The following is a 55,800-nucleotide window of genomic DNA, read 5'->3' as shown; positions in this document are numbered from 1 at the left end:
ATGCCGGCGGCCTTCCAGTAGCGCAGTTCGGCGGCATGCGTGCCGCTCTTGTCGCCACGCGACACGAAGCTTGACGGGCTCTTCGCCAGCGTGCCCAGCGCAGCCACGATGTCGGCGCCCTTCACGCCCACCGGATCGGCTTTCGGGCCGATCAGCACGAAGTCGTTGTACATCACGGGGCGGCGCTTCAGGCCGTAGCCTTCGGCGACGAACTTCTCCTCGGCCGCCTGGTCATGGACGAACAGCACATCGGCATCGCCGCGACGGCCCATGTCCAGCGCCTGGCCGGTACCGAGCGCCACCACCTTCACGTCGATGCCGCTGGCCTTCTTGAACGCCGGCAGCAGGTGCGCGAACAGGCCGGATTGCTCGGTCGACGTGGTCGACGCCATCACGATGCTCTGGTCCTGCGCGACCGCCGCGCCGGCCACACCGACCGCGATCGCGAACATGCCCAGATGGCGCAGCAGCGCCCGCCTGTCGAACTTCACCATGGCAACTCTCCTTTGAGAAACAACTTGGCCTCGGGCGGCAGTGCCGACCCCTCGAAAAACTGTGCAGCCGGCACGTCGGCCAGCACGCGGCCGTGCTCCAGGTACACGACGCGCTGCGCCAGCCGCTTCACCTGCCCCAGGTTGTGCGACGCCATCAACAGCGTCATGCCCTGCGCCGCGAACTCGGCGAGCAGGTTCTCGACCTCGCGCTTGGCACTCGGGTCGAGGCTGGCGGTCGGCTCGTCGAGCAGCAGCACGTCGGGCTGCAGCGCCCAGGCGCGCGCCAGCGCGAGCCGCTGCTGCTGGCCGCCCGACAGCGCGCGTGCCGGACGTGCCGCCTCGGCGGCCAGCCCGACGCGCTGCAAGGCCTGCGCGCTGCGCGCCTTGGCTGCCTCGCCACGCACCCCGCCGAGCCACAGGCCCAGCCGAACGTTGGCCTGGACAGAGAGGCGGAACAGGAAGGGCCGCTGGAACAGCATCGCGAAGCGCAGCGGCCGGCCGTCGAGGACCGCACGCTGCTGCCGCACGCCGGCGCTCGGCGCGAGCAGCCCGTGCAACACCCGCAGCAGCGTGCTCTTGCCCGAGCCGTTGGCTCCGACGAAGGCCACGCACTCCCCCGGGACGATGCGCAGGTTCACCGCGCGCAGTGCCTCGAGCGTGCCGTAGCGCAGGCCCACCGACTCCAGGGCGATCAAGGCCTGTTCAGCCATGCATCGCTCCTGCAGCCCGGCTGCCGTCGCTCGCGCCGCCTTGCGCCGTCCCGTGCGAGCGTGTGCTCCAGGCGCGCACCAGCGCGATCAGCACATTGAGCAGCAGCACCACGCCGAGCAGCACCATGCCCAATGCGAGCGCCAGCGGCAAGTCGCCCTTGCTGGTCTCGAGCGCGATGGCGGTCGTCATCACGCGCGTGTGGCCATCGATATTGCCGCCCACGATCATCACCGCACCCACCTCCGAGATCGCGCGACCGAAGGCCGCCAGCATCACCGTCAGCAGCGCCAGCCGCTCGTCCCACAGCAGCAGCGCGCCGCTGGTCCAGCGGCCCGCCCCCAGCGAGCGCAGTTGCTCGCCGTGCTGCTTCCAGCTGTCGGCGATGGCCTCGCGCGTGAGCGCTGCCACCACCGGCACCACCAGCACCGTCTGCGCGATCACCATCGCCGTCGGCGTGAACAGCAGGCCCCAAGCGCCGAGCGGGCCCGAACGCGACAACAGCAGGTAGACCACCAGGCCCACCACGACCGAGGGCAGCGCCAGCAGCGTGTTGAGCAGCACCAGCACGCCGCGCCGGCCGGGAAACCGCAGCACCGCCAGCGCGGCGCCGCCGGCCAGGCCCACCGCGGCGGCCAAGGCACAGGCGGTGCCGCTGATCCCGAGCGACAGACCCACGACGCGCAGCAATTGCGCATCGGCCTGCACGATCAGGCTCACGGCCGTGCGCACACTCTCGACAAAAGCATTCATTCCCTGGCCCGTTCCGGACGGCGTACGCCCTTGGGGCACACTGCAATCGTGGCGATGCTAGATATGCACGGACGCCAAATCGATATGAACGAGCATGCATAGCAACAACAACAACGACGACTCGCCTGCGCCCACCCGTTCGCCGCAGCGCGTGCAGCTCACCTATTCGCTCGGGACCGACGGCGCCGCCGGGCCGGTGCATCACCCGCTGTTCGCACTGCTCGACGCGCTGCACCGTGGCGGTTCGATCTCGGCCGCGGCCTCGGCGCTGGGGTTCTCCTACCGGCATGTGTGGGGAGAACTACGGCGCTGGGAGGCCGAACTGGGCCGCTCGCTGATCATCTGGAACAAGGGCCAGCGTGCGGTGCTCACGTCCTTCGGCGACAAGCTGCTGTGGGCCGAGCGTCGGGCGCAGGCGCGGCTCGCGCCGCAGATCGAGTCGCTGCGCATGGAACTGGAGCGCGCCTTCGCGGATGCCTTCGACGACCGCGTCGACGTGCTCAGCGTCTGCGCCAGCCACGACCAGGCGCTGCCGCTGCTGCGCGAACTGGCGCTGGCGGAACAACTGCATCTCGACATCGAGTTCGCCGGCAGCCTCGACGCGCTGCACACGCTCGACGCCGGCGGCTGCCTGCTCGCCGGCTTCCACGTGCTGGACGGCGTGGCGCGCGGCTCGGTCAGCGCGCGCACCTACCGCGCGCGGCTGAAACCCGGCCACCACAAGCTGATCGGCTTCGCGCAGCGCGTTCAGGGCGTGATGACGGCGCCCGGCAACCCGCTGAAGGTGGGCTCGCTGCACGACCTGTCGCGGCCCGGTCTGCGCTGGGTCGGGCGCCCCGAGGGCACCGGCACGCGGGTGCTGCTGGAGGAACTGATCGAACAGGCCGGCCTGAAGATGCCGGACGCCTTCGCGCTGATCGAGCCTTCGCACGGCGCCGCCGCGCAGGCCGTGGCCAGCGGCGCGGCCGACGCGGCCTTCGGGCTGGAGGCGGCGGCGCGCGCCGCCGGGCTGGGCTTCGTGCCGCTGGCCCGCGAGCGCTACTTTCTCGTGACGCTGAAATCCACGCTGGAGCAGCCGGCGGTGCAGCGCCTGGTGAGCCTGCTGGGCTCCACGACCTGGGCCCGCACGCTGGCCGGCCTGCCCGGCTACCGCGCCACCGAGCCCGGCGCGGTGCTGGCATTGACGAAGGTGCTGCCGTGGTGGAGCTACCGCAGCCAACGCTGAGGAGACGACGATGAAATGGCTGAGATTCCGCCTCGATGACCGGCACGGCTTCGGCCGCCTCGACGGCGATCACGTGCAGGTGCATGACGGCGACCTGTTCACCACGCCCCGACCCACCGGTGAACGCCTGCCGCTGGCCGGACTGACCTGGCTCACGCCCTGCGCACCCGGCAAGATGATCGGCCTGTGGAACAACTTCGCCGCGCTGGCCGAGAAGAACGGCTGGGCCCGCCCCGCCGAGCCGCTGTACTTCCTGAAGGCGCCCAGCAGCTTCGCCGCGCACGGCCAGGCCATCGCACCGCCGGCCGGCGACGTGGGCCGCATCGCCTACGAGGGCGAACTGGCGATCGTGATCGGCCGGACGGCGCGCGCCGTGTCGCCGGCCGATGCGCCTGCGCACATCTTCGGCTACACCTGCGCCAACGACGTGACGGCCATGGAGCTGATCGCGCGCGACCCGAGCTTCCCGCAATGGGCCCGCGCGAAGAGCTTCGACGGCTTCGGCGTGTTCGGCCCGTTGATCGAGACCGACTTCGACTATGCGCAAGCCACGCTGCGCACCCGCGTGGGCGGCCGAGAGCGGCAGAACTATCCGCTGTCGGACATGTGCTTCGGGCCGGCGGAACTGGTGTCGCGCCTGTCGCACGACATGACGCTGGAGCCGGGCGACGTGATCCTCTGCGGCACCTCGCTCGGCGTGATGCCGATGAAGCCCGGCAGCCTGGTGGAGGTCGAGATCGACGGGATCGGCGTGCTGGCCAACCCGTACGGCTGAGGCCGATCAGGCCAGCGGCTGCACCTGCAGCCTGCCGCGAGCGTCGCCCAGTGTCTTGCCGAGCAGGCTGGCCGCAGCGTAGATGGCATCGATGGTCGGCGTGGGCGTGTCGGTGATGCGCCCCAACTCGACCACGCTGCCGACCAGCGCCTCCAGCTCGAGCGCACGGCCGTTTTCGACGTCCTGCAGCATCGAGGTCTTGTGTGCGCCCACCGCCTCGGCGCCGGCGATGCGCTTGTCGAGCGAGATCTTGAACTCCACGCCGAGCTTCTGGCCGACCGCCTGCGCCTCGCCCATCATGCGCGCGGCGAGCTCGCGCGACAGCGGAAAGCGGCAGATGTCCTGCAGCGTCGCGTGCGTCAGCGCGCTGATCGGGTTGAAGCTGAGGTTGCCCCACAGCTTGACCCAGATCTCGCCGCGGATGTCCTTGGACACCGGGCTCTTGAAGCCGGCACGGATCATGGCCTGCGACAGCGCCTCGATGCGCGGGCTGCGCGAGCCGTCGGGTTCGCCGAGCGTGAAGCGGTTGCCCTCGATCACCTTGACCACGCCCGGCGCCACCAGCTCCGCGGCCGGATAGACCACGCTGCCGATCACGCGCTCGGGCTCGATGTGCCGCGCCAGCAGGCCGTCCGGGTCGACGCTGCGCAGCGCCTGGCCGTCGTAGGGACCGCCGAGCTTGTGGAAGTACCACCACGGCACGCCGTTGATCATCGTGACGACCATGGTCTGCGGGCCGAACAGCTCGCGCAGCTCCGGCAGCAGGTCGCGCACCTGGTGCGCCTTCACGGTCAGCAGCACGGCGTCCTGCGGGCCGGCCTCGGCCATGCGTTGCACCGCCTTGGCGGTCGGCGCGTGCTGCTCGCTGCCGTCTTCCAGCTGCAGCCGGAAGCCGTTGGCGCGGATCGCCTCCAGATTGCGGTTGCGGGCGATGAAGGTCACGTCCTCGCCAGCGATCGCCAGCTTGGCGCCAAGATAGCCGCCGATCGCACCTGCACCGACGATCGCGATCTTCATGCCATGCCTTCCTTGCGTTCCCGGGCCTTGTAGTGATTCTTGGCAAGGCCCCACAGCGGCCACAGCAGCATCACGATCGCCAGGCCGGCGATGCTGCCGACCAGCGGATTGGACCAGAAGATGGCCAGGCTGCCCTGCGACAGCAGCATCGCCTGGCGGAAGCTCGCCTCGGCCATGTCGCCCAGCACCAGCGCCAGCACCATCGGCGCCAGCGGGTACTTGAGCTTCTTGAACAGGTAGCCCACCACGCCGAACACCAGCATCAGCCACACGTCGAACATCGAGCTGTGCACGGTGTAGGCGCCGATCGCGCAGATGACGATGATCACCGGCGCGATCACCGAGAACGGGATGCGCAGGATCGAGGCCCAGAACGGCACCGTGGTCAGCACCACCAGCAGGCCGACGATGTTGCCGAGGTACATGCTGGCGATCAGGCCCCAGACGAAGTCCTTCTGTTCGACGAACAGCATCGGCCCCGGCTGCAGGCCCCAGATCAGCAGGCCGCCCAGCAGCACCGCCGCGGTCGGCGAGCCCGGGATGCCGAGCGTGAGCATCGGCAGCAGCGCCGAGGTGCCGGCCGCGTGGGCCGCGGTCTCCGGCGCCACCACGCCCTCGATCTGGCCCTTGCCGAAGCTCGCGGGGTCCTTGGAGCTGCGCCGCGCGATGCCGTAGCTCATGAACGAGGCCGGCGTCGCACCGCCCGGCGTGATGCCCATCCAGCAGCCCACCACGGTGGAGCGCAGGAAGGTCAGCCAGTAGCGCGGCAGCCCGGCCCAGGTCTGCAGCACCACGCGCGGGTTGATCTTGGCGTTCTTGCCCTTGAAGGACAGGCCCTCCTCCATCGTCAGCAGGATCTCGCCGATGCCGAACAGGCCGATCACCGCGATCAGGAAGTCGAAGCCCTTGAGCAGCTCACTCACGCCGAAGGTCATGCGCAGCGTGCCGGTCACGCTGTCCAGGCCCACCGCGGCGAGTGCGAAGCCCAGCATCATCGCGGCGATCACCTTGGCCGGCGGCTCCTTGCTCATGCCGACGAAGCTGCAGAAGGTGAGCAGCTGCACCGCGAAGAACTCGGCCGGCCCGAACTTCAGCGCGAACTTGGCGAGCAGCGGCGCCAGGAAGGTGATCAGGATCACCGCGAACAGTGCCCCGACGAAGCTGGAGGTGAAGGCCGCCGTCAGCGCCTGCGCGGCGCGGCCCTGCTGCGCCATCGGGTAGCCGTCGAAGGTGGTCGCCACCGACCACGGCTCGCCGGGAATGTTGAACAGGATCGAGGTGATCGCCCCGCCGAACAGCGCACCCCAGTAGATGCAGCTCAGCATGATGATCGCCGAGGTGGGGTTCATGCTGAAGGTGAGCGGCAGCAGGATCGCGATGCCGTTGGCGCCGCCCAGCCCGGGCAGCACGCCGATCAGCACGCCCAGCGTGATGCCGATCAGCATGTACATCAGGTTCGGCAGCGTCAGCGCCACGCTGAAGCCATGCATCAGGTTGCCGATTTCTTCCATGATCTTCCAGCAGAGGGGTGGGCGGCGCGGCTCAGAGGCCGAGCCAGTGCTCGATCGGGCCCTTGGGCAGCGGCACCAGGAACCAGCGCTCGAAGACCAGGAAGAAGAACAGCGGCACGCCGACCGACACCGCCGCCGTGAGGGCCCAGCCGAACTTGCCGTGACGACGCATGAAATAGCCGATCAGCAGCAGCGATGCGACGTAGATGCCGAGCACGGCGATGCCGCCGACGTACACGCCCATCGGCAGCAGCACCGCGAGCACCATGCCGATCTGCGCGCGCTCGGCGAACACCTCGTTGCTGCGACGCCAGCCCAGCAGCGCCTTGATCAGCACGGTGGCGCTGGAAGCCAGCAACAGCAGGCCGATGTAGAACGGAAAGTAGCCCGACCGCGGGCCATCGTCGGCCCAGCCGATCCCCGCCCGCATGCTGTCGACGATCACCAGCACCGCCAGCGCCATCAGCACCGCGGCGACGATCAGCTCGGGCCAGCGCGAGCCGATCGCGTCGCTCGAAGTTTCAGAGTCCATAGCTCATCCCAGAAAAAAAGCACCGACCGCCGCGCCACGCCGCAATAACCGAGCAGCCGCCACGGGCCGGCTCCGCCGGCCCGTCAGCGGCGCCCCCTGGAGGGGGAGCGGCGCAGCCGCAACGGGGGTGGTCGTCCTACTGCGCGATGAAGCCCGCTTCCTTCATGAGGACGCGGTGCATCTGCTCGGTCTTGCCGAGCCAGTCGAAGAACTCGGAGCCGGTGAGTGCCGTCTGGTTGAAGGCCCCCTTGGCCATGAAGTCCTGCCATTCGGGCAGCGCGCGCAGCTTCTTGAAGAGATCGAGGTAGTAGTCCACCTGTTCCTGCGACACGCCGGGCGGCATGAAGATGCCGCGCAGCATCACGTACTCGACCGGCAGCCCGGCGGCCGGGCAGGTCGGCACGTCGGCCCACGACTGGGTGGCCGTGAGCTTGGTCTTGTAGGGCATCGGCTGCTTGTCGAACACGCACAGCGCGCGCAGCTTGCCGGCGCGCCAGTGCGACTCGGCCTCGATCGGGTTGTTGACGGTCGAGTCGACGTGCTTGCCGACCAGTTGCACCGCCACGTCGCCGCCGCCCTTGAACGGGATGTAGGTGATCTTCTTGCCGGCGGCCTTCTCCAGCAGCACGGTGATGATCTGGTCTTCCTGCTTGGAGCCGGTGCCGGCCATCTTCACGCTGCCGGGCGGCGCGGCCTTCACCGCGTCGAAGTAGGCCTTGGCCGTCTTGTACGGCGACTCCTCATTGACCCACAGCACGAACTGGTCGAGCGCCAGCATCTGCACCGGCGTCAGGTCGCGCCAGTTGAACGGCACGCCGGTGGCCAGCGGCGTGGTGAACAGGTTGGACAACGTGATGATGATCTTGTGCGGATCGCCCTTCGCCTCCTTGACGGCGAGGAAACCCTCCGCGCCGGCGCCGCCCGAGCGGTTGACCACGACGATCGGCTGCTTGGTCAGGTTGTTCTTCGCCGCCACGCCCTGGATGAAGCGCGCCATCTGGTCGGCACCGCCACCGGTACCGGCCGGCACGACGAACTCGATCGGCTTGGCGGGCTCCCACGCGGCCGCCAGCGGCGCGTGGCCGAGGCCGGCCAGCGCGGCCGTCGCGAGCGCAGTGCGCAGGAAGAGCTTCTTGACTGTCTGCATCATGTCTCCTTCGTGGTCGGCGGACGCCGGATTGATCATTCGAACCTCGTCATGGGGAGCCGCCCTGAACTGCCCCGCGGCACGATAAGGGCCTCCTTCCCCAAGAGGAATTCAGCTTTTGTTCTGGTTCTGTTCAGCAATCTTTTAATCGGCGCCGCCAGCCGATCAGCCCAGACCGAGCTTCTGCGCCAGCCCGATGCGCTGCAGCTTGCCGGTGGCACCCTTCGGGATCTCGTCCATGAACAGGATCTTCTTGGGCACCTTGTAGTCGGCGGCGCGCTTGGCGACGAAGTCCTGGATCTCGCGCTCGGTGGCGCTGGCACCCTCCTTGAGCACCACGACCGCGGCCACCTCCTCGCCCAGCTTCGGGTGCGGCATGCCGAAGCACACGCACTGGCCGACCGCCGGGTGGTCCATCAGGATCTCGTCCACCTCGCGCGGGCTGACCTTCTCGCCGCCGCGGTTGATGATCTCCTTCAGCCGGCCGGTCAGGCTGATGTAGCCGTCGGCGTCCTTGCTGCCCTGGTCGCCGGTGCGGAACCAGCCGTTCAGGAAACCTTCGGCATTGGCCTTGGGGTTGTTCTCGTAGCCGGCGGTGACGTTGGGGCCGCGGATCACGATCTCGCCGATCTGGCCGGCACCGAGCAGGCTGCCGTCCTCGCCCATGATCTCGACCTCCGGCCCGGCCGGCAGGCCCACCGCACCGGGCTTGCGCGCCAGCGGTGGCAGCGGGTTCGAGGCCATCTGGTGCGTGGCCTCGGTCATGCCGTAGGCCTCGATCAGGGGCGCCTTGAAGATCTCCTCGAGCTCCTTGATGACCTGCGGCGGCATCGACGACGACGACGAACGCAGGAAGCGCAGCGGGTTGCGTGCGATCACGTCGGCATTGCCCTTGGCGCGCTGCACGATCGCCTGGTGCATGGTCGGCACCGCCGTGTACCAGGTGGGCTTGGCCTCGTCCATCCAGGCGAAGAACTTCAGCGCGTTGAAGCCGGGTGTGCAGAACACCTGCGAGCCTGCCGACAGCGGCGCCAGCACGCCCGCGATCAGGCCGTGGATATGGAACAGCGGCATGATGTTCAGGCCGATGTCGCCGGCCGTGAACTGCAGCGTCTTTCTGATGTTGGCCGCCGACGCGCAGAGGTTGCCGACCGACAGCGGCACGATCTTCGGCCGCGAGGTGGTACCCGAGGTGTGCAGCACCATGCCCACATCGCCCGCCTCGCCGTAACCGCCCTGCGCGGCTGCGGGGGCGCCGCCACCGTCCCGCGCGGCCAGCCGGAAGCTGCCGGCCGGCGCACCGGGCTCGACGATCAGGTCGACGACCCGCACGCCGAGCTTCTGCGCCACGGCGATCGCCGGCGAGGCGCTGCCCTGCTCGACGATCAGCAGCTTCGCGTTCAGGTCCGACAGGTAGAACTCGAACTCGTCGGCGCGGTAGGCCGGGTTCAGCGGCGCGCTGGTGGTGCCCGAGGCACAGGCCATGTAGCAGGTGGCCATCTCGGGGCCGTTGTTCAGCACGATCGCGACGCGGTCGTTGCGGCCGGCGCCCAGCGCATTCAGGCTCGCCAGCGTGGCGTCGACCAGCGCGCGCAATTCACGGTAGGACAGCGCAGTGCGGCCCGGCGCGGAGATCGCGGGGGCAGCATCGGCGCCGTGGGCAAGCAGGTCTTTCAGCGAGGTTTGCATCGGTCTCTGAATGTTGAGGCGGCCTGCGGCCGCGGATCGTCGGGAGCTGGAGACAAATGTACGGAGGCCATCGCGCCGGCACATCCGGGCGCGCCCCATGCAGGGGCGTCGGGGCGCAGACCGCGGGTGGGTCACGTCGCCTGCGTCGCAGATCACGACGCGCGTGTTCAGCAGAGCTTGAACCGAGGGGTGCTCGGGCAATCTGCAACGAAGAACATGAACTGTCGTGTCAGACCGTTCTGAAAAGATTTATACCCCATGACGGCGAATCGACCAATCCTGCACAACCGCAGGGGCGCAACGCAATCGGCAAGCGCGAACACAAATGCGCCGGTGGCGACCGATAGGCGTCGGCGCCGCGCCCTCTCGCCTACTTGATGCCGCCGACCTTGAGCTGCGCCATCTCGTCGCAGTAGCGCTGGCTCATGTCGAGCCAGTGCTCGCGCGCGTCGCTCATGCGGTCGATCAGTTCGGACATGACGGTCCAGTTCATGTCGGCGCCGAGCGAGGCGGTTGTCTGGAGCAGGCGTTTGTACTCGGCGGCCACCGCCTCCCAGGCCTCGAAGGCCTGCAGGATGTCCTGCAAGTTCACGGGGGTCTCAGCGGCCATGGCGTCGCGTGTGGAGATTGATTGAGCGTGCCGAAGTATTGCCCAACTGCCCCGCAACGCGCCCGTGGTCGCGTGCCACGCGAAGGCTTGCGTTTGTCGGCGCGCCCCGCTAGCGTGCCTGCCATCGCAGCCCCAACCCACGGCCGGCAGGTCCGGTCCCGGAGAGACCCATGAAGCACCTTGCGCGCTACACCCTCTGCCTGTCGCCGCTCGCCTGCTCGACGGCCTTTGCACAAGTTGCGGAGGCCAAGGTGCTGCGGGATCTGGACGCCACCGGCCGGACCACGCTGACCCGCGAGGAACTCGTGCAACTGCTGCCCGGCGCCAACATGAGCCGCATTTCCGCCAAGGGCAACACCCACATCTGGAAGAACGAGAGTGGCGGCAGCTTCATCATCTCGTCGGACAACCGCGACCGCGGCGCGGTCGCCTCGACGGCAGCCGGCAAATGGAGCATCTCCGACGACGGCCGCTACTGTGTGCTGATCGAGTGGAAGACGATCGAGACCGAGGAGTGGTGCCGCTACATCGTGCGCTCAGGCGAGGACTACTACGCAACGAAGTCCGACAAGACCGGCACGGAACGGGTCCACAAGCTCTCGATCAAGCGCTAGCAACCCAGTCTGACAGCCGCCTCGAAGTCGCCCCGCTGCGTCGACACCAGGACGCTCCACTCACAGCTTCGACAACGCAAGACGGACCTCATGAACGCTGGCCGAGGTGACAGATGTCGAGCCCTGGGCAGGATCGGGGTCCGGCTCCCGGAGGTCGACGGAAGGCGCGGGTTTGCGCCTAGCAAGATCTGACAGGTGACGCGACGACGCGGGAAGCAGACACTGACGGCTCCCGATGCACGCGTCTCGGCGGTCTCGCCCGCGACTCGACGCGTCGGCGACAGGGAGGGCCGCCATGGATGCCTGTCTTGTTCCGTCTGCTGCAAAGCCCGGCGCCTGTCGCTGTGGTCGGCGCGCCTTCGTCAGACATTGCATGGCGACATGTCTGTGCGCATCCACCTTCCGGATCACCGCCGAGCCCCTGGAACAAGAGCCCCTGGAGGCCGGCCTGACGCGGGCAAGGCGCGAATTCGAGGCCTTGGTGCTTGCGGCACGTGCGCTGGATTTCGACCGACGCATTGCATTCATCAACGTCGAGGTCAATCAGCGGATCGAGTATGCGGCCGACCCGGAGTCGGTGCCCGGCGCGGACGTGTGGTCGACCCCCTGCGAAACCCTGGCCCGCGGCGCGGGCGACTGCGAAGACTTCGCGATCACGAAGTTCTTCCTGCTTCTGGCGAGCGGCTACCCCCAGCACGGCGTTCGGCTGCTGTACGCGCACTTCCGCCGGATCGACCTCCAGGCAGCGCCGGTGCCTCACATGGTGGCGCTTGCGCGGTGGCCGCTCGTCGATCCGCTCGTCATGGACTCCATCAACCCGCTGCTCATCGCACTGTCACGCCGCGACGACCTCCACCCCATTTTCAGTTTCGACCAATCGACCGTCTGGCAGCGGATCGATGCGGTGCCCATGTCGCCGGAGCGGCGCACGATCCGGCCGTGGCGCACGACGCTGGCGCGCACGGGGCAACAGTTGCACTGACTGCAGAGCGAAAAGCGGCTGATCGAAAAGAAGCGGCCCGTCCCAGTGGTCTTTCACTGGCACGGGCCGTTCAATTTGGTGGAGCCGGGGGGAATCGAACCCCCGTCCGCAAGCCATCCTCAGGTAGATCTACATGCTTAGCTGTCTGATTTGAGTCTCACGCCGCCGTCGCGCAGAAGCACGCTACGGACAACGCCAGTCACTGAGTCTCGTTGAACGCCGAGTGACCCGACGAGCAACCAGCCGATGTGCATGACGTCTCAGCCTTCCACCTTGCGGCTTGGGCCCGGCCCATCGGCCTGCCGTTGAGACGCTCACCGGTGTTTAAGCGGCGAGGGCGAAACGTTCGTCGTTCGCAGTTGGTTTGTTTCAGCTGGATTTACGAGCTCACTGATGCTCGGCATGCACCACTCCGATTCCGCACCCACGTCGAAACCAGGTCGGCCCCTGTGCGTGCATTGTAGGTGGAGGGTCGGCGGGCCGATTCAAGGGCCGCGCGCCAACCCTGCCGACATCATTTCAGGCCGAAGGCGACCCGGGCGGTCGCGCCCTTGTCGTCGATCCCTTCGGTGCCGAGCCTCGAGGCCGTCAGCAGCACCCTCTCGGGCGGCACCTTCCCGGTCAGGTAGGCCTTGACGCGGTCACCGCGCTGGTCGGCCAGGGCCTTCAACGCCGCCTCGCCGGCCGGTGCGCTGGCCAGCAGCAGGGCTTCCATCTCGGCCGGCGGCAGGCTCTTGGCCAGGCCGATGGCGTTGCGGGGCTTGGTCTTCAGGTCGGACGCCTTGTAGGCGGCCTCGAGCCAGCGGCCCCGTTCGTCGGGCTCGATCTTCACGCTCTCGGCCAGCTCGCCGGAGGATTTGGCCTTGGCCATGCGCAGCAGGCGGTCGACGTACTGGGCGCGGAGCGCGGCCTCGTCGACCGCCGGGTCAGCGCGGCCGGTGGCTTCGAGCTTGAGGGCCGGCCGGTCGGTCAGCGCCTTGACCAGCGTGTCCAGGCGTTGGCGGCTGGCGTCGCTGAGTTCGGTGGAGCCAGGGGCGAACTCCACATAGCCCAGCTCCTGCCCTCCACCGCCGAAGGCGCTGGCGAGCAGCGAGAACGGCGCGGTGATGGCCTTGGTGATCAGGTTGACGATGACCCGCACGACGATGCGACCGACCGAGAACTGGGGATCGTCGAGGCTGCCACTGATCGGCAGGTCGATGTCGATCACACCGTTGCGGTCCTTCAGCAGCGAGACGGCCAGCAGCACCGGCAGCTTCAGCGCGTCGGGGCTGTCGATCTTGTCGCCGAAGGTGAGCTGGTCGAGATAGACGTTGTTCTCGGCCTCGAGCTTGCCGTTCTCGATCTTGTAGTGGACCTTGACCGACAGGGTGCCCTTCTCGATGCCGTAGCCGGCATAGCGGCCGGAGTAGGCGGTGAGGCGGGTGATGTCGATGCCACGCGCGCTGGCCGTGATGTCGGTGGCCAAGCGCGGACCCAGCGGGTGCATGGTGCCGCCGATCTCCAGCGGCGCGGCGCCGTCGACCTTGCCGGAGATCTTCACGGTGGCCGGTTGCGGGCTGTCCCAGGCCAGCGCCGACACCTCGCCGCCGATGTCGGTGAGCTTGGCCGAGTAGTTGGGGCGGATGAAGTTGTCGGTGAAGTCGACCGTGCCGCCCGCCAGGCGGATCTCGCGCCAGCGCAGCTGCGGTGGCGGCGCGGCCGGCGCTGCGTCGGCCACCACGGGAGCGGATGCCGCAGCGGCAGGCGGCGCCGGTTCAGGTGGTGCGGCGGGTGCGGCACCGGACGCGGTCTCGGTGGTCAGCGAGCGCGGGGTGGCGTCGCCTGGGCGCTTGACGATCTCGGACAGGTTGATGCGGCCATCTGCGTTGACGATCACCCTGCCGTAGAAGTCGTCGAGCGTGACGTTGCCCAGATCGGCCTGGACCGCGGCGGGCCGCCATCCGACATCGGCCGCATCGAGCTGCAGGCCCTTGAAGCGCACGAACTCGGCCTGGTTGATCTGGTCGAGCAGGCGCAGTTCCCGCAGCGCCAGCCGGCCGCGCCAGCGCGCCAGCGACACGGTCTCCTGCGCCGTCCCGTCGACCTGCATTTCGCCTTGCGCGCTGACCTTCGCCGACACCAGCGCGACGTTCAACTGCGCCTCGACATACGGCTGAAGTGCACGCAGGTCGAGGGACTCGAGGTCGATCTTGCTGCGCAGCGCCAGCGGCTGCGGTCGCGCGGTGCCGCTGGCACGCAGCCGGCCACCGTGCTGCAGGGCCGTGGCCAACTCGAAGTTCAGCGGCTTGGTCAGGTCGCTGTCGAGCTGGCGCAGCTTGAGATCGGTGCGCGTGATGCCGAAGACCGCGACCGGCTTGACGCTGCGATCGCTGAGAGTGACGCGGCAGTTGCTGCAACTCAGTTCACCGACCTGCCAGCGCGGCGGCGGGGCCGACCGTTCCTGCGCGGCAGCCGGCGCCGAGACCGCCGGCTCGGCGGGCGGCGGCTGCCAGCCGATCACGCCCCGCTCGTTGCGAGCCGCCTCGAGGTCCAAGCCCTCCAGCTTCACGGCGGCAATGCGGGCCACGATCGGCTCGGCAGCGCCGGCACCGACCTGCAGCCCGTTCACGTCGAGCCGGGACAGGCGCAGCCGGTCCGTCGCCGTGTCTGGCTTGGCGAGCTTGCCAGCTGCCTTGCGCGCCGACGGCGGCGGAGGCACCGCGGCACCGACCGGCTGCAGTTCCAGTCCCGTGAGCTGCAGGGCGCCTTCGCTGACGGACCAGCTCGCCGGGCCGACCTCGGCGTGCGCCTGCAGCGCCACATCGGCCCCCAGCACGCGCACTGGAAGCAGCGTCTGCCACGGCGCGAGCCAAGCGGTGGGCTTGAAGCCGGCCACGTCGGCTTTCAGCCGGGCGCTGCGGGCCGCGACCGACAGCGTGCCATCGACCTGGACTTTGGCACCCTGCGCGTCGACCAGCGAAAGTGCCAGCGTGGCGGGCGGTGCATCGGGGCGGGCGTCAAGTCCGCCGACCGCCAGCGTGATGGGCGTCAGCGCCTGGCCCTGCGGCCAGGCCGGCTCGGTGAGCAACACGCGGCCTTCAGCCAGCTCGAGCGTGTCCACCCGCCATTGCCAGCCGTCGGCATCGCCAGCCGCGGCGGGCGCCGAGGCGGCCCCGCCCGCTGCGCTGGCGGCCGACGCGGCCGAGTCCGGCGCATCGGACAGCACCAGGCGGTCCTTGCCGGTGGGTGCCGGTGCCGCGGCCGCGAGGCGCGGCAGGTCGACCTCGAGCTGCGGCGCCTGCAGCCGGATCGCGCCCACGATGGCCTTGCGCTCGAGCGGCTGCAGGTCCAGCCCCTCGATCGCCAGACGTTCCACCGCGACCCGCGCGCCCTGCGCCGGAACCACCGCCTGCATCTGGGACAGCGTGGCGCCGCCAGCGATCCGCAACAGGGGCGCCGCCGGTGCGGGCCGCTGCTCGAAGCCGATCGCGAGCTGCAGGTCGAGCTGCCCGCGCAGGACATCGATCGGCAACGCCTGCGGCAGCAGTGGCGCAAACGCCTCCACCCAGCGCGGCACGTCGAGCTGCTGCCAGCTCACGTCGACGTGTGAGCGGCGCCCCTCGGCGAACGGCTGGGTCTTGCCCTGCAGCTGCAGGTGGCTGCCGTTGACCCGGGCGTCGAGCAGCGGTTCGACATCGATCGTCACCTGAGAAGGCAGATTCGAGACGAAGGGAACGCCGATCTGCAGCCCCTCCACGTGGTGCTCGCTGCGCGACACGCGGTCGACGATGTGGATGCGCCCGCCTTCGAGACGGATGTTGTTCAGCGCGAAGCGCGCCGGCTTGGCATCGGGCGGTGCCGGCGGCTGCTTCGCCAAGGCTTCGAGCATCGGCGTGATGTTGTAGCGCCCGATCGCCTGACGCTCCAGCTCGACCTGCGGCTCGCGCACCAGCACGCGTTCGAGCACCGGTGCGAGCCGCCACAACGACTCGATGGACAGGTCGGCGCGCAGCTCGGCGACGCGCAGCCACGGCGCCTCGCCCGGCCCGAGCCTCAGACCTGCGATCACCGCCTCCAGCCTCCATGGCGCCAGTTCGATGCGATCCAGAGCCAGTGGGGCGCCGAGCGCCTCGCTGGCCGCTGCCTCGATGCGTGGTTTCAGGAAGCCCGGCAACCAGGCGCCGATCAGCAGCGTCCACAGCAGAGCGAAGCTCGCCACGCCGCCCGCGGTCCACAACAGGGCGCGCGGCACGGCGCCACCCTGCCGAGAAGGGAACGGAGCTGGCGATCGTGTGCGGGAGGAAGTCATCGCTGACGCAGACGGGACGGTCGGGACGGCCGTGGCAGTGTGCTCGCGCGTGCCCTCGCGGGTCAACGCCACGCTTTCACTCAAAGGGGCGCAAGCAGTGGCAGCAGGTCGAGCGGCGTTGCGATCACCGCGTCGGCGCCCCAGGCATCGAGATCCGGCGTCGCTCCGAGGTAACCGTAGGCCGCAGCGATGGCGGGCATGCCGGCGGCGCGCGCCGCCTCCATGTCGCGCAGGTCATCGCCCACGTACACGGCCTCGTGCGGCGCAACCCCGAGCCGCCGGCAGGCTTCGAACAGCGGCGCCGGATGCGGTTTGGCATGCGGGGTGGTGTCACCCGAGATCACCACCGAGGTCAGGCGATCGAGCCCCAAGCCCGCCACCACCGGACCTGTGAAGCGGGTCGCCTTGTTCGTCACGATGCCCCAGGACAGGCCGCGCTGCGCAAGCGATGCAAGGCACCCGGCCACCCCCTCGAACAGCCGGGTGTCGCAGTCGAGCGCGGCCTCGTACTCCGACAGGAACTCGACGCGCGCCGTTTCGTAGTCGTCGTCGCCGGGATGCATGCCGAGTCCGGCGCCCAGCATGCCGCGTGCGCCGGCCGACGCGACCGGACGCAACTGCGATATCGGCAGCGCGGGCAGCCCGCGCCGTTCGCGCAGTCGGTTCAGGGCCCCGCCGAGGTCGGGTGCGGTGTCGGCGAGCGTGCCATCGAGGTCGAACAGCACGGCGCGCACGCTGAAGCGCGCACTCATGCTTTACGGCAGCCGAACAGATAGTTCACGCTGGTGTCGGCGCTGAGCCTGTAGCGGCGCGTGACCGGGTTGTATTCCATGCCGCGGGTCGCGCTCACGTCGAGATCGGCTTCGCGACACCAGCGTGCCAGTTCGCTCGGGCGGATGAAGCGCGCGTACTCGTGCGTGCCACGCGGCAGCAGCTTGAGCAGGTACTCCGCGCCGACGATCGCGAACAGGAAGGACTTGGGATTGCGGTTGAGCGTCGAGAAGAACACATGCCCCCCAGGCCGCACCAGCGCAGCACAGGCCCGCACGATCGACGAAGGGTCGGGCACGTGCTCGAGCATCTCCATGCAAGTGACGACGTCGTAGCGGCCCGGCTGCTCGGCGGCCAGCGCCTCGGCGGCGATCTCGCGGTACTGCACCGACGGCGTGGCCGCCTCCAGTGCGTGCAACTGCGCCACCTTCAGCGCCTTGCTCGACAGGTCGATCCCCAGCACCTCGGCGCCCTGGCGCGCCATCGCGTCGGACAGGATGCCTCCGCCGCAACCGACATCGAGCACGCGCTTGCCCTGGAGACCACCGGCCAGCCTGGCGAGCCACTCGAGCCGCAGCGGGTTGATCTGGTGCAGCGGCCGGAACTCGCTCTCCGGGTCCCACCAGCGGTGGGCCAGGTCGCCGAACTTCGCGAGCTCCTGGGGATCGGCGTTCATCGCCGGGGCATCGTTCATCGTCATGGGGAGATGGTAGGCGCAGGACATGGGGCGAGAAACAAAAAACCCCGCCGAGGCGGGGTTTCAAAGCGGGCCAGGCCAGCTTACTTCTTGGTACGCGTACCGACCACTTCGATTTCCGTGCGACGGTTCTTCGCGCGGCCATCGGCGGTCTTGTTGTCTGCCACCGGTTGCTTCTCGCCCTTGCCTTCGGTGTAGATGCGGTTCTTCTCGATGCCCTTGGACTCGAGATAGGCCTTGACGGCCTCCGAACGGCGCAGCGACAGCTTCTGGTTGTAGGCATCGGAGCCGACCGAGTCGGTGTGACCGACGGCGATCACGACTTCCAGGTTCAGACCGGCAATCTTGCTGGCCAGGTCGTCGAGCTTGCTCTTGGCTTCGGGCTTCAGGGTCGCCTTGTCGAAGTCGAAGAACGCGTCGGCGGCATAGGTCACCTTCTCGCTGACCGGCACCGGCACGACAGCCGGAGCAGGCGCCGGGGCCGGCGGGGCCACGGGCGCAGGAGCGGGGGCAGCGGCAACAGGAGCCGGCGGCGGGGCCTTCGGCGGCGCGCCGTCGCAGCGCTCGTCGGCGGTAGCGGGAGTCCAGAAATTGTCGCGCCAGCAGAGTTCGTTGGTGCCGTTCTTCCAGACGTTCCCGTCCACGTTCTTCCAGTTGTCGACCGTCTGGGCAAACGCGGTGGAAGCGGAGGTGGCGATCGCGGCAGTCGCGAAGAGCATTGCCACCTTGTTCAATTTATTCATGACTTTCCTCTCTCGGTAGGCCGTTAAACGGCAGACGTCCATGCGGATATATCGAGCGAAACTATCAAGCGCCCTATGAAAAGAGCACTTTAGGACCGACAAATCATTGTGCCATATGGCTTTGCAGCGACAAGGTTTCGGCCAGCTCCCGTGCCGCACCCGTGGCCGCTGTTGCGCTGCTGCGACAGCAAGCGGCAACTAGAATCATCGACTTCCCGCTACCCCTTGCAGCCGGCACCGAGCCCGATGCAAGCCCCGCGGCCCCTCACCGCGGACCACCTCCCGATCTCGCATGACCCAGTTCGCCAAGGAAACCCTGCCGATCAGCCTCGAAGAGGAGATGCGGCGCTCCTACCTCGACTACGCGATGAGCGTGATCGTCGGCCGAGCCCTGCCGGATGCGCGCGACGGCCTGAAGCCGGTGCACCGGCGCGTGCTGTTCGCGATGCACGAGTTGAACAACGACTGGAACCGGCCGTACAAGAAGTCGGCGCGCATCGTCGGCGACGTGATCGGTAAATACCACCCGCACGGCGACACCGCGGTCTACGACACCATCGTGCGCATGGCGCAGGATTTCTCGCTGCGCCACATGCTGGTCGACGGCCAGGGCAATTTCGGCTCGGTCGACGGCGACAACGCGGCGGCGATGCGCTACACCGAGATCCGCCTGTCGAAGATCGCCCACGAGATGCTGGCCGACCTGGACAAGGGCACGGTCGACTTCGGCCCCAACTACGACGGCTCCGAGAAGGAGCCGCTGGTGATGCCGACCCGCCTGCCCAACCTGCTGGTCAACGGCTCGGCCGGCATCGCGGTGGGCATGGCCACCAACATCCCGCCTCACAACCTGAACGAGACAGTCGATGCCTGCCTGCACCTGCTGAAGAACCCCGAAGCTTCGATCGACGAGCTGATGGAGATCATCCCGGCACCGGACTTCCCGACCGCCGGCATCATCTACGGCCTCAATGGCGTGCGCGAGGGCTACCGCACCGGCCGCGGCAAGGTGGTGATGCGCGCGAAGTGCCACTTCGAGGACATCGACAAGGGCGCGCGTCAGTCGATCATCGTCGACGAGATCCCGTACCAGGTGAACAAGAAGACGCTGCTCGAGCGCATGGCCGAGCTCGTCCACGAGAAGAAGCTGGAGGGTATCAGCCACATCCAGGACGAATCCGACAAGTCGGGCATGCGGGTCGTCATCGAGCTCAAGCGCGGTGAAGTGCCCGAAGTGGTGCTGAACAACCTGTACAAGCAGACCCAGCTGCAGGACAGTTTCGGCATCAACATGGTGGCGCTGGTGGACGGCCAGCCCAAGCTGTGCAACCTGCGCGATCTGGTGGAGGTGTTCCTCGAACACCGCCGCGAGGTGGTCACGCGGCGTACCGTGTTCGAGCTGCGCAAGGCACGCGAACGCGGCCACGTGCTCGAGGGCCTGGCGGTCGCGCTGGCGAACATCGACGAGTTCATCGAGATCATCAAGAACTCGCCCACGCCGCCGCTGGCCAAGCAGGGACTGATGGACAAGAGCTGGGATTCGTCGCTGGTGCGCGAGATGCTCGTCCGCGCAGCGTCCGACACCCCGGGCGGCCGCGACGCGTTCCGTCCTGAAGGACTGCCGGCGGCATACGGCATGCAGGCCGACGGGCTGTACCGGCTGTCCGACGATCAAGCCCAGGAGATCCTGCAGATGCGCCTGCAGCGCCTCACTGGCTTGGAGCAGGACAAGATCATCGGCGAGTACAAGGAGGTGATGGCGCACATCGCCGACCTGCTCGACATCTTGTCCAAGCCCGAGCGCGTGACCACCATCATCGGCGAGGAACTGGTGGCGGTGAAACAGGAGTTCGGCCAGACCAAGCTGGGCGCACGCCGCAGCGTGATCGAGCACAACGTGCAGGAGCTCGGCACCGAGGACCTGATCACGCCGACCGACATGGTGGTCACGCTGAGCCACACCGGCTACGTGAAGAGCCAGCCGCTGGCCGAGTACCGCGCGCAGCGCCGCGGCGGGCGCGGCAAGCAGGCCACGCAGACCAAGGACGACGACTGGATCGAGCAGCTCTTCATCGCCAACACGCACGACTGGATGCTGTGCTTCAGCAACCGGGGACGCGTCTACTGGCTCAAGGTCTGGGAGGTGCCGCAGGGCGGCCGCGCGGCGCGCGGCAAGCCCATCGTCAACATGTTCCCGTTGCAGCCCAACGAGAAGATCACGGTGGTGCTGCCGCTGACCGGCGAGTTCCGCACCTTCCCGTCGGATCACTACATCTTCATGTCCACCGCGCTCGGCACGGTGAAGAAGACCGCGCTCGACGAGTTCAGCAACCCGCGCAAGGCCGGCATCATCGCCGTCGACCTGGACGAAGGTGACCACCTCATCGGTGCGGCGCTGACCGACGGCAAGCACGACGTGATGCTGTTCTCCGACGGTGGCAAGGCGGTCCGCTTCGACGAGGACGACGTGCGCCCGATGGGCCGCAACGCGCGCGGCGTGCGCGGCATGGCGCTCGAACCCGGCCAGAACGTCATCGCGATGCTGGTGGCCGAGGACGAGTCGCAGAGCGTGCTCACCGCCACCGAGAACGGCTACGGCAAGCGCACCTCGATCACCGAGTACACCCGCCACGGCCGCGGCACCAAGGGCATGATCGCGATCCAGCAGACCGAGCGCAACGGCCGCGTCGTCGCCGCCACGCTGGTACGTCCGGAGGACGAGATCATGCTGATCACCGACCGGGGTGTGCTGGTTCGCACGCGCGTGAGCGAGATCCGCGAACTCGGCCGCGCGACCCAGGGCGTCACGCTGATCTCCCTCGACGACGGCTCGCAGCTCGGTGGCCTGCAGCGCATTGTCGAGAACGACGCCGGCAGCGATGCCGCCGACACCGACGAGACGCCGACGCCATGATGAAGATGCGTTCCCTGGCGACCGCCCTCGCGCTGTCGCTGACCTTCGGCGCCGGCGGCGCATTGGCCCAGGGCGCTGCCGCGCCAGCCACCGCAGCCCCGGCGGCATCCGCCAGCAGCCCGGCGAAACGCGACCTCGCGAAGCGCTGGGTGGCGCTGCAGCAGGACTCGCTGGATGCCGCGGCACGCAGCATCGTCGAGGCGCCTGCCCGGCAGTTGCTGGGCGCCGCCGATCCGGTGCTGCGCAGCAAGGTGCCGGCCGACAAGCGCGACGCCGTGGCGAAGCAGTTGCAGGACGAGGCGCGCAAGTACGCCGACGAACTCACGCCGGTGGTGCGCAAGCGCGCCCAGGAGCTGGCCCAGAGCCAGATGCTGGCGGCGGTGGAAGAGAAGTACACCGAGGACGAGCTGCGCCAGGTCGTCGGCTTCTACGAATCGCCGGTGTTCAAGAAGCTGCAGCAGACGCAGCCGCCGATCGAACAGGCGCTGGGCCAGAAGCTGCTCGCCGGCATCCAGCCGACCGTCGAGACCAAGGCCAAGGCCCTGCAGGCCACGATGGCGAAGATCCTCGGGGTCTCGCCCGCGCCGGTGGGCGGTGGCGCGAGCGCGCCGGCCGGTAGCGGCCTCAAGCCGTCCGCACCGAAGAGGCTGGGCGCCCCGTCCGCCGACAAGCCCTGATCGGCCGTGACACGCGCCTACAACTTTTCCGCCGGGCCGGCCACGCTGCCGGAACCGGTGCTGGCCCAGGCGGCCGCCGAGATGCTCGACTGGCGGGGCAGCGGCATGGGCGTCATGGAGATGAGCCACCGTGGCCGCGAGTTCGACGAGATCTTCGCGCGCACCGAGTTGCGGCTGCGCGAACTGCTCGCCGTCCCGGCCGAGTTCAAGATCCTCTTCATGCAGGGCGGCGCGATCGCCGAGAACGCGATCGTGCCGATGAACCTGTCCCGCGGCGGCGTGACCGACCATGTGGTGACCGGCCTCTGGTCGATCAAGACCCGGCAGGAGGCGCTGCGCTATGGCGAGGCGCACGTCGTCGCGAGCAACGAGGCCGACGGTGCCGCCAACCACACCACCCTGCCCGCTCCCACGACCTGGCGGTTCAGCGCGAACGCGAGCTACGTGCACGTGTGCAGCAACGAGACCATCAACGGCGTGGAGATGCACGAACTGCCCGACCTGCGGGCACTCGGGTGCGACGCGCCGCTGGTGATGGACTGCTCCTCGCACATCGGCTCGCGGCCCATCGAGTGGTCCCGCGTCGGACTGGCCTACGCCGGCGCGCAGAAGAACATCGGCCCATCCGGGCTGACGCTGGTGTTCGTGCGCGAGGACCTGCTCGGCCATGCGCTCCCCTTCTGCCCCAGCGCCTTCGACTATGCCGTCGTCGCCGCGAACGGCTCGATGTACAACACGCCGCCAACTTACTCCATCTACATCGCCGGCCTGGTATTCGAGTGGATGGCGACCCAGGGCGGCGTGGCGGCGCTCGAGCAGCGCAACATCGAAAAAGCGACGCTGTTGTACGACGCGATCGATGGCTCGGGCTTCTACGCCAACCGCGTCGCGCGCGAGGCCCGCTCGCGCATGAACGTCCCCTTCTTCCTGCCCGACGACCGGCTGTATGCCCCGTTCCTGGCGGGCGCCGAGGAGCGCCGCTTGCTGCAGCTCAAGGGGCACAAGAGCGTGGGCGGCCTGCGGGCCTCGATCTACAACGCCATGCCGCTGGCTGGAGTGCAGGCACTGGTGACCTACATGCGAGAATTTGCGCAACGCCATGGCTGATTCCGCCGCCTCTCCACTCGACCCCGCGCTGCTGGGCTTGCGCCAGCAGATCGATGCCGTCGACCGCGAGCTGCTGGCCCTGCTGAACCGACGCGCGTCGCTGGCGCAGGAAGTGGGCGGCATCAAAAAGCGCGAAGGCTCGGTGGTGTTCCGCCCCGAGCGCGAGGCCCAGGTGATCGACGGCCTGAAGGCTTCGAATCCCGGCCCGCTGCAGGCGGACAGCGTGGCGCCGATCTGGCGCGAAATCATGTCAGCCTGCCGCGCCCTCGAGACGCCGACGCGCGTGGCTTACCTTGGCCCGGCCGGCACCTTCAGTGAACTCGCGGCCCTGGGCTACTTCGGCAGCTCGATCGTGCGCGTGCCCTGCGCCAGCATCGATGAGGTGTTCCGTACCACCACTGCGGCCGCAGCCGACTTCGGCGTCGTCCCCGTCGAGAACTCGACCGAGGGCGTGGTGGCGCGGTCGCTGGACCTGCTGCTGACGACGCCGCTGTTCCTGATCGGCGAGACCAGCCTGTTCGTCCGCCACAACCTGCTGCGCCAGACCAACTCGCTGGCTGGCATCCAGGCCGTGTGCGCGCACCCCCAGGCGCTCGCGCAATGCCACGGCTGGCTCAGCTATCACCTGCCCGATGTCGAGCGCCGGCCGGTTGCCAGCAATGCCGAGGGGGCCCGGTTGGCTGCGCTCGACTCCAGCCTCGCCGCCGTGGCGAGCGAACGTGCCGGCAGCGAGTTCGGACTGCACGTCGTCGCGCCGGCCATCCAGGATGACCCGCACAACCGCACCCGCTTCGTGATCGTCACGCACCCCGATCGCCACCCGCAGCCCAAGGCCTCCGGCCACGACTGCACCAGCCTCGTGGTGTCGGTCAACAACCGGCCCGGCGCGGTGCACGACATGCTGGTGCCGCTGAAGCAGCACGGTGTGTCGATGACGCGCTTCGAGTCGCGCCCTGCCCGCAGCGCCGATCAGTGGGAGTACTACTTCTACATCGACCTGCAGGGCCACCCCGACGAGCCGGCCGTCGCTGCGGCGCTGGCCGAATTGCGCGCGGCCTGCTCCTTCTTCAAGCTGTTGGGCACCTACCCGCTCGACGTCCACTGACCCCGGCCACCCATGTTCAATCAACTCGGCGTGATCGGTTGTGGCCTGATGGGCGGCTCGTTCGCGTTGGCGCTCAAGCGCGCCGGCCTCGTGAAGCGCGTGGTCGGCTACAGCAAGTCGCCATCGACCACCGAGAAGGCCAGGCGCCTGGGGGTGATCGACACCGCGGCCGAATCGGCGCTGCTGGCCGTCTCGGGCTCCGACCTGGTGCTGCTGGCCGTGCCGGTGGCCGCCACCGAGGCCACCTTGAAGGCCATCCGCCACCTGGTAGAGCCCGGCGTGATGCTGATGGACGTGGGCAGCACCAAGCGCGACGTGGTCGACGCCGCCCGGCGGGTGCTGAAGGACAAGGTCGGCTGCTTCGTGCCGGCCCATCCGATCACCGGCAAGGAAGTCTCCGGCATCGAGAACGCCGACGCCCACCTCTACGCCAACCGGCAGGTCATCCTCACGCCGCTGGCGCAGACCGACGCGGTCCTGGTCCAGAAGGCCACCGACGTATGGGCCGCGATCGGCTGCCAGGTGCTCAAGATGAGCCCGGAGAACCACGACGCCGCATTCGCGGCCGTCAGCCACCTGCCGCACCTGCTGGCCTTCGCCTATTTCGCGTCGGTCGCCAAGCAGCCGGCCGGGCGCGACTTCCTGTCGCTGGCGGGCCCGGGCTTCCGCGACTTCACGCGTATCGCCGCCAGCGACCCGGTCATGTGGCGCGACGTGCTGATGAGCAACCGCGAGGAGATCCTGAAGCAGTCGCAGCGCTTTCGCCACACGCTCGACGCGCTCGAGCACGTGATGAAGCTCGGCAACAGCGAGGCCCTCGAAGACCTGATCCGCAACGCCTCGGAAATGCGCGCCGGCTGGCAGATGAGCAGCCCGAAGCCGGGCGGCAGCCGCTGAGCGTGGTGACGCCGCGCGCCTACCTCGACCTTCCCCCGCTCCAGGCTGCGGGGGGCACGGTAAGGCTGCCCGGTTCCAAGAGCATCTCCAACCGCGTGCTGCTGCTCGCCGGCCTGTGTGCCGGCCGCACCCACGTGCTCGACCTGCTGGACTCCGACGACACCCGGGTCATGCTCGATGCGCTGCGCGCGCTCGGCTGCGACATCGAGACCGACGGCGCGGCGCGGGTCGTCACCGGCCTCGGCGGGCGGCTCGCGGTGCGCGAGGCCCAGTTGTTCCTCGGCAACGCCGGCACCGCGATGCGGCCGCTGGCCGCGGCACTGGCGCTGCTGGCGGCCGATCAGGGGGGACGTTTCGAACTCAGCGGTGTGCCGCGCATGCACGAGCGGCCAATCGGCGACCTGATCGATGCGCTGCGGCCCCTGGGCTGCACGATCACCTGCCTGGCCACCGAAGGCTATCCGCCCCTGCGGCTGGAGCGCGGCACGCTGAAGCTGGACGCGCCGATCCACGTGCGCGGCGACGTCTCCAGCCAGTTCCTGACCGCCCTGCTGATGGCACTGCCGCTGGTCGCGGCACGCCAGGCGATCACGATCGAGGTCGATGGCGAACTGATCTCCAAGCCCTACATCGAGATCACGCTGGCGCTGCTGGTGCGCTTCGGCATTTCGGTGCAGCGTGAAGGCTGGCAACGCTTCGTCATCCCGCAGGGCAGCGCCTACCGGTCTCCGGGCGAGATCGCGGTCGAGGGCGATGCCTCGTCGGCCTCGTACTTCATCGCGGCCGGGGCCATCGCCGCCGCTGACACGCCCTTGCGCATCGAAGGGGTCGGCTCGGCGTCGATCCAGGGCGACATCCGCTTCGTCGAAGCGGCCCGTGCGATGGGCGCCGACATCACCGAGGAAGCGAACGCCCTCGTGGTACGCCGCGGCGCCTGGCCGCTGACGGCGATCACGCTCGACTGCAACCACATCCCCGATGCCGCGATGACGCTGGCGGCGATGGCCTTGTATGCCACTGGCACCACGCGGCTGACCAACATCGCGAGCTGGCGGGTCAAGGAGACCGACCGCATCGCCGCCATGGCCATCGAACTCCGCAAGTTCGGCGCCACGGTGCTGGAAGGCGCCGACTTCATCGAGGTCACGCCGCCGGCGCGCTGGCAGGCCGCGGCGATCCACACCTACGACGACCACCGCATGGCGATGTGCGCCTCGCTGGCGGCCTTCAATCCGCTGGCCGGCGGCGACGTGCCGGTGCGCATCCTGGACCCGCGCTGCGTCAACAAGACCTTCCCGGCCTATTTCGACGCCCTGTTCGGCGTGACCCGTGCCCGGCCCGACCGTGTCCCGGTCCTGACCGTCGACGGCCCGACCGCGTCGGGCAAGGGCACGCTCGGCAGCGCGCTCGCCGAGCGGCTGGGTTACCACCACCTCGACTCCGGCGCCCTCTACCGCGCCACTGCCCTGGCCGCGCTGCGACGCGGCGTACCGGCGAGCGACGAGGCCGCCGTCGCGGCGATCGCGCGCACGCTGCCGCTGCGCTTCGAGAACCAGCAGACGCTGCTGGCCGGCGAGGATGTCAGCGACGAGCTCCGCCACGAGGCGGTCGGTAGCCTGGCCTCGCAGATCGCAGCCCTGCCCGCCGTGCGCCAGGCGCTGGTGGAGTTGCAGCTCGCCTTCCGCCGCCTGCCCGGCCTGGTGGCCGATGGGCGGGACATGGGCACCGTGATCTTCCCCGGCGCGGCGCTCAAGGTGTTCCTCACCGCCAACAGCGAACAGCGCGCCAGCCGGCGGCATAAGCAGTTGATTTCAAAGGGAATTTCAGCTAATATCGAAAGTCTTCGGGCCGACTTGGAGGCACGTGACGCTCGCGACCAGCATCGCAGCGTGGCGCCCTTGAAGCCGGCCGAGGATGCCCGGTTGCTCGACAACTCGGCCCTGTCCGTCGAAACCTCGGTGGACCAGGTGCTGGATTGGTGGGACGCCGTGCAGCCCTTCGGTTCTCGCGCCACTCACGAGGATTGACGGGCGCCCCAGGTCCGCGGCTTCCCCTCAGCACTGCAAGGTGCGCTGAAGCGGCGGTTCTTTCAACCTAACCCGCCACGCAAGTGGCAAATCGCCGGAACGCCGGCTTCAGGAAACCCCAATGAGTCAAACCGCAACTGCCTCGTCGCAAGGCATGGAATCGTTCGCCGCCCTGTTCGAGGAGTCGCTCAAGCGCTCCGACATGCGCGCCGGCGAGGTGATCACTGCCGAGGTGGTCCGCATCGAGCACAGCTTCGTGGTCGTCAATGCCGGCCTCAAGAGCGAAGCCTATGTGGCGATCGAAGAATTCAAGAACGACCAGGGCGAGCTCGAAGTCCAGGTCGGCGACTTCGTCTCCGTCGCGATCGACGCGATCGAGAACGGCTACGGCGACACCATCCTGTCGCGCGACAAGGCCAAGCGCCTGGCCTCGTGGATGTCGCTCGAGACCTCGCTCGAGTCCGGCGACTTCGTGACCGGCACCGTCAACGGCAAGGTCAAGGGCGGCCTGACCGTGCTGGTCAACGGCATCCGCGCCTTCCTCCCCGGCTCCCTGCTCGACACGCGTCCCGTCAAGGACATGACGCCGTTCGAAGGCAAGACCATGGAGTTCAAGGTCATCAAGCTCGACCGCAAGCGCAACAACGTCGTGCTGTCGCGCCGCGCCGTGGTCGAGGCCTCGATGGGTGAAGAGCGCGCCAAGCTGCTCGGCACGCTGCGCGAAGGCGCCTTCGTCAACGGCGTGGTCAAGAACATCACCGAATATGGTGCGTTCGTCGACCTCGGCGGCATCGACGGCCTGCTGCACATCACCGACATGGCCTGGCGCCGCGTGCGCCACCCGAGCGAGGTGGTCACGGTCGGTCAGGAACTGACCGCCAAGGTGCTGAAGTTCGACGCCGAGAAGAACCGCGTCTCGCTGGGCCTCAAGCAGATGGGCGACGACCCGTGGGTCGGCGTCTCGCGCCGCTACCCGACCGGCACCCGCCTGTTCGGCAAGATCACCAACATCGCCGACTACGGCGCGTTCGTCGAGATCGAGCCCGGCATCGAAGGTCTGGTGCACGTCTCGGAGATGGACTGGACCAACAAGAACATCGCCCCGTCCAAGCTCGTCACGCTGGGCGAAGAGGTCGAGGTCATGGTGCTCGAGATCGACGAGGACAAGCGCCGCATCAGCCTGGGCATGAAGCAGTGCAAGGCCAACCCGTGGGACGAATTCGCGCAGAACCACAAGCGCGGCGACAAGCTCAAGGGCCCGGTCAAGTCGATCACCGACTTCGGCGTGTTCGTCGGCCTGGCTGCCGGCATCGACGGCCTGGTGCACCTGTCCGACCTGTCCTGGCACGAGCCGGGCGAGGCCGCCGTGCGCAACTACAAGAAGGGCCAGGAAGTCGAGGCCCTCGTGCTGGCAATCGACGTCGAGCGCGAGCGCATCTCGCTGGGCATCAAGCAGCTCGACGGTGATCCGTTCGCGACCTTCACCACACTCAACGACCGTGGTGCAACGGTGACGGGCAAGGTCAAGACGGTCGACGCGCGCGGCGCCGAGATCCAGCTGACCGACGACGTGACCGGCTACCTGCGCGCCAGCGAAATCTCCCGCGACCGTGTGGAAGACGCCCGCAACGTGCTGAAGGAAGGCGACGAAGTCACGGCGCTGATCATCAACGTCGACCGCAAGACGCGTTCGATCCAGCTGTCGATCAAGGCCAAGGACAACGTCGACAACCAGGAAGCGATGCAGCGCCTGGCCCAGACGTCCGAACGCGAGAACGCCGGCACCACGAGCCTCGGCGCCCTGCTGAAGGCCAAGCTGGACCAGAACAACTCCTGAGTCCCGCCGAGGCTGGAGACCCCGCGGGGTTTCCAGCCTGCGCGCATGCCCTTGCCCCCGAGGGCATGCGCGCAGGCCCCAGTGCCCGGATCAGGCCAACGAACGCCCTACCTCACCATGACCCGCTCCGATCTCGTGGCCCTGCTGGGTGAGCGTTTCAGCCAGCTGACGCACCGCGACACCGAGTTCGCGGTCAAGACCATCCTCGACGCGATGAGCGATGCGCTCGCGCGCGGCCACCGCATCGAGATCCGCGGCTTCGGCAGCTTCTCGATCAATCGCCGTCCGCCGCGCATGGGGCGCAATCCGCGCTCGGGCGAGCAGGTGGTGATCCCGGAGAAGCTGGTCCCGCACTTCAAGCCCGGCAAGGCCCTCCGGGAAGCGGTCGATGCACACACCGCCGCACTCGAGGCCGAGGCTCACCAGACACCGCGCGACGAACCCGCGACCTGAGCACGACGAGGCACCCGCTTCAGTCCCGTTGCCGTCGCTAGAATCGTCGGCGATGCGTGCTCTCAACTGGCTCCTGCGAGCCGCCATCTTCTTTGCGCTGTTCGCGTTCGCGCTGAACAACCAGCACGACGCCGCGCTCAAGTGGTTCTTCGGCCATGAATGGCGCGCTCCGATGGTGTTCATCGTGCTCGGCGCCTTCGGCCTCGGCTGCGCGCTGGGCATCGTCGCGATGCTGCCGAGCTGGTGGAAGCACCGTCGTGTCGCCCAGCAGCAACTGCCGCCCACCGAGACCGCGACGACGATGCTCGATGCCGATGCCGCGCGCAGCACCGAGCCTTCCTTCCCCGAACACCCGCCCCGCGATGGACTTTGATCCGCTGACCACGCTGCCGCTGGCCCTGCTCGGTCTGATGGTGGCCTTCGCGCTCGGCTGGCTGGCTTCGCGCTTCGACGTCCGCCAGTGGAAGCGCGAGCAGCAGGAATCGCCGAAGGCGTACTACAAGGGCCTGAACCTGCTGCTCAACGAACAGCAGGACAAGGCGATCGACGCCTTCATCGAGGCGGTGCAGCACGACCCAGGCACCTCGGACCTGCATTTCGCGCTCGGCAACCTGTTCCGCCGACGAGGCGAGTACGAGCGTGCGGTACGGGTCCATCAGCACCTGCTCGGTCGCGGCGACCTGCCCGCCACCGAACGCGAGCGTGCCCAGCACGCGCTGGCGCAGGACTACGTGAAGGCCGGTCTGTTCGACCGCGCCGAGGCGGCCTTCCGTGCACTCGAGGGCACGGCGTTTGCCACCGATGCGCGCCTCGAGCTGTTGACGCTGCACGAGCGCTCGCGCGACTGGCATGCCGCCATCGAGACGGCTCGCAAGCTGGAGGCGGCGGGCGCCGGATCCTTTGCCAACCGCATGGCGCACTACGGCTGCGAGATCGCGCTGGAAGCGGACGCACGCCGCCGCCCCGATGAAGCCGAGGAAGCCCTGCGCAAGGCGCGCGAGGCGGCGCCGCAGGCGCCGCGACCGCGGGTCATCGCCGGGCAGCGCCTTGCGCGCACCGGCCAGCATCGCGAAGCGCTCTCGGCATGGGACGAACTTCTCGCCACGCAGCCGGGCGCCTTTGCGCTGATCGCATCGGACTACGCCAACAGCGCGCTGGCCTGCGATGACGCGGCCGACGCCCGCGGACGGCTGGAAGCCGTTTACGAGCGTGTTCCGAGCCTCGACGTCGTGACGGCGCTGCAACAGCTCGAACCGGATCCGGCCGCGCGCCACGAACGACTGCGCCGCCACCTGCAGGCACACCCGACGCTGTCGGCCGCATCGGCCTTGCTGAAGGAGCAGCAAGCTCAAGGACTGGCCCCAACGTCGACCGATGCCGAGCAGTTGCAGCAGATCACGGCCACCGCCGCCCGGCCGATCCGGCGCTTCCGCTGCGCAGCCTGTGGTTTCGAGGCGCAGCACTACTTCTGGCAATGCCCCGGTTGCCACAGCTGGGACAGCTATCCGCCCACGCGGTTGGAGGACCAGTGAAGAAACCGGTGCCCGACAAGACCACGCTCGGCCGTGCATGCGTGCTGGTGGTCGGCGACGTGATGCTGGATCGCTACTGGTTCGGTGCCGTGGAGCGGATTTCACCGGAGGCGCCAGTGCCGGTGGTGCGCGTCACGCGTGAAGAGGAACGCCTCGGCGGGGCCGCCAACGTGGCCCTCAACGTCAAGTCACTCGGTGCCCGCGTGACCCTGCTGACCGTGGTCGGTGACGACGAACCGGCGCGCACGCTCAAGCGCCTGCTCGAGCGCGACGGCATCGATACCTTGCTGGGCAGCGACCCGCAGCTCTACACCATCGTCAAGCTGCGGGTGATCGGCCGCTCGCAACAGCTGATCCGCATCGATTTCGAGAACCAGCCCGACCACGAGGTGCTGGCCGAGATGCTGCAGGCTTACGAAGCCACGCTCGCCCAGCAGGACGCGGTGCTGTTCTCCGACTACGGCAAGGGCGGGCTCGAGCACATCCCGCGCATGATCGAGCTGGCACGCCGCGCCGGCAAGCCGGTGCTCGTCGACCCCAAGGGCAGCGACTACCGCCGCTACGCGGGCGCCAGTGTGATCACACCGAACCGTGCCGAACTCGCGCAGGTCGTCGGCGCCTGGAGCAGTGAGGCGCAGTTGCGTGAGCGCGCCCAGGCGCTGCGCGTCGAGCTGGGTCTGGAGGCCCTGCTGCTGACCCGCAGCGAAGACGGCATGACCCTGTTCGACGCACAAGGCGATACCAGCGTGCCGGCCCAGGCCCGCGAAGTGTTCGACGTGACCGGCGCCGGTGACACCGTGATCGCGACGATGGCTGCCATGATCGCCTGCGGCCTGAGTCCGCGCGAGGCGATGCCACTGGCCAACCGGGCCGGCAGCATCGTGGTCGGCAAGTTCGGCACCGCGAGCGTCAGCTACGACGAGTTGTTCGAGTAGACCGCAGCGCTCGCTCACGGCGCGCCGTTGTCTGCTCCCGGCGACGTAACACCCCTCCGGCCGCCCTCCTGGGAAGGATGGGCAGGCTGCCAAGCGGCTTCTAGAGTGATCTGGCGGGTCTCGAACAAGGCTCGCCATCGCAACCACTCTGGAGGAGATTCGACATGCTGAAGAAGATGCTGAGCGCGCTACTCGCGTTCTGGTTCATGGCTGCTGTCGCCGCGGTCGATGTCAACAAGGCCGACCAGGCGACGCTCGAAGGCGTCAAGGGCATCGGCCCTGGCCTGTCGACGCGACTGCTCGACGAGCGCAAGAAGAGTCCGTACAAGGATTGGGACGACCTGATCGGTCGCGTCAAGGGCGTCGGCGAAGGCAATGCGCAGCGCTTCTCCGACGCCGGGCTCACCGTGAACGGCGCGAGCTACGGCGCCGCGACGAAGCCCACCAAGATGGCGGCTCCCACCTCGTCCTCCAAGGCGTCGGCTGCCGGCAAATAGACCCGGGGCGCGGTCGAGCCACTGGCTCACGCGCCCCAGCCGAAGAACCGCAGCACGTCTTCGCGACGTGCCAGCGTGTCGGCCTCGCCGAGCGCGATCAACTCTCGCGTGTACGGAGCCTCGAACAACAGATAGCTCGCCAGCGCGGCGCCCCGCGCGCTGTCGGGCGCCACGTCACTGACCCCCACGGCCCGCAGCATCGCGCGCACCGGCGTCGGCAGCGCGTGAAGGTGTCGCGCCGCGATGTCGTCGAGCCGTTGGCTCGGTGCGATGACCAGCAGTTCAATGGGCTTGAGCTGCGTCTGTGCCATGGCCTGCGGGCCAAGCAGCGAGAGCGTGTGGTTGATGCGCTGCAGCCGCTCGATGTCCACCGCCAAGGCATCGAGGAAGATGTTCGACAGCGCGTGGCCGGCGATCTGCGCGAGGCTGGGGTAGCCGTTCGCCGGTGGGCGTTCGCCCGCCGGCTCGTGCAGTCGGCCGGCGCCGACGACAAGAATGCGCTCGGCGCCGAGATGCACCGCCGGCGAGATCGGCGCGGCCTGCCGCATCGAACCATCGCCGAAGTACTCTTCGCGGCCGTGCCGATCCAGCGAGACCGCCGGAAAGATGAACGGTATGGCCGAAGACGCCATCAGGTGCGGAATGCCGAGCGTCGCGCGCGCCGCCACGCGCTGGGAGCGTGTCCAGGCCGGCAGGTCCTGCGGCGCGTCGTAGAAGGTCACATGGTCGCCCGCGGTGTAGCTGGACGCACTGATCGCGAGGGCGCGCAGGTGTCCGGTATCGATCAGTTCCGGGATTCGATCCAGCGGCAGCAGTTGCGCGAGCAGGTCCGCAAGCGGCTCGTTGTCGAGCAGGGAGCGCGGCCGCGCCCGCCGCCAGCGCGCGAGCGCCCAGCCGGCGGTGAACAAGGTGAGCCAGCGCGCGCCGGTGCGGATCACGCCGAAGGCATCGGCCCGATAGACCTGCCCGGCCTCGAAATTCCGCCACACGCGCAACAGCAAGCGCACAGCCCGATCGAAATCGTCGGCACCGCAGGCCAACGCCGCCGCGTTGATGGCGCCGGCCGAGGTGCCAGCGATGACGGGAAAAGGGTTGTCGTGAGCGCGCACGCCGGCATCGCGGCGCAGCCGGCTCAGGGCCGACAGCACGCCGACCTGATAGGCAGCGCGTGCGCCGCCGCCTGTCAGCACCAAGCCTGTGGTCTTGCTCACGCGGCGAGCATAGCCGCGGGCCAGGCAGTGACTAAGGGCGGAACTGAAGGTGAGAAGTCGCCGTTATCGTGCCGCCAGACGCGCCGAGGCGGCGTCCGGCGTCAATTCAGTCACGGCCGTGCTTGCCCGGACCGTGGCCCTTGCCGCGGTGGTCGTGATCGTCGCGGCCGCGACGCCGGTCGTCGCGGCCACCGCGCGAGTCGTGCCGGTGCTCCTCGCGGTAGTGCGGCGCATAGACGTTCTGGTACCAGCCGTCCTGCACGAAGTAGACCGGCTGACCGCAGGCTGCATAGCGAGCGCAATGCTTGCCCCAGTTCTTGGCGTGGCCCGGCGGCACCCGCAGATAGATCGGCCGCTGCACCACCGCATAGGGAGCCGGCGCGATGACCACCGGCTGGGGATAGATCACCTGCGGCTGCGGGTAGTTGCCGATGTCGATGCGGCCGTAGAAGCCGGGCTGACCGATGCTGACCGAGACCCCGACATCGGCGGCCAGCGCCGGGGCGATGGCCGTGACCGCCAGCGTGGCGGCGAGAAGCATGCGTTTCATCCAACGATCCTCTTGTAGTTGAGCCCTTGTTCAACGCCTCGCGAAGCGATCCGCTGACACGGGCCTCAGTGTGCTGCGGCGGCCCCGGTGCCAGCACAAGCACGGTGTTGCAACGGTGTAAAGAAATGCACCGTCATTCGTACACCACCGCGGCCTGGCCGTGGGTGCTGGCCTTCCAGCGCGCCAGGGCCGTGTCGGTCGGGAAGAAGCGGCCATCGTCGCCGAGGTCGATCTCACCCTGCACCGCCTCGCGGTGCAGCACCACGCGCACCGGCAAGCCCTGGACCAGGTCGCCCTGTTCCGTGCGCAGGGTGCGGGGGGGGAACTCGCGCAGCAGTTCGTCGATCGGTGGCGTGACGCCGTTCACGGCCACGCGCAGGTAACGGCCGAAGCGGCAGCGCGCCGCCGCCAGGTCCCATACCTGCTGCACGTTGAGGCGCACGCCGCCCGAGAAGCGGTCGGGCTGCACCTTGCCCTGCACGACGATGAACTCGTCCTCGACCAGTTGCTCGCGGTGCGCATTGAGCAGGTCTTCGTTGGCCACGGCCTCGATGGCCTCGCTCTTGTCGTCGAGCTTGAAGATCGCGACCCGGCCGCGCTGGCCATTGACGACCCGCAGCTCGGTGACGATGCCGGCCAGCAGCTGCGGTTCGCGGCTGTCGAGCAGGTCGGCGATGCGGCGCCGCGCGAACTGCCGCACCTCGGTCTCGCACTCGTCGAACAGATGGCCCGAGAGGTAGAAACCCAGGGCCACCTTCTCCTGCGTCAGCCGCTCCTTGATGCTCCAGGGTGGCGTGACCACGAGATCGGGCTCGTTGGTCGAGGCGGCATGCGAGTCGCCGAAGTCGAACAGGCCGCCCTGATCGGCATTCGCAGCCTGTGTGTCGGCGTACTCGAAGGCGAGCGGCACGCTGGCCATCAACACCGCCCGGTCGGCCTCGAGCGCATCGAAGGCGCCGCCCTTGATCAGCGCCTCGACCACCCGCTTGTTGACGCGGCTGCGGTCCACCCGCGCGGCGAAGTCGAACAGGCTCTTGTACGGTCCGCCTTCGCGACGCGCCTCGACGATCGCCTCGATCGCGCCCTGCCCGGTGCCCTTGATGGCCCCGAGCCCGTAGCGCACGCGGCCGCGCTCCTTGCCCTGCGGCGCCACCGGCTCGAAGCGGTAGCCGCCGGCATTGACGTCGGGCGCCTCGAACACCACGCCCAGTGCCACCGCATCGTCGTGGAAGATCTTGAGCTTGTCGGTGTCGTCGAGCGCGACGCTCATGTTGGCCGCGGTGAACTCGGCCAGGTAGTGCACCTTGGCCCAGGCCGTGTGGTAGGCCAGCAGCGCATAGGCCGCGGCATGCGACTTGTTGAAGCCGTAGCCGGCGAACTTCTCCATCAGGTCGAAGATCTCGTTCGCGAGACCCGCGCCGATGCCGTTCTTCGCCGCACCTTCCGCGAAGATGACGCGGTGCTTGGCCATCTCCTCGGCCTTCTTCTTGCCCATCGCGCGGCGCAGCAGGTCGGCACCGCCGAGCGAGTAGCCGCCCAGGCGTTGCGCGACCTGCATCACCTGCTCCTGGTAGACCATGATCCCGTAGGTCTCCTCGAGCACCTCGCGCATCAGCGGATGGGGATAGTCCACCTCCTCCTTGCCGTGCTTGCGGGCGCAGAAGCTCGGGATCAGGTCCATCGGGCCCGGACGGTACAGCGCCACCAGCGCGATGATGTCCTCGAACACGCTGGGTCGCGCCTCGCGCAACATGCCCTGCATGCCGCGGCTTTCCAGCTGGAACACCGCGACCGTCTTGCCCTCGCTCAGCAGCTGGTAGGTCTTGCGGTCGTCGAGCGCGATGTTCTCGAAGGCGAAGTCCGCGCGGTCGGCGTGGCGCGCGCGGATGAAGTCCTTGGCCAGTTCCAGGATGGTCAGCGTGGCGAGGCCGAGGAAGTCGAACTTCACGAGACCGATCGCCTCGACATCGTCCTTGTCGTACTGGCTCACCGCCGAATCGCTGCCCGGCTGCTGGTAGAGCGGGCAGAAGTCGGTGATCTTGCCGGGAGCGATCAGCACGCCGCCGGCGTGCATGCCGATGTTGCGCACCGTGCCCTCGACGCGCTCGGCCAGTGCCAGCAGTTCGGCGACCTCCTCCTCCTTCTGCTCGCGCTGCTCGATCTCCGGCGCTTCCTTGCGGGCGTAGATCAGGCCCGGGTCGGGTCTGTCGCCCGGGCGCTTCAGCGTCACCGTCTTGCCCGGTGGCGCCGGCACCAGCTTGGCGATGCCGTCGACGTGGCCATAGCCCATGCCCAGCACGCGGCCCACATCGCGCAGTGCGGCCTTGGCCGCCATCGTGCCGAAGGTGGCGATCTGGCTCACTGCGTCGCGGCCGTACTTCTGCTTCACATAGTCGATCACGCGATCGCGGTTGCCCTGGCAGAAGTCGATGTCGAAGTCGGGCATCGACACGCGATCCGGGTTCAGGAATCGCTCGAACAGCAGGTTGTAGGCGAGCGGATCGAGGTCGGTGATCTTCAGTGCATAAGCCACCAGCGAGCCGGCGCCCGAGCCCCGCCCCGGCCCGACCGGACAGCCGTTGCCCTTGGCCCAGTTGATGAAGTCGGCCACGATCAGGAAATAGCCCGGGAAGCCCATCTTCAGGATCGTCTCGATCTCGAAGTCCAGCCGCTCGACGTAGCGTGCGCGATGACGCTCGCGCTCGCCCTCGTTCGGGTAGAGCTGCACGAGCCGCTCGTTCAGCCCGGCGTGCGAGGCGTGGCGAAAGTAGTCGTCCGGCGCCATGCGCCGTCCGTCGACGATCGGTGTCGGAAAATCGGGCAGCTGCGGCTTGCCGAGCGTCAGCGTCAGATGACAGCGGCGCGCGATCGCCACGGTGTTGGCGATCGCCGAGGGAATGTCGGCAAACAGCTCGACCATCTGCGCGGCGGTCTTGAAATGCTGCTCACGCGTGAAGCGCTTGACGCGGCGAGGATTGGTGAGCGTCTCGCCTTCGGCGATGCAGACGCGGGCCTCGTGGGCCTCGAAATCATCGGCACTCAGGAACTGCACAGGATGCGTCGCCACCACCGGCAGGCCCAGCTTCGCGGCGAGCGGTACCACTGCCCTCACCTGGGCCTCGTTGCCGGCTTGCCCGGCACGCTGCAATTCGAGATAGAAGCGCCCAGGGAACAGCGCAGCGAGCCGCAGCGCCTGCGCCTCGGCCCGCGCCGTGTCACCGGCCAGCAGCGCCAGCCCGACCGCGCCCAAGTCCGCGCCGGACAGCGCGATCAGACCATCGCCATGCCTCGCCAACTGAGGCCATGCCACGCAGGCCTGATGGCGCTGCAGATTCTCGGTCCACGCGTGCGAGATCAGCTCGCAGAGGTTGAGGTAGCCCGTGCGGTTCTGCACCAGCAGCAGCAAGCGGCTCGGCTGCTTCTCGTCGCCCTCCGCCTCGAGCCACAGATCCGCACCGATCAGCGGCTGCACGCCCTTGCCGCGCGCCGCGCCATAGAACTTGATCGCACCGAACAGGTTCGACAGATCGGTGATCGCCAGCGCGGGTTGCCCGTCGGCCGCCGCCGCAGCCACCATGTCGTCCACACGCAGCATCCCGTCGACGACGGAGTACTCGGTGTGGGTACGGAGGTGAACGAAGCTCGGGGACGAAGTCATGCAAGGATTCTAGGGAAGCGCCCCACCGCATCGACGCTCGGATCCGCTCGATTCCCGTCGATCGCCCCATGACACCCGGGCCCGCACGCTGCCTGCACAAGTTGTCCACCGCAGCGGTGCACAAACCTGTGGAAAACCACGGCCGATGCGCTGCAAGGCCCGGCCGATGCGCCGCCACCGGCCACTGCCTCGAATCGGGCAGGACCGGAGCCCGGGAAGGCTCAGGCCCTCTTTCGGGCAACGACCTTGCGCGGTGCTGGCTTCTTCGTCGCGGGCTTCCGGGTGGCGGCCGCCTTCCCCGTGGACTTCGGCGCTGCTGCGGGCGTCACCGACGCTTCGCTCACACGCGGACGCCCGGTCTTCAGGGTCGGCACAGCCAGCAGCGCCGAGACGAAGCGCGTGTCGGCCAGTTCGGTCAGCAACTTGATGCCGGCACGCAGCAGCTCGCTCTTCTTCGCGGCCTGGCCCAGCTTGGCGGCGCGCTGCTTCAGGTCGGCCAGCGCGGCGTACTCGCCCTTGGGGATCGTGAAGCCGTCACGGACCAGCTTCTCGCGCTTCTTCGGCGCGTCGGCGCGGGCCGGAGCAGCGGCGGCCTTGGCGCGCTTGCCCGGCGCCGGTGCGGCCTTGATCGGCTTCGCGGCGACCGATTTGCGCCCGACGGCCGCCGTGGACTTGGATTTCGTGACCATGGAATTCCTTTGATTAATAAACAGTATTTTCAGTTTATACCGTTTACATCTCAACGGCAAAGCGCGCCTCCCCAGCCCGTTCTCCGCTCTCTGCTACAGCCAGTGCAGCAGCTTGAGGATCAACGGCATCAGCAGCGCCGTCGCGATGCCATTCAGGCCCATGGCGAGCGCCGAGAAGGCCCCTGCAGTCTCGTTGACCTGCAGGGCGCGCGCCGTGCCGACCGCGTGCGCAGTGATGCCGACGGCGAAGCCGCGCACGGCGGGGTCGTCGATGCGCGACAGGTTCAGCAGACCCCGTGCGACGATCGCACCGCCCACGCCGGTGACCGCCACGCCGACCGCGGCAAGCGACGGCAGGCCGCCGATGCGCTCGGCCACCGCCATCGCGATCGGCATCGTGGCTGAACGCGGCGCCAGCGACAGCACCGTCTCAGGGGAGCCGCCGAGCGCCCACGCGATGCCCATCCCGGAGAGGATCGCCGTCACCGAGCCGACCACCAGGGCGACCGAGATCGGCAGCCACATCCGCTTCAGGCGCTCCCACTGGCTGTATAGCGGCACGGCCAGTGCGACCGTCGCCGGGCCGATCAGGAAATGCACGAACTTCGCGCCCTCGAAGTAGGTCGGATAGGGCGTGTCCGTGAGCAGCAGCACCGCGATGATCGCGATGGTCGCCGTCATCACCGGGATGAGGAACGGCGTGGCACCGCAGCGCCGATACAGCCAGGTCGCGCCGAAATACGCCAGCAAGGTCACCGTGAGCCACAGCAGCGGCGAACTGGCCAGGAAGACCCAGACCTCGAACAGGCTGTGCTTCATTGGTCGGACGCCTTGGCCTTGGTGATGCGCAGCATCCAGCGCAGAGTGAAGGCGGTGACCACCAGCGTGATCGCGGCGCCGCCCACACCCGCCGCGAGGAACGGCAACCATTCCTGGGAAACGCGGCCGAAATGCATCATCACGCCCGTGACCGCGGGGATGAACAGCAGCATCAGGTGCTGCAGCAGGCCGCTGGTGGTGTCGCGCAAGGCCTCCGGCACCCGGCCGTAGGCAATCAATGCGGCCAGCAGCAGCAGCATGCCGACCAGCGGCCCCGGCACCGACAGGCCGAGCCACTGCACCAGCACCTCGCCGATCAGTTGCAGGATGAACAAGGCAGCGATCGCGTGCAGCATCGGGCACTCCGTTGAATGTGGCCGACAGAGGGCTCGCCACAGCGCCAAGAGAAAAGCCCGCAAGCGCGACCGCTTGCGGGCTTCTGTCTGGTGGGCGGTGCAGGGTTCGAACCTGCGACCCCTGCCGTGTGAAGGCAGTGCTCTACCGCTGAGCTAACCGCCCGAATAATCGGGTTCACGGGGTAACACGAGAAGCCAGCATTATGCCATGGCGCGCCACAGCGTCTTGCCGCCGGAAACCTTGTCGAGTTCTGCGAGCACGGCCTCGTGCGCTTGACGCTCGTCGTCGCTGGGCTCGATGACGGGCAGCGCGAACTGCCGCAGGTCGATGTCCGCGACGGCGATCGCCCCGCCTGACGCTGCGCCGGCATCGATGACCAACGAGTTCTGGCCTCGCGTCATGCGGATGTACACCTCCGCGAGCAGCCCTGCGTCGAGCAGCGCACCATGCAGGGTGCGGCTGGCGTTGTCGACCTCGAGGCGCTTGCACAGCGCGTCGAGCGAGTTGGACTTGCCAGGGAACATCTCGCGCGCCATCGTCAGGCTGTCGGTCACCGCGCCCACCTGTTCGGCGAAGCGAGGCCGCAGCAGGCGCTTCAGTTCCGCGTCGAGGAAGCCGACGTCGAAGGCCGCATTGTGGATGATGATCTCGGCACCGGCCAGGTACTCCATCAGTTCATCGGCAACGGCCGCGAACTTGGGCTTGTCCGCCAGGAACTCGTCGGTCAGACCGTGGATCTTCACGGCATCCTCGTGATTGCGACGCTCGGGGTTCAGATAGAAGTGCCGGTTGTTGCCTGTCAGGCGGCGGCTGAGCATCTCCACGCAACCGATCTCGATGATGCGGTCGCCGTTCTCCGGGCTCAGGCCGGTGGTTTCGGTATCGAGGAAGATCTGGCGGCTCATGGTGAGTGCAGTGATTCTGGCTTCGGCATCACATCGCTGCACGCCATGAGCCTAAGCCGAAATCACTGACCGGCGTGCCGCCGGTCAGTGATTCTCCTTGGCGTGGTTGATCGAGTAGCGCGGAATCTCCACCACCAGGTCCTGCTGCGCCAGGATGGCCTGGCAACTGAGGCGGGAGTTCGGCTCCAGGCCCCAGGCACGGTCCAGCAGATCTTCCTCGTTCTCGTCCATCTCGTTCAGCGACGCGAAGCCCTCGCGCACGACGACGTGGCAGGTGGTGCAGGCACAGCTCATCTCGCAGGCATGCTCGACCTCGATGTCGTGCTCCAGCAGCGCCTCGCAGATCGAGCTACCGGGTGCCGCCTCGATGCTCGCACCCTGGGGACAGTATTCGGGGTGCGGCAGGATCTTGATGATGGGCATGGCAATCTCGAACGGGATCAGACTTCTTCGACACGCCGGCCGGCCAGGGCCTGCCGGATGCCGCGGTTCATGCGCTCGGCCGCGAAAGCCTCGGTGCCATCGGCCAGCGCCTTGACGGCCGCGTCGATGGCTGCCGCGTCGTCGCCGAGCGCCTGCTGTTCGGCCGCACGCATCAGCGCCTCGATGCCGGCGCGCTCGCCGTCGGCGAGCAGGTCGCCATCGGCCGCCAGGGCGGCGCGGGTGGCCAGCACCATGCGCTCGGTCTCCACGCGGGCCTCGCGCAGAGCGCGATCGCGCATGTCACCCTCTGCGGTGGTGAAGCCCTCCTGCAGCATGCGCGCGATCTGCTCGTCGGCCAGGCCATAGCTCGGCTTGACCGTCACCGCCGCTTCGACGCCGGAGGTCTGCTCGCGCGCGGTGACGCTCAACAGCCCGTCGGCGTCGACCTGGAAGCTCACGCGGATGCGCGCGGCCCCGGCCACCATCGGCGGGATGCCGCGCAGCTCGAAGCGTGCGAGCGAGCGGCAATGTTCGACCTGCTCGCGCTCGCCCTGCAACACGTGGATGGCCATCGCGGTCTGGCCGTCCTTGAAGGTGGTGAAGTCCTGCGCTCGCGCCGTGGGAATGCTGCTGTTGCGCGGGATGATGCGCTCGACCAGCCCGCCCATCGTCTCGAGACCCAGCGACAGCGGCGTCACGTCGAGCAGCAGCAGGTCGTTGCCGGAGGCATTGCCCGCCAGCTGGTGCGCCTGGACCGCGGCGCCCAGTGCCACCACTTCGTCGGGGTTCAGGTCGGTCAGCGGCGAGCGGCCGAGGTAGAGCGTGACGGCCTCGCGGATCTGCGGCATGCGGGTCGAGCCGCCGACCAGCACCACACCCTTGACCTCGTCCCTGCTCACCTTGGCGTCGCGCAGCACCTTGCGCACCGCGGCCAGCGTGCGGTCGGTGAGCGGCTTGGTGAGCGCTTCGAACTGCACGCGCGTGACCACGAGGTCCAGCGTACCGGCACGGAGCACGACCTGCATGCGCGCCTCGGCCGCGGACGACAAGGCTTCCTTGACGGCTCGTGCCGCGACCAGCACCGCCCGCTTGTCCTGCGCCGTCTCGGCCGCGAGTCCGGCTCCGGCCAGCGCCCAGTCGGCCAGCGCGTGATCGTAGTCGTCACCCCCCAGTGCGGAGTCGCCGCCAGTCGCGACGACTTCGAACACGCCTTCGCTCAGGCGCAGCAGCGAGATGTCGAAGGTACCGCCGCCCAGGTCGTAGACCGCGTACAGGCCTTCGCTGCCGTTCTCCAGACCGTAGGCGATCGCCGCCGCGGTGGGCTCGTTGATCAGGCGCAGCACGTTCAGGCCGGCCAGCTGCGCCGCGTCTTTGGTGGCCTGGCGCTGCGCGTCGTCGAAATAGGCCGGCACCGTGATCACCGCACCGAACAGCTCGTCGTCGAAGCTGTCCTCGGCGCGGAAGCGCAGTGTCGCCAGCAGTTCGGCCGACACCTCGACCGGCGTCTTCACGCCATCGCGGGTGGCCACGCTCACCATGCCCGGCCGGTCGACGAAGCGGTACGGCAGCTTCTCGCGGTCGTCGATGTCGACCAGCGCTCGGCCCATGAAGCGCTTGACCGAGACAATGGTGTTCTCAGGGTCCTCAGCCTGCGCCGCCAGCGCATCGAAGCCGATCGCGCGGCGACCGCCCTCGAGGTAGCGCACCGCCGAAGGCAGGATCACGCGGCTTTTGTCGTCGGGCAGGCATTCGGCAACACCGGAGCGCACCGCGGCCACCAGCGAATGCGTGGTGCCGAGGTCGATGCCGACCGCGATGCGCCGCTGGTGCGGGTCCGGCGACTGGCCGGGTTCGGAGATCTGCAGCAGAGCCATGCGTCTATTGTCCCAGCGCTTCCAGGCGCCGATCGAGATCGTGCGCAAAGCGCTCGACGAACATGAGGGCTCTGACCTGCTGCGCTGCGGCAGCCCAGTCGCGGCGCTCATCGAGCGTGGACTCCAGTTCGGCCAGGGCCGCGCGGCGGAACGCCATCACTTCGTCGTTGAGCGCCTCCACGGCCGCGGCGTCGCGCGCGTCGTCGAGCGCCTCGCGCCAGGCCATCTGGTGCATCAGGAAGCTCGTGGGCATCGCCGTGTTGTTCTCGGCATCGACCTTGGCGCCCTGCAACTCGCACAGGTAGGCCGCGCGCTTGAGCGGGTCCTTCAGCCGCGCATAGGCCTCGTTCACGCGCACGGCCCACTGCATCGCGACGCGCTGCGCCGCCGCGCCCTCGGTCGCGAATCGGTCAGGGTGCACCTCGGCCTGCAGCGCCTTCCAGCGTGCATCGATCTGCACACGATCCTGGGCACAGCGCCTCGGCAGGCCGAAGAGTTCGAAATCGTCGCTGTCGAGCTTCATTGTCCTCGGGGGATCAAAAAAAGGGCGCGGCCGTGCCGCGCCCTTTCATGCATCGTCGGCTTCAGATCCGGAACGACTCACCGCAACCACAGCGGTCGCGTTCGTTCGGGTTGTTGAACTTGAAGCCCTCGTTCAGGCCTTCGCGCACGAAGTCGAGCTGCGTGCCTTCGATGTACGGCAGGCTCTTCGGGTCGACCAGCACCTTCACGCCCTGGTCCTCGAAGATCACGTCCTCGGGTGCCGCCTCGTCGGCGTACTCGAGCTTGTAGGCCAGGCCGGAGCAGCCGGTGGTCTTGACGCCCAGGCGCACACCGACGCCCTTGCCGCGCTTGCCCAGGTAGCGCGTCACGTGGCGTGCCGCAGCAGGAGTCAGGGTGACGGCCATCGTGGTCAGTGCGTTGTGGTCGCAGCGGCAGGCTGCACGTTGCCATGCTTGGCCTTGTAGTCGCTCACGGCCGCCTTGATCGCGTCCTCGGCCAGGATCGAGCAGTGGATCTTCACCGGCGGGAGCGCCAGCTCCTCGGCGATCTGGGTGTTCTTGATCGTCAGCGCCTCGTCGAGCGACTTGCCCTTGACCCATTCGGTGACCAGCGAGCTCGACGCGATCGCCGAACCGCAGCCATAGGTCTTGAACTTAGCGTCCTCGATCAGCCCGGTCGCCGGGTTGACCTTGATCTGCAGCTTCATCACGTCGCCGCAGGCCGGGGCACCGACCATGCCGGTGCCGACCGTGTCGTCACCCTTCTCGAAGGAGCCGACGTTGCGGGGATTCTCGTAGTGCTCAACGACTTTTTCGCTATAGGCCATGCTGCTGCTCCTGAAACTCGGTCGAACGGGGTGCCGGGGCGAGGCTCAGTGCGCCGCCCACTGGATGGTGCTGATATCGACGCCGTCCTGGTACATCTCCCACAGCGGCGACAGTTCGCGCAGCTTGGCGACGTTGTGGCGGATGGTGCCGATGGCATAGTCGATCTCTTCCTCGGTCGTGAACCGGCCGATGGTCATGCGCAGGCTGGAATGCGCCAGCTCGTCGCTGCGGCCCAGCGCGCGCAGCACGTAGCTCGGCTCCAGGCTGGCCGAGGTGCAGGCCGAACCCGACGACACCGCGAGGCCCTTGATGCCCATGATCAGCGACTCGCCCTCGACGAAGTTGAAGCTCATGTTCACGTTGTGCGGCACGCGCCGCTCGGCATGGCCGTTGAGGAAGGTCTGCTCGATGTCGGCCAGGCCGTCGATCAGACGCTTCTGGAGCATGCGGATGCGCTCGCTCTCGGTACCCATCTCCTCGCGCGCGATGCGGAAGGCCTCGCCCATGCCAACGATCTGGTGCGTGGGCAAAGTACCCGAGCGCATGCCGCGCTCGTGGCCGCCACCGTGCATCTGCGCTTCCAGCCGCACACGCGGCTTGCGGCGCACGTACAGCGCGCCAATGCCCTTGGGACCGTAGGTCTTGTGCGAAGCCAGGCTCATCAGGTCGACCGGCAGCGTGGCCAGGTCGATTGCCACCTTGCCGGTCGCCTGGGCCGCATCGACGTGGAACACGATGCCGCGCTCGCGGCACAGCGCACCGATCGCCGGGATGTCCTGGATGACACCGATCTCGTTGTTGACGAACATCACCGAGACGAGGATCGTGTCGGGCCGGATCGTGGCCTTGAGCAGGTCGAGGTCGATCAGACCGTCTTCCTGAACCTCCAGGTAGCTCACCTCGAAACCCTGGCGCTCGAGCTCGCGCATGGTGTCGAGCACGGCCTTGTGCTCGGTCCGGACCGTGATCAGGTGCTTGCCGCGCGTCTTGTAGAACTGCGCCGCGCCCTTGAGTGCGAGGTTGTTCGACTCGGTCGCCCCGGAGGTCCAGACGATCTCGCGCGGGTCAGCACCGATCAGCGCGGCCACTTCACCGCGCGCCTTCTCGACCGCCTCTTCGGCCTCCCATCCCCATGCGTGGCTGCGCGAGGCCGGATTGCCGAAGTGCTCACGCAGCCAGGGAATCATCGCGTCGACGACGCGGGGGTCGACCGGCGTCGTGGCGCCGTAGTCCATGTAGATCGGGAAGTGCGGGGTCATGTCCATGGCGGGCGGCTCCCTGGCATCAGGGCGTGGCTGGCGGGAGCGGAAGGCGTTTGATTACTTGCTGAAGGAGCTGCCGAGCGCGAACACAGAGTTCGGCGCGGTGATCTTGATCGGCTTGACGACCGGCTGCGACGAGATCGCCCGCTTGACCGGCGCCTCCTCGATCGACACGCCCTTGGCAAGCTGGTCGTCGACCAGCTTGCGCAGCGAGATCGAGTCCAGGAACTCGATCATCTTGGTGTTCAGGCTGGCCCACAGGTCGTGCGTCATGCAGCGGCCCGAGTCCTCGCCCATGCAGTTTTCCTTGCCGCCGCAGCCGGTGGCGTCGATCGGCTCGTCGACCGCGACGATGATGTCGGCGACCGTGATCTCCTCGGCCTTGCGGCCCAGCGAATAGCCACCGCCCGGGCCACGGGTCGACTCGACCAGCTCATGACGGCGCAGCTTGCCGAACAGCTGTTCCAGGTAGGACAGCGAGATCTGCTGGCGCGAACTGATCGCGGCAAGCGCAACCGGGCCGCTGTGCTCGCGCAGGGCCAGGTCGATCATGGCGGTGACGGCAAAGCGGCCTTTGGTGGTGAGACGCATACTGAACTCCTTGAGGCGCGTGGCTGGCGGACCGGGTGTCCGGGGGACGCTTCACTGCGAGCCATCGGGACTTAATCCCGACTGAATAGCTCAATTATAGGTGAAGCCGACTTATTTGGTCGGACACGCCCCCGTAAGTTCCCCTACTCGCGACCCGGAGTTCGAGCCAGATGCTCGATCAGCCCGTCGCAGGCTGCCTCCACCAGGTCCAGCACGTGGTCGAACCCGGCCGCACCACCATAATAGGGGTCAGGTACAACTTCACTGCCCGCCGCGCGGCCGAATTCCATCAGCCGCCGGAGCTTGCGCTGGGCCTGCGGTGGGCAGCGCTCCTGCAGCAGCGCCAGATTGTCCCAATCCATCGCCAGCAGCAGGTCGAAGCGCGCGAAATCGTCGTCATGCACCGCACGGGCCCGTTGCGCCGAAAGATCGTAGCCGCGCCGCGCGGCGTGCGCCTGGCTGCGCTCGTCGGGTGGCTCGCCCACATGGTAGGCATGGGTGCCCGCCGAATCGACGAGCACCCGCTCGGCCATCCCGGCCGCGGCCAGCCTCGCGCGGAGCACGCCTTCGGCCGTGGGGCTGCGGCAGATGTTCCCCATGCAGACCATGAGGACACGGATCGGTGGCGGGGTATCGGGCACGGGTCTCTCCATCGCGAGCCGCGATTCTCGACGAAGCCTCCGCGGGCACGCCATGCGCACCCCCACACCGAAGCAAACCGGCGCCGTCGACCGGCCCGCCTGCCGCGCTGCGAATCCTCAGCGGCCGAGCGCCTTCGCGGAGACGCCGCCGATGCCCCAGTTCTCCTTGGGCACGTCGTGGATCCACACGCGCACGTTCTCCTTCGGCGCCCCCACCGCCTCCATCATGGCCTGGGTGACCTTCTCGATCACGGCGCGCTTCTGCTCTTCGGTGCGACCTTCGATGAGGTAGATCTGTGCGAACGGCATGAGCTTCTCCTGTGTCCTGTGGTCGGTCGCCGCGCTCAGGCGGCGGCCTTGTGCGCCGCGGCGGCGCGCTCTCGTGCCAGCGTCATCGCGGTGTCCTCGATCATGTCCTCCTGGCCGCCCACCATGCCGCGGCGACCCAGTTCGACCAGGATCTCACGAGCCGGCACGCCGTATTTCTTCTCGGCGCGCTTGGCGAACAGCAGGAAGGACGAGTACACGCCGGCATAGCCCAGCGTCAGCGAATCGCGGTCGACACGGATGATGTGATCCATGATCGGCACCACCAGATCCTCGGCCACATCCTGGATCCTGAACACGTCCACGCCGGTCGCGATGCCCATGCGGTCGCACACGGCGATGAACACCTCCATCGGCGTGTTGCCCGCGCCGGCGCCCAGTCCGGCGGCCGCCGCGTCGATGCGGTTCGCACCGGCGGCCACCGCGGCGACCGAGTTGGCCACCCCCATCGCCAGGTTGTGGTGGCCGTGGAAACCGAGTTCGGTTTCGGGCTTGAGGGCATCGCGCACCGCGCGCAGCCGTACCGTCACGTCGTCGGGCAGCATGTAGCCGGCCGAGTCGGTGACGTAGATGCAGTTCGCCCCGTAGCCCTCCATCAGCAGCGCCTGGCTCACCAGCTTCTCGGGGCTGGCCATGTGGGCCATCATCAGGAAACCCACAGTGTCCATGTCGAGCGCGCGCGCCTTCGAGATGTGCTGCTCGGACACGTCGGCCTCGGTGCAGTGGGTGGCCACGCGCACGGTGTGCACGCCCAGGTCCTTGGCCATCAGCAGGTGGTCGACGGTGCCGATGCCGGGCAGCAGCAGCGCCGACACCTTGGCCTGCTTCATCAGCGGGATCACGGCGCCGAGGTATTCCTCGTCGCTGTGGGCCGGGAAGCCGTAGTTCACCGACGAGCCGCCCAGGCCATCGCCGTGGGTCACCTCGATCAGCGGCACGCCGGCAGCGTCCAGTCCGCTGGCGATGCTCTTCATCTGGTCCAGCGTCATCAGGTGACGCTTGGGGTGCATGCCGTCGCGCAACGTCATGTCGTGGACGGTGATCTTCTTGCCTTGCAGGTTCATCATGGCGTTCTCCTTCGTCCGGGTCAGGCCGGCACGGCTTCGAGCTTGAGCGTGCCGGCGATCAGTTCTTCGGCGAACATCTCGGCGGTGCGCGCGGCGGCGGCGGTCATGATGTCGAGGTTGCCGGCGTACTTGGGCAGGTAGTCGCCCAGGCCCTCCACCTCCATGAAGACCGAGACGCGCTTGCCGTCGAACACCGGGCCGTTGACCAGCTTGTAGCCCGGCACGTACTTCTGCACCTCGCGGATCATCTGGTGGATCGACGCAGTGATCCGGTCGCGGTCGGGCTCGTCCACCGTCAGGCAGTGCACGGTATCGCGCATGATCAGCGGCGGCTCGGCCGGGTTGATGATGATGATGGCCTTGCCCTTCTTCGCACCGCCGACCTTCTCGACCGCGCCGGCCGTGGTGCGGGTGAACTCGTCGATGTTCTTGCGAGTGCCGGGGCCGACCGAGCGGCTGGAGACCGTGGCGACGATCTCGCCGTAGGCCACCGCCTGCACCTGCGACACCGCCGCCACCATCGGGATCGTGGCCTGCCCGCCGCAGGTGACCATGTTGACGTTCATCTCGCGCCGCCCGAGGTGCTGCTTCAGGTTCACCGGAGGCACGCAGAACGGGCCGATGGCCGCGGGCGTGAGGTCGATCATCATCACGCCCAGCGCGTTGAGCTTGCGTGAGTTCTCGGCGTGCACGTAGGCGCTGGTGGCGTCGAAGGCGATCTGCACGCCGTCGGCCTTCACATGCGGCAGCAGGCCATCCACGCCCTCGGCGGTGGTCTTGATGCCCATCTCGCGTGCGCGCTTCAAGCCATCGGACTCGGGGTCGATGCCGACCATCCACACGGGCTCGAGCACCGGGCTGCGCTGGAGCTTGGCCAGCAGGTCCGTACCGATGTTGCCCGGCCCGATCAGGGCGCACTTGATCTTCTTCATGTAAAAAACTCCGGGAGTGAACAGATTCAGGGGCCGGCGACCCGCGCCGCCGGCCACGAGCTCGTCAGTCCCCGCCCCGCAGGTTCTGCACCTGGAACAGGCTGGGCGGGTTGAGCTTGGGATCGACCTGGCCCTTGAACTGGCCGGTGGTGCAGTGCTTGGCCTGCACGTCCACCATCGAGAACGAGTCGTCGATCGCGATGCCGGTGCCCTTGTTGACCGGCAGGTGGTGGTCGGGGTGCGACTTGCCGATCGTGAAGGTCTTCCACAGCTCGCCCTTGCGGTCGTAGATCAGCGTGCGGTTGATGTTGTAGACCTGGGCATCGACGTGGAAGACGCGCTTGCTGATCGGGTGCGCCGGGTTCACCGGTGCGGCCTCCAGCACATAGACCTTGCGCAGCTGCCAGGTGATCTTCGGGAAGCAGCCGCCCTGCCCGCCGAAGTCCACGAACTTGTAGCCGCTCGGGTCCTTGAACTCGTCGGTCAGCTGCAGCTCGTTGTGGTTGTAGTAGGGCATCAGGATGTTCTTCGTGCCCTTGAACGTCCACTTCATGTCCGAGATGCGGCCGTTGTAGCCCTCGAAGTCCTCGATCATCAGGTCCGCGCCGAGGAAGGCGTCCGTCGTCTGTCCGGTGGCGAGCCGGCGCACGCGGCGCTGGAAGCCCAGGTAGAGGTAGGCGTCGTCGAACTTCAGGTCGTTCTCGTAGCGCTGGATCAGGAGCTGCGTGTTCTTCAGGTCCTGCGGCTCGAGCACCGTGAGGTAGATGCCGCGGAACAGCTCCGAGGGGTTGGGCGTCACCTCGGGCACCGGGGCATGCTGCACGCGGTGCTTGAAGTTCAGGAAGTGGAAGTTGAACTTCAGCGTGCGCTCGACCTGGCCGGTCGTCATGTTGCGGTACTTCCAGTAGAACGGGTAGATCGCCGCGTTGTCGCCCCAGTTGACGCCGTACTTGTAGTTCCAGGCGATCTTCTCGCCTGCGCGCGGGTCATCGACCTTGGGCTCCTCCGGGAAGGGCCGCCCGGCCACGAAGCCGGTGATCTCGCCGCTCTGGGCGCCCAGCTTGGTCGTGTTCAGGTTCTTCTTCGTCGCCTCGACGTAGAACTTGTCCATCGTGAACTGCGTGGTCGGGCCGACCTTGATCTCGTCCCAGCCGTTCTTGACGATCTGGTAGAGGCCGGGGTCCAGCGCGTCCTTGAACTGCTCGACGTTGGCCTTGTTGATGACGAGGCCGGGCGCCATGCCGGGGAAGCTCGGGAAGCCGCCCTGGTAGGGGTTGAACGAGGCCTCGACGTCGGCCTCGGTGGCGGCGCCGGCGGGGACGCTGGCGAAGGCCAGGCCCGCGGTGAGCAAGGCCAGGCCGACTTGTTGAATCTTCGTTGTCATGGTTGTTGTCTCCTGCTTCAGAACTGATACCTTGCGGTGAGGAAGATCTCGTTCTCCTTCCAGGCCGAGCCGATGGGGCCGGCGCGGAAGCGCCCGAGGGGCTCGAGGCCGCCGAGGCCGCGCGAGTAGGCGCTCAGGGGGTCGGTGTCGCCGAAGGGGGCGGTGAAGGGCGGGAACGGGTTGCAAGAGCGGCAGTCGTCGAACTTCCAGCGGTCCTCGCCGTTGCGCAGCTTGAAGTTGCCCCCGAAGCTGATCTTGAACTTGTCCGTCACGATCCAGTCGACCTGCGGCGAGGTGACCAGCGCGCGGGCCTGCACGTCGTAGGCCGTGATCAGCTGCGGGCTGACGCGGTCGTTGACGAGGAAGGCCTTCATCAGCAGCGTGGCGATCACGTTGTTCTCCCAGTCGGGCATGCCCACCGGGCCGAACTGGCCGCGCTCGAACTCGTGGTCGAAGATGTGCTGGTAGAACAGCTGCGCGGAGAACAGCGTGGTGCGGTTGGGGTTGATGAAGGGCACGAAGGTGGGCCGGTCGAAGCCGACCACGGAGCGGAACACCTTGTTCTTCGAGTACAGCTGGGGCTTGAGGGTGTTGGCGAACTCCTCGCCGTTGGTGAAGGCCGCCTCGACCCGCACCGCCGCCTTGGCCGCCTGCCACTCGAAGTCCATCGAGCCGCCGATCAGGTTCACGCGCGGGAAGTGCATGTCGAAGGCGATCAGGTAGGGCCAGCCGCCCTGCGCGTCGGTGCGCGTCTCGCCGGTGAAGGAGTTGGTCGCGCCCTTGCCGCCGTGCAGCGAGGGCAGCTGCGAGCGGTAGGTCAAGGCGTTGAGCGAGAACGACAGGCCGTCCTGGCTCACGCCCTCGTACTTCAGCCCGAGCTGGGTGTTCTTGAGGCTCCAGTTGGGCAGCTTCACGTCGCGCAGGCCGATCTGGCCGGGGCCGAAGTCGGTGGAGAGCAGCACGCCGGGGCCGACGTTGGCGAAGTTGGCCACCGTGCCGCCGTTGTCCCACAGGTTCTTCATGCCGCGGAAGAAGCAGCCGGCGTCGAGGATGACGTTGGCGGTGCCGCACTGGCCGAGGTTGTTGGGGCGGAACTTGTCGAAGTTCCACACCAGCTGCAGGTTGCGGTCCTGCATGCTCTCGCTCGGGCCCATGCGGTACTCGGCCTGGGCGATCCACATGGGGATGCGGATGTCCTGGAGTTCGTCGTAGATGTTGTTGCGCGAGTAGTCGACCGGGTTGATCACGTCGAGCACGCGGAACAGGTCGGTGCGGCCCCACACCACCTGCTGCTTGCCGAGCTTGAGGAAGAGCTGCTTGCCGTCGGCCAGGCCGACGGTGTTGGTGACGAAGGCCTCGCGGATGACGTCCCAGCGTTCGTTGAACTCGGGCAGTTCGAGCTCGCTGCGCTTCTTGTCGCCGTAGCCGCCGAAGTCGGCGCAGCCGCGCCGGTCGGTGTCGCAGGGGCGCACGGGGGTGGCGAACTCCACCCCGCCGTTGAGCGAGTCGTGCCAGCGGTCGCCGAGCAGGCGCAGGCCTTCGTTGGGGTTGTAGTTGGGTGCGCCGGGGTTGGTGGCGTTGAAGCCGAAGACGTTGTTGACCAGCCCGAGGCCGTCGACCAGGCCCTTGTTGACGATGCCGCTGCCGTGCGGCACCGGGGGCGGTCCGCCCTGGGACTCGAGCAGCACGCCGCCGCCGGCCTTGCGGCCGTACTGGTCGTCGTTCATGCGGTAGACGCCGTCGAAGCTGCCGCGCAGGATGCTGCGGAACTTCCAGCCGCCTTCGAGCTTCTTGTCGGCCTCGACCTGCAGGGTGTTGCGGAACTTGGAGAGTCCGACGCGCTCGCCGGTCGCGTCCTTGCCCCGGAAGCGGGTGTCGTTCTCGTAGTAGACGTCGACCTTCCAGGGGTCGACCGGCGCGGCGGCGTCCTGCGCCTGGGCCAGGCCGCACACGGCCAGGCCGCCGGCCAGCGCCGCGCGCGCGAGGCGGCGCCGGGACGGGCGGCGGGGCTGGCCCGCGCGGGGGGTCGCGCCGGTTCGGCGCGCGGTCTCTTGTCTGTTCTTCATCGTTGTCTCCTCGCTCCGAAAGCTCCTTGGATGGAGCCCGTTGTAGATTCAATAGAAACGATCGAAATGAAGCTGCCGATTCGGGACCCGAAACTGGAGCATCAGCATTTCCTGGAGCGCCTCGGTCATCGGCGGAGGACCGGCGAAATAGAACTCGTAGCGATCGAGGTCCGCCCCGAGATGACGTGCCACGGCATCGTGGACATAGCCGGTTTCGCCACTCCAGGCAGATCGATCCCGCTGTGCACCGGACACCACGGCGCAGTAGCGGATTGCCTTCTGATACTGAGGAAGCTGGCGCAGCAGATCGTCGCCGCACACATCCCGCGGTTCGCGTGCCCCGTAGAAGAAGTGCAATCTGCCCGTTTCGAGCATGCCTGCAGCCGACGCACCTCGCGCAACGGAGACCATCGGCGCCAGTCCTGACCCACCTGCCACGCAAACGATGTCGCGACGAACGTGCTCACGCAGCGACGCGAGTCCATAAGGCCCATCGATCTCGACTTCATCTCCGATGCGCGACTGTCCGAAAAGCCACCCCGTCGCCGCGCCGCCAGGGACGCGTCGGATCTGAAAGTGCCACTGCCCGTCGACATTCGGCAGGTTCGACATGGAATAGGATCGAACGATGCCGGACTCTCCGAGGGCGACGCTCGCGTACTGCCCCGGAGAAAACTCGGCTGGGGAGTCCGTCGCGAATCTGAACTCGCGCATGTCATGAGTCAGATCCACGCTCGACATCAGGCGGGCCCGCCGCCGCCGGGGGCGATGCGCGGAAACGAACTCCGGAGAGCATCGGACCTTGATGGCAATGTCTCCCAAGGCGCGGCTCTGGCATCCCAGGAGTTGCTTGCGTCGCCTGTCTCGATCCGACAGCCCGGGAGCCTCCGGCCAAAGCGAGTGAACCTCCCCGCCGAGCAGCTCGAACCTGCAGCTGCCGCACCCACCCGAATTGCACTCGTACGGAAACCCGACACCCTCTCGCAGTGCAGCGCGAAGAACCGTGTCGTTCCCAACCTGCAGGACCGGCATCGGGACGCCGTCGATCCGAATGCGACTGATCATGGATTTCCAGCCATCCATATGCTCCATCCGACAATGCCGCGGCGATCCGAACGATCGATCGGATCAGAGATCCAGTGACCGACGGAACTCTCTCGTGGCGGCCCTTGCCTCCGAGGCAGCGCTCGGGGCGTCCGGCAAGGCACCGCAGAAGGCGTCGATCGCGGCGTCGCCCAGGGGCTCCCACTTGCCGACCCAGGCCCTCAGGACTTCTCGATTCCCGGGCACGGCATTCGCCATGCGCACAAGCGCGGTGGCCCACCGTCGATGCCTTGCCCCGTCGAGCGCCTGAGCGTCCGTCAGCATCCCGAGCAGGGTGTCCGAGTTGTGTCGTCCCACGTCTCCGAATCGACGCAGCAGCGACTCCTCGATCGCCGGTTTGGCGACCAGATTCAGTGCGACGAAGGCCTCGCCCCAGTCCCATGCGACGAGAACTTTCTCCATCAGCTCTCGCATGCCTTGCCAAGCCGGGTCTTCCTCCCAGTACTGGCGCTCGTCGACCCCGAAGCCCTTGCCGACGAACGTCCTCGACAGCTCCTCGGTCCTGTATGCGGTGTGATGGACCCAGCGCAGCGAGTCCGCGGCCTGGAACGCGAAGCAGTTCGAGATCGTGCTCGCAGGTGCCATCTGCATCGCGTAGGCGGAGGCCATCTGCAAGGTATGGAAGACGTACCTGCTCGGGGCCAGCAAGCGAGCCAATGTTCCGGCCCAGGCCGGGTCGAGCCCCTTGTCATGCTCTCGTTCGCTGAACTGACTCAGGACGCTGAAGACATAGGTCTCCTGTCCGTCCTGCAGCAGGTTGTAGGTTCTGTAGACCAGTTCGTCTGGATCCCGGAAGGCGTTCCAGTCATCGCAGGTCAAAGGGCTTTCGTTCCTGTACTTCCTGTACCAGCGCGACATGAACATGTCGGGATCCAGCTCGAAAGGAGCCTGCGCCTGGCGGTCGCTGTAGTGCAGGCCGACGGAGACGATCTCGTACTCGCTCGGCTTGCGCCGGCGCCCTGCCAGGTGGCTCCATGTCCTGAGGGGCTTGAGTGTCTCCGGTTGATTCATGTCCTGACCTTGTCGATTGACGGCATTCAACATTCAGAGATGCCTGCTGTAATAGAACCGTATGTGCTCCGACGAGATCTCGATGCGTCCGGCGAAGGACGAGAGATCCACCTCGATGTCGCGCATCCTGAAAGGGCGCCCGAGCATGTCCTCGATCGTTGATCGGCGTATCACCATCTCGCTTTCGGACTCCACGCGGACATAGGCCACCTTGTCATCGACGCGAATCTCCTTGTCCGGGTTGTCCAGTACCGCCGCTTCCGCGACGGCTCGTGCCAGTTCTCCTCGGCGCAGGATGGGGCCGACGGTGTTGTTGACTCGGTGTGGCGAAGCGTCGTTGCCGGTTTTCTCTTGATCCACGTTCGTACGCTTTCTGATCAGGCACGAGCAAACAATGGCGTGACGCCTTCGGTATCGACATGGACTTCATTGCCGTCGATCCGTATCGGATAGCTGGCCAGCCTGCAGCCGCCGGGATTGATCCCTTCGCCCGTGCCGGCATCGAAGATCCATTGATGCGCACGGCAGATCAGGTGTTTCCCATCGAACTTTCCCTCGGCCAACGGGATGTCCTGATGCGGGCAGGCGCCCTGATACGCCCGGATCGCTCCCCCCTCGATGCAGACGACCACCAGCTCGTGCCCGTCGATCTCGTAGGCGTTCATCTCGCCTTCCCAGAGATCATCGGTCGTGCAAATCCTCGTATATGCCATTCAGAACCAGCCTCGCGAAAAGATGTCAGCCCCGGATCATTCCCAGAAGACTTCGATGCATTCAGTCGGATAGAGACCGCTGTCCTCGACGCTCATGTCGCGAGGAAAGGAATCACCCGTACCCTGGCGTCGCACACGAAGCACCATTCCGGGCCTCGACATCACGCGCTTCCCGAGGGAGTGCCTGGCTGCGGATGCCGCCACAACATCCATGGAATCCGCCGAGTCCACGGCCAGCAGTTGCAGAACGAAGTCCCCTTGAAACTTCGACGTCAGAGGAAACAGCGCCACTCGAGGCCTCCCAGACTGATGAACGGATGTGTGCGTCCCTGGCGGGAAGCAGGG

Annotated in this window: 54 protein-coding genes, 1 tRNA gene, 1 other RNA gene and 1 pseudogene (1 of these 57 running past the window's edge); 16 read left to right on the top strand and 41 right to left on the bottom strand. The window is 67.8% G+C overall.

Annotated elements, in window-relative coordinates; all coding sequences use genetic code 11:
- The 3 genes in view from C1M51_RS16655 to C1M51_RS16645 are tightly spaced (at most 35 nt apart) and all read right to left on the bottom strand, a layout consistent with a single transcriptional unit that may run on beyond the window.
- Positions 1-452 carry the 5' portion of an extracellular solute-binding protein gene (locus C1M51_RS16655; protein ID WP_242500059.1) on the bottom strand. It extends 343 nt beyond the left edge of the window, so only the first 452 of its 795 coding nucleotides appear in the window; its start codon is at positions 450-452; the stop codon falls past the left edge of the window.
- 35 nt (positions 453-487) lie between these two features.
- On the bottom strand, positions 488-1,204 hold the full coding sequence (locus C1M51_RS16650) for a phosphate ABC transporter ATP-binding protein (protein ID WP_129451539.1): 717 nt from the start codon (positions 1,202-1,204) through the stop codon (positions 488-490).
- Positions 1,197-1,955, bottom strand: a complete 759-nt coding sequence (locus tag C1M51_RS16645) for an ABC transporter permease (RefSeq protein WP_011829816.1) — start codon at positions 1,953-1,955, stop codon at positions 1,197-1,199. The genes C1M51_RS16650 and C1M51_RS16645 overlap by 8 nt, the downstream gene beginning before the upstream one ends.
- A gap of 94 nt (positions 1,956-2,049) precedes the next feature.
- Here C1M51_RS16645 and C1M51_RS16640 point away from each other — a divergent pair, with 94 nt between their 5' ends.
- Together C1M51_RS16640 and C1M51_RS16635 are read left to right on the top strand one after the other, a co-directional pair.
- Positions 2,050-3,180, top strand: coding sequence for a substrate-binding domain-containing protein (locus C1M51_RS16640; protein WP_129451537.1), 1,131 nt, complete (start codon positions 2,050-2,052; stop codon positions 3,178-3,180).
- A 10-nt stretch (positions 3,181-3,190) separates the two neighbouring features.
- The gene (locus C1M51_RS16635) at positions 3,191-3,955 is read left to right on the top strand and encodes a fumarylacetoacetate hydrolase family protein (RefSeq protein WP_129451535.1); all 765 of its coding nucleotides are present in this window, start codon (positions 3,191-3,193) and stop codon (positions 3,953-3,955) included.
- A 6-nt stretch (positions 3,956-3,961) separates the two neighbouring features.
- On the opposite strand, the gene C1M51_RS16630 is transcribed toward C1M51_RS16635, so the two are convergent.
- The 6 genes from C1M51_RS16630 to C1M51_RS16605 all read right to left on the bottom strand — a co-directional run bounded on the left by C1M51_RS16630 (position 3,962) and on the right by C1M51_RS16605 (position 10,443).
- Positions 3,962-4,972: a 2-dehydropantoate 2-reductase gene (locus tag C1M51_RS16630; RefSeq protein ID WP_129451533.1), complete on the bottom strand. Its 1,011-nt coding sequence runs from the start codon at positions 4,970-4,972 to the stop codon at positions 3,962-3,964.
- The gene (locus C1M51_RS16625; protein ID WP_129451531.1) at positions 4,969-6,483 is read right to left on the bottom strand and encodes a tripartite tricarboxylate transporter permease; all 1,515 of its coding nucleotides are present in this window, start codon (positions 6,481-6,483) and stop codon (positions 4,969-4,971) included. The genes C1M51_RS16630 and C1M51_RS16625 overlap by 4 nt, the downstream gene beginning before the upstream one ends.
- A gap of 31 nt (positions 6,484-6,514) precedes the next feature.
- Positions 6,515-7,015, bottom strand: coding sequence for a tripartite tricarboxylate transporter TctB family protein (locus C1M51_RS16620; RefSeq protein WP_129451529.1), 501 nt, complete (start codon positions 7,013-7,015; stop codon positions 6,515-6,517).
- Positions 7,016-7,151: 136 nt separating this feature from the next.
- Positions 7,152-8,162: a tripartite tricarboxylate transporter substrate binding protein gene (locus C1M51_RS16615; RefSeq protein ID WP_129451527.1), complete on the bottom strand. Its 1,011-nt coding sequence runs from the start codon at positions 8,160-8,162 to the stop codon at positions 7,152-7,154.
- Positions 8,163-8,327: 165 nt separating this feature from the next.
- The gene (locus C1M51_RS16610; protein WP_129451525.1) at positions 8,328-9,851 is read right to left on the bottom strand and encodes an acyl--CoA ligase; all 1,524 of its coding nucleotides are present in this window, start codon (positions 9,849-9,851) and stop codon (positions 8,328-8,330) included.
- Positions 9,852-10,221: 370 nt separating this feature from the next.
- Complete coding sequence (locus C1M51_RS16605; protein ID WP_165349710.1) at positions 10,222-10,443, bottom strand: hypothetical protein; 222 nt, start codon at positions 10,441-10,443, stop codon at positions 10,222-10,224.
- Between the two features lie 188 nt (positions 10,444-10,631).
- Between C1M51_RS16605 and C1M51_RS16600 the strand changes: the two genes are divergently transcribed.
- Together C1M51_RS16600 and C1M51_RS16595 are read left to right on the top strand one after the other, a co-directional pair.
- Complete coding sequence (locus tag C1M51_RS16600; protein ID WP_129451521.1) at positions 10,632-11,075, top strand: DUF995 domain-containing protein; 444 nt, start codon at positions 10,632-10,634, stop codon at positions 11,073-11,075.
- 295 nt (positions 11,076-11,370) lie between these two features.
- A complete protein-coding gene (locus C1M51_RS16595) occupies positions 11,371-12,057 on the top strand; it encodes a transglutaminase-like cysteine peptidase (protein ID WP_165349709.1) in 687 nt (228 codons plus the stop codon).
- 76 nt (positions 12,058-12,133) lie between these two features.
- Here C1M51_RS16595 and ssrA read toward each other — a convergent pair.
- The 5 genes from ssrA to ompA all read right to left on the bottom strand — a co-directional run bounded on the left by ssrA (position 12,134) and on the right by ompA (position 18,559).
- Positions 12,134-12,505: a transfer-messenger RNA gene (ssrA, locus tag C1M51_RS16590) on the bottom strand.
- Positions 12,506-12,571: 66 nt separating this feature from the next.
- The gene (locus tag C1M51_RS16585) at positions 12,572-16,291 is read right to left on the bottom strand and encodes a DUF748 domain-containing protein (RefSeq protein ID WP_165349708.1); all 3,720 of its coding nucleotides are present in this window, start codon (positions 16,289-16,291) and stop codon (positions 12,572-12,574) included.
- A gap of 137 nt (positions 16,292-16,428) precedes the next feature.
- A complete protein-coding gene (locus C1M51_RS16580; RefSeq protein WP_129451515.1) occupies positions 16,429-17,100 on the bottom strand; it encodes an HAD-IA family hydrolase in 672 nt (223 codons plus the stop codon).
- On the bottom strand, positions 17,097-17,813 hold the full coding sequence (gene ubiG / locus C1M51_RS16575; protein ID WP_129452239.1) for a bifunctional 2-polyprenyl-6-hydroxyphenol methylase/3-demethylubiquinol 3-O-methyltransferase UbiG: 717 nt from the start codon (positions 17,811-17,813) through the stop codon (positions 17,097-17,099). The genes C1M51_RS16580 and ubiG overlap by 4 nt, the downstream gene beginning before the upstream one ends.
- A gap of 86 nt (positions 17,814-17,899) precedes the next feature.
- A complete protein-coding gene (gene ompA / locus C1M51_RS16570) occupies positions 17,900-18,559 on the bottom strand; it encodes an outer membrane protein OmpA (RefSeq protein WP_011829830.1) in 660 nt (219 codons plus the stop codon).
- 292 nt (positions 18,560-18,851) lie between these two features.
- Here ompA and gyrA point away from each other — a divergent pair, with 292 nt between their 5' ends.
- From gyrA to C1M51_RS16510, 12 genes are all read left to right on the top strand, one after another.
- Positions 18,852-21,473, top strand: a complete 2,622-nt coding sequence (gene gyrA / locus C1M51_RS16565; RefSeq protein ID WP_129451513.1) for a DNA gyrase subunit A — start codon at positions 18,852-18,854, stop codon at positions 21,471-21,473.
- Positions 21,473-22,150, top strand: coding sequence for a DUF2059 domain-containing protein (locus tag C1M51_RS16560; RefSeq protein ID WP_165349707.1), 678 nt, complete (start codon positions 21,473-21,475; stop codon positions 22,148-22,150). Before gyrA ends, C1M51_RS16560 begins: the two co-directional genes overlap by 1 nt.
- A 6-nt stretch (positions 22,151-22,156) precedes the next feature.
- Positions 22,157-23,257, top strand: coding sequence for a 3-phosphoserine/phosphohydroxythreonine transaminase (gene serC / locus C1M51_RS16555; RefSeq protein WP_129451510.1), 1,101 nt, complete (start codon positions 22,157-22,159; stop codon positions 23,255-23,257).
- The gene (gene pheA / locus C1M51_RS16550; RefSeq protein ID WP_129451508.1) at positions 23,250-24,362 is read left to right on the top strand and encodes a prephenate dehydratase; all 1,113 of its coding nucleotides are present in this window, start codon (positions 23,250-23,252) and stop codon (positions 24,360-24,362) included. The genes serC and pheA overlap by 8 nt, the downstream gene beginning before the upstream one ends.
- A 12-nt stretch (positions 24,363-24,374) precedes the next feature.
- Positions 24,375-25,259: a prephenate dehydrogenase/arogenate dehydrogenase family protein gene (locus tag C1M51_RS16545; protein ID WP_129451506.1), complete on the top strand. Its 885-nt coding sequence runs from the start codon at positions 24,375-24,377 to the stop codon at positions 25,257-25,259.
- Positions 25,260-25,261: 2 nt separating this feature from the next.
- Positions 25,262-27,286: a bifunctional 3-phosphoshikimate 1-carboxyvinyltransferase/cytidylate kinase gene (locus C1M51_RS16540; RefSeq protein WP_129451504.1), complete on the top strand. Its 2,025-nt coding sequence runs from the start codon at positions 25,262-25,264 to the stop codon at positions 27,284-27,286.
- Positions 27,287-27,440: 154 nt separating this feature from the next.
- Positions 27,441-29,123, top strand: coding sequence for a 30S ribosomal protein S1 (gene rpsA, locus C1M51_RS16535; protein ID WP_036232617.1), 1,683 nt, complete (start codon positions 27,441-27,443; stop codon positions 29,121-29,123).
- A 117-nt stretch (positions 29,124-29,240) separates the two neighbouring features.
- Positions 29,241-29,576, top strand: coding sequence for an integration host factor subunit beta (locus C1M51_RS16530; RefSeq protein WP_129451502.1), 336 nt, complete (start codon positions 29,241-29,243; stop codon positions 29,574-29,576).
- Positions 29,577-29,628: 52 nt separating this feature from the next.
- Positions 29,629-29,949: a lipopolysaccharide assembly protein LapA domain-containing protein gene (locus C1M51_RS16525; protein ID WP_242499801.1), complete on the top strand. Its 321-nt coding sequence runs from the start codon at positions 29,629-29,631 to the stop codon at positions 29,947-29,949.
- Positions 29,939-31,108, top strand: coding sequence for a lipopolysaccharide assembly protein LapB (lapB, locus tag C1M51_RS16520; protein ID WP_129451498.1), 1,170 nt, complete (start codon positions 29,939-29,941; stop codon positions 31,106-31,108). The genes C1M51_RS16525 and lapB overlap by 11 nt, the downstream gene beginning before the upstream one ends.
- Positions 31,105-32,043 (top strand): D-glycero-beta-D-manno-heptose-7-phosphate kinase, encoded by a 939-nt coding sequence (rfaE1, locus tag C1M51_RS16515; RefSeq protein WP_129451497.1) that lies wholly within the window; start codon positions 31,105-31,107, stop codon positions 32,041-32,043. The genes lapB and rfaE1 overlap by 4 nt, the downstream gene beginning before the upstream one ends.
- Positions 32,044-32,207: 164 nt before the next feature.
- Entirely contained in the window at positions 32,208-32,540 is a 333-nt protein-coding gene (locus C1M51_RS16510) for a helix-hairpin-helix domain-containing protein (RefSeq protein ID WP_129451495.1), read from the top strand.
- 26 nt (positions 32,541-32,566) lie between these two features.
- Here C1M51_RS16510 and C1M51_RS16505 read toward each other — a convergent pair whose 3' ends face one another.
- The 27 genes and pseudogenes from C1M51_RS16505 to C1M51_RS16380 form a co-directional block, all read right to left on the bottom strand.
- Positions 32,567-33,751, bottom strand: a complete 1,185-nt coding sequence (locus C1M51_RS16505; protein WP_129451493.1) for a patatin-like phospholipase family protein — start codon at positions 33,749-33,751, stop codon at positions 32,567-32,569.
- A gap of 106 nt (positions 33,752-33,857) precedes the next feature.
- A complete protein-coding gene (locus C1M51_RS16500; RefSeq protein WP_129451491.1) occupies positions 33,858-34,301 on the bottom strand; it encodes a hypothetical protein in 444 nt (147 codons plus the stop codon).
- A gap of 133 nt (positions 34,302-34,434) precedes the next feature.
- On the bottom strand, positions 34,435-37,959 hold the full coding sequence (gene dnaE / locus C1M51_RS16495) for a DNA polymerase III subunit alpha (RefSeq protein WP_129451489.1): 3,525 nt from the start codon (positions 37,957-37,959) through the stop codon (positions 34,435-34,437).
- A 221-nt stretch (positions 37,960-38,180) separates the two neighbouring features.
- Positions 38,181-38,648 (bottom strand): hypothetical protein, encoded by a 468-nt coding sequence (locus tag C1M51_RS16490; RefSeq protein ID WP_129451487.1) that lies wholly within the window; start codon positions 38,646-38,648, stop codon positions 38,181-38,183.
- A gap of 93 nt (positions 38,649-38,741) precedes the next feature.
- On the bottom strand, positions 38,742-39,467 hold the full coding sequence (locus tag C1M51_RS16485; RefSeq protein ID WP_129451485.1) for an LrgB family protein: 726 nt from the start codon (positions 39,465-39,467) through the stop codon (positions 38,742-38,744).
- Complete coding sequence (locus tag C1M51_RS16480; RefSeq protein ID WP_129451483.1) at positions 39,464-39,823, bottom strand: CidA/LrgA family protein; 360 nt, start codon at positions 39,821-39,823, stop codon at positions 39,464-39,466. Before C1M51_RS16480 ends, C1M51_RS16485 begins: the two co-directional genes overlap by 4 nt.
- Before the next feature lie 88 nt (positions 39,824-39,911).
- Positions 39,912-39,986, bottom strand: a tRNA-Val gene (locus C1M51_RS16475).
- A 38-nt stretch (positions 39,987-40,024) separates the two neighbouring features.
- Positions 40,025-40,729 carry a DNA polymerase III subunit epsilon gene (gene dnaQ, locus C1M51_RS16470; RefSeq protein ID WP_129451481.1) on the bottom strand — a complete coding sequence of 235 codons (705 nt, stop codon included), beginning with the start codon at positions 40,727-40,729 and terminating at the stop codon, positions 40,025-40,027.
- An 84-nt stretch (positions 40,730-40,813) separates the two neighbouring features.
- The gene (gene fdx, locus C1M51_RS16465) at positions 40,814-41,152 is read right to left on the bottom strand and encodes an ISC system 2Fe-2S type ferredoxin (RefSeq protein WP_011829850.1); all 339 of its coding nucleotides are present in this window, start codon (positions 41,150-41,152) and stop codon (positions 40,814-40,816) included.
- Between the two features lie 17 nt (positions 41,153-41,169).
- On the bottom strand, positions 41,170-43,026 hold the full coding sequence (gene hscA, locus C1M51_RS16460) for a Fe-S protein assembly chaperone HscA (RefSeq protein ID WP_129451480.1): 1,857 nt from the start codon (positions 43,024-43,026) through the stop codon (positions 41,170-41,172).
- 4 nt (positions 43,027-43,030) lie between these two features.
- Positions 43,031-43,549 carry a Fe-S protein assembly co-chaperone HscB gene (gene hscB, locus C1M51_RS16455; protein ID WP_129451478.1) on the bottom strand — a complete coding sequence of 173 codons (519 nt, stop codon included), beginning with the start codon at positions 43,547-43,549 and terminating at the stop codon, positions 43,031-43,033.
- Positions 43,550-43,610: 61 nt separating this feature from the next.
- On the bottom strand, positions 43,611-43,934 hold the full coding sequence (gene iscA / locus C1M51_RS16450) for an iron-sulfur cluster assembly protein IscA (protein WP_011829853.1): 324 nt from the start codon (positions 43,932-43,934) through the stop codon (positions 43,611-43,613).
- A gap of 5 nt (positions 43,935-43,939) precedes the next feature.
- Positions 43,940-44,356: a Fe-S cluster assembly scaffold IscU gene (iscU, locus tag C1M51_RS16445; protein WP_129451477.1), complete on the bottom strand. Its 417-nt coding sequence runs from the start codon at positions 44,354-44,356 to the stop codon at positions 43,940-43,942.
- A gap of 45 nt (positions 44,357-44,401) precedes the next feature.
- Entirely contained in the window at positions 44,402-45,622 is a 1,221-nt protein-coding gene (locus C1M51_RS16440) for an IscS subfamily cysteine desulfurase (RefSeq protein ID WP_129451475.1), read from the bottom strand.
- Positions 45,623-45,676: 54 nt separating this feature from the next.
- Complete coding sequence (gene iscR, locus C1M51_RS16435; RefSeq protein ID WP_011829856.1) at positions 45,677-46,210, bottom strand: Fe-S cluster assembly transcriptional regulator IscR; 534 nt, start codon at positions 46,208-46,210, stop codon at positions 45,677-45,679.
- Positions 46,211-46,353: 143 nt separating this feature from the next.
- Positions 46,354-46,863 (bottom strand): low molecular weight protein-tyrosine-phosphatase, encoded by a 510-nt coding sequence (locus C1M51_RS16430; protein WP_129451473.1) that lies wholly within the window; start codon positions 46,861-46,863, stop codon positions 46,354-46,356.
- Positions 46,864-46,968: 105 nt separating this feature from the next.
- A complete protein-coding gene (locus tag C1M51_RS16425) occupies positions 46,969-47,160 on the bottom strand; it encodes a 2-hydroxymuconate tautomerase (protein ID WP_011829858.1) in 192 nt (63 codons plus the stop codon).
- A 35-nt stretch (positions 47,161-47,195) separates the two neighbouring features.
- Positions 47,196-48,242: a 4-hydroxy-2-oxovalerate aldolase gene (gene dmpG, locus C1M51_RS16420; RefSeq protein ID WP_036236461.1), complete on the bottom strand. Its 1,047-nt coding sequence runs from the start codon at positions 48,240-48,242 to the stop codon at positions 47,196-47,198.
- A gap of 23 nt (positions 48,243-48,265) precedes the next feature.
- Positions 48,266-49,177: an acetaldehyde dehydrogenase (acetylating) gene (locus tag C1M51_RS16415; protein ID WP_036236457.1), complete on the bottom strand. Its 912-nt coding sequence runs from the start codon at positions 49,175-49,177 to the stop codon at positions 48,266-48,268.
- Between the two features lie 64 nt (positions 49,178-49,241).
- Positions 49,242-50,561, bottom strand: a complete 1,320-nt coding sequence (locus C1M51_RS16410; protein WP_207207764.1) for a DUF1329 domain-containing protein — start codon at positions 50,559-50,561, stop codon at positions 49,242-49,244.
- A 17-nt stretch (positions 50,562-50,578) separates the two neighbouring features.
- A complete protein-coding gene (locus C1M51_RS16405) occupies positions 50,579-52,627 on the bottom strand; it encodes a DUF1302 family protein (protein ID WP_129448716.1) in 2,049 nt (682 codons plus the stop codon).
- Between the two features lie 48 nt (positions 52,628-52,675).
- Entirely contained in the window at positions 52,676-53,359 is a 684-nt protein-coding gene (locus C1M51_RS16400; RefSeq protein ID WP_242500057.1) for an FAD-binding oxidoreductase, read from the bottom strand.
- A gap of 150 nt (positions 53,360-53,509) precedes the next feature.
- Positions 53,510-53,659, bottom strand: a pseudogene (locus tag C1M51_RS19295) (2Fe-2S iron-sulfur cluster binding domain-containing protein); the annotation flags it as partial.
- Positions 53,660-53,755: 96 nt separating this feature from the next.
- Entirely contained in the window at positions 53,756-54,742 is a 987-nt protein-coding gene (locus tag C1M51_RS16395; protein ID WP_129452236.1) for an aromatic/alkene monooxygenase hydroxylase subunit beta, read from the bottom strand.
- 33 nt (positions 54,743-54,775) lie between these two features.
- Entirely contained in the window at positions 54,776-55,102 is a 327-nt protein-coding gene (locus tag C1M51_RS16390) for an MmoB/DmpM family protein (RefSeq protein ID WP_129451471.1), read from the bottom strand.
- A gap of 17 nt (positions 55,103-55,119) precedes the next feature.
- Complete coding sequence (locus C1M51_RS16385; RefSeq protein ID WP_129451469.1) at positions 55,120-55,455, bottom strand: Rieske 2Fe-2S domain-containing protein; 336 nt, start codon at positions 55,453-55,455, stop codon at positions 55,120-55,122.
- A gap of 36 nt (positions 55,456-55,491) precedes the next feature.
- Entirely contained in the window at positions 55,492-55,746 is a 255-nt protein-coding gene (locus tag C1M51_RS16380) for a toluene-4-monooxygenase system B family protein (protein ID WP_129451468.1), read from the bottom strand.
- Positions 55,747-55,800: the final 54 nt, after the last annotated feature.

This window comes from Methylibium sp. Pch-M (genome assembly GCF_004136295.1).
GTDB classification, from domain to species: Bacteria; Pseudomonadota; Gammaproteobacteria; order Burkholderiales; family Burkholderiaceae_C; genus Methylibium; species Methylibium petroleiphilum.
This window is presented reverse-complemented; position numbering and strand designations above follow the sequence as displayed.

What these genes read in the sequence shown, in the direction of transcription:
- C1M51_RS16650 (WP_129451539.1), bottom strand. Translation starts at nt 1,204, where the DNA reads ATGGCTGAACAGGCCTTGATCGCCCTGGAGTCGGTGGGCCTGCGCTAC.
- C1M51_RS16645 (WP_011829816.1), bottom strand. Translation starts at nt 1,955, where the DNA reads ATGAATGCTTTTGTCGAGAGTGTGCGCACGGCCGTGAGCCTGATCGTG.
- C1M51_RS16640 (WP_129451537.1), top strand. Translation starts at nt 2,050, where the DNA reads ATGCATAGCAACAACAACAACGACGACTCGCCTGCGCCCACCCGTTCG.
- C1M51_RS16635 (WP_129451535.1), top strand. Translation starts at nt 3,191, where the DNA reads ATGAAATGGCTGAGATTCCGCCTCGATGACCGGCACGGCTTCGGCCGC.
- C1M51_RS16630 (WP_129451533.1), bottom strand. Translation starts at nt 4,972, where the DNA reads ATGAAGATCGCGATCGTCGGTGCAGGTGCGATCGGCGGCTATCTTGGC.
- C1M51_RS16625 (WP_129451531.1), bottom strand. Translation starts at nt 6,483, where the DNA reads ATGGAAGAAATCGGCAACCTGATGCATGGCTTCAGCGTGGCGCTGACG.
- C1M51_RS16620 (WP_129451529.1), bottom strand. Translation starts at nt 7,015, where the DNA reads ATGGACTCTGAAACTTCGAGCGACGCGATCGGCTCGCGCTGGCCCGAG.
- C1M51_RS16615 (WP_129451527.1), bottom strand. Translation starts at nt 8,162, where the DNA reads ATGCAGACAGTCAAGAAGCTCTTCCTGCGCACTGCGCTCGCGACGGCC.
- C1M51_RS16610 (WP_129451525.1), bottom strand. Translation starts at nt 9,851, where the DNA reads ATGCAAACCTCGCTGAAAGACCTGCTTGCCCACGGCGCCGATGCTGCC.
- C1M51_RS16600 (WP_129451521.1), top strand. Translation starts at nt 10,632, where the DNA reads ATGAAGCACCTTGCGCGCTACACCCTCTGCCTGTCGCCGCTCGCCTGC.
- C1M51_RS16595 (WP_165349709.1), top strand. Translation starts at nt 11,371, where the DNA reads ATGGATGCCTGTCTTGTTCCGTCTGCTGCAAAGCCCGGCGCCTGTCGC.
- C1M51_RS16580 (WP_129451515.1), bottom strand. Translation starts at nt 17,100, where the DNA reads ATGAGTGCGCGCTTCAGCGTGCGCGCCGTGCTGTTCGACCTCGATGGC.
- ubiG (WP_129452239.1), bottom strand. Translation starts at nt 17,813, where the DNA reads ATGAACGATGCCCCGGCGATGAACGCCGATCCCCAGGAGCTCGCGAAG.
- ompA (WP_011829830.1), bottom strand. Translation starts at nt 18,559, where the DNA reads ATGAATAAATTGAACAAGGTGGCAATGCTCTTCGCGACTGCCGCGATC.
- gyrA (WP_129451513.1), top strand. Translation starts at nt 18,852, where the DNA reads ATGACCCAGTTCGCCAAGGAAACCCTGCCGATCAGCCTCGAAGAGGAG.
- C1M51_RS16560 (WP_165349707.1), top strand. Translation starts at nt 21,473, where the DNA reads ATGAAGATGCGTTCCCTGGCGACCGCCCTCGCGCTGTCGCTGACCTTC.
- pheA (WP_129451508.1), top strand. Translation starts at nt 23,250, where the DNA reads ATGGCTGATTCCGCCGCCTCTCCACTCGACCCCGCGCTGCTGGGCTTG.
- C1M51_RS16545 (WP_129451506.1), top strand. Translation starts at nt 24,375, where the DNA reads ATGTTCAATCAACTCGGCGTGATCGGTTGTGGCCTGATGGGCGGCTCG.
- rpsA (WP_036232617.1), top strand. Translation starts at nt 27,441, where the DNA reads ATGGAATCGTTCGCCGCCCTGTTCGAGGAGTCGCTCAAGCGCTCCGAC.
- C1M51_RS16530 (WP_129451502.1), top strand. Translation starts at nt 29,241, where the DNA reads ATGACCCGCTCCGATCTCGTGGCCCTGCTGGGTGAGCGTTTCAGCCAG.
- C1M51_RS16525 (WP_242499801.1), top strand. Translation starts at nt 29,629, where the DNA reads ATGCGTGCTCTCAACTGGCTCCTGCGAGCCGCCATCTTCTTTGCGCTG.
- lapB (WP_129451498.1), top strand. Translation starts at nt 29,939, where the DNA reads ATGGACTTTGATCCGCTGACCACGCTGCCGCTGGCCCTGCTCGGTCTG.
- C1M51_RS16510 (WP_129451495.1), top strand. Translation starts at nt 32,208, where the DNA reads ATGCTGAAGAAGATGCTGAGCGCGCTACTCGCGTTCTGGTTCATGGCT.
- C1M51_RS16500 (WP_129451491.1), bottom strand. Translation starts at nt 34,301, where the DNA reads ATGAAACGCATGCTTCTCGCCGCCACGCTGGCGGTCACGGCCATCGCC.
- dnaE (WP_129451489.1), bottom strand. Translation starts at nt 37,959, where the DNA reads ATGACTTCGTCCCCGAGCTTCGTTCACCTCCGTACCCACACCGAGTAC.
- C1M51_RS16490 (WP_129451487.1), bottom strand. Translation starts at nt 38,648, where the DNA reads ATGGTCACGAAATCCAAGTCCACGGCGGCCGTCGGGCGCAAATCGGTC.
- C1M51_RS16485 (WP_129451485.1), bottom strand. Translation starts at nt 39,467, where the DNA reads ATGAAGCACAGCCTGTTCGAGGTCTGGGTCTTCCTGGCCAGTTCGCCG.
- C1M51_RS16480 (WP_129451483.1), bottom strand. Translation starts at nt 39,823, where the DNA reads ATGCTGCACGCGATCGCTGCCTTGTTCATCCTGCAACTGATCGGCGAG.
- dnaQ (WP_129451481.1), bottom strand. Translation starts at nt 40,729, where the DNA reads ATGAGCCGCCAGATCTTCCTCGATACCGAAACCACCGGCCTGAGCCCG.
- fdx (WP_011829850.1), bottom strand. Translation starts at nt 41,152, where the DNA reads ATGCCCATCATCAAGATCCTGCCGCACCCCGAATACTGTCCCCAGGGT.
- hscA (WP_129451480.1), bottom strand. Translation starts at nt 43,026, where the DNA reads ATGGCTCTGCTGCAGATCTCCGAACCCGGCCAGTCGCCGGACCCGCAC.
- hscB (WP_129451478.1), bottom strand. Translation starts at nt 43,549, where the DNA reads ATGAAGCTCGACAGCGACGATTTCGAACTCTTCGGCCTGCCGAGGCGC.
- iscA (WP_011829853.1), bottom strand. Translation starts at nt 43,934, where the DNA reads ATGGCCGTCACCCTGACTCCTGCTGCGGCACGCCACGTGACGCGCTAC.
- iscU (WP_129451477.1), bottom strand. Translation starts at nt 44,356, where the DNA reads ATGGCCTATAGCGAAAAAGTCGTTGAGCACTACGAGAATCCCCGCAAC.
- C1M51_RS16440 (WP_129451475.1), bottom strand. Translation starts at nt 45,622, where the DNA reads ATGGACATGACCCCGCACTTCCCGATCTACATGGACTACGGCGCCACG.
- iscR (WP_011829856.1), bottom strand. Translation starts at nt 46,210, where the DNA reads ATGCGTCTCACCACCAAAGGCCGCTTTGCCGTCACCGCCATGATCGAC.
- C1M51_RS16430 (WP_129451473.1), bottom strand. Translation starts at nt 46,863, where the DNA reads ATGGAGAGACCCGTGCCCGATACCCCGCCACCGATCCGTGTCCTCATG.
- C1M51_RS16425 (WP_011829858.1), bottom strand. Translation starts at nt 47,160, where the DNA reads ATGCCGTTCGCACAGATCTACCTCATCGAAGGTCGCACCGAAGAGCAG.
- dmpG (WP_036236461.1), bottom strand. Translation starts at nt 48,242, where the DNA reads ATGAACCTGCAAGGCAAGAAGATCACCGTCCACGACATGACGTTGCGC.
- C1M51_RS16415 (WP_036236457.1), bottom strand. Translation starts at nt 49,177, where the DNA reads ATGAAGAAGATCAAGTGCGCCCTGATCGGGCCGGGCAACATCGGTACG.
- C1M51_RS16410 (WP_207207764.1), bottom strand. Translation starts at nt 50,561, where the DNA reads ATGACAACGAAGATTCAACAAGTCGGCCTGGCCTTGCTCACCGCGGGC.
- C1M51_RS16405 (WP_129448716.1), bottom strand. Translation starts at nt 52,627, where the DNA reads ATGAAGAACAGACAAGAGACCGCGCGCCGAACCGGCGCGACCCCCCGC.
- C1M51_RS16395 (WP_129452236.1), bottom strand. Translation starts at nt 54,742, where the DNA reads ATGAATCAACCGGAGACACTCAAGCCCCTCAGGACATGGAGCCACCTG.
- C1M51_RS16385 (WP_129451469.1), bottom strand. Translation starts at nt 55,455, where the DNA reads ATGGCATATACGAGGATTTGCACGACCGATGATCTCTGGGAAGGCGAG.